We start from the raw sequence: 56,324 nt of genomic DNA on the forward strand, positions 1-56,324 counted from the left end.
TTATAGACTACCCAACGAGGCAGCTTGCAGCGCCCCGTCCGACATACCCATGGCCGCAAATGGCGATGGGGCCAGAGAATGCAGCATCCCACGGGCAGCCTCTGCCGCGTGAACGGCGAAGCTTGGAATAGAGGTCGCCGGGTTTTTTGACAGCACGAACAAGATGACGGATGCCCTTGCGACGGTCGCATCCAGATGCCGGCTCCCGGCGCGAAAACGGAAACGGTGTGGACATGCCAGACAAGTCACGCCTTTTCAGGCGAGGGGTCTGCACCATGCCCGGAGCAAACCCCTGTCAGGCCGGAACTGGCAGCCTTTAGAGACCCAGACCCTCGAAGAGCGCCGTGGACAAATAGCGTTCAGCAAAGGACGGGATGATGACGACAACAGTCTTTCCGGCATTTTCTTCCCGCGCGCCGACCTTGAGTGCGGCCGATAGGGCAGCACCTGAGGATATGCCGACCGGAACGCCTTCCAGCCGGGCAACTTCGCGGGCAGTTTCAAACGCTTCGTCATTGGTAATGGCGACGATTTCGTCATAGATCTGCGTGTCCAGAACGGCGGGTGCAAAGCCTGCCCCGATGCCCTGTATCTTGTGCGGGCCGGGATTTCCGCCGGAGAGAACCGGGCTGTCGGCGGGCTCGACAGCCACCACCTTGAGGTCCGGCTTGCGCGACTTCAGCACCTGGCCGGTACCGGTAATCGTGCCGCCGGTGCCAATCCCTGAGACGAAGATATCGATATTGCCCTGCGTGTCGTTCCAGATTTCCTCCGCCGTTGTCTTGCGGTGAATTTCGGGGTTGGCAGGGTTCTCGAACTGCTGCGGAATGACGGCATTTGGAATGGTTTCCGCCAGCTCATGCGCCTTGGCAATGGCGCCCTTCATGCCCTTCGGGCCCTCGGTCAGCACCAGCTCGGCGCCCAGAAGTGCCAGCATCTTGCGACGCTCGATCGACATGGTCTCAGGCATGGTCAGGATCAGCTTGTAGCCCTTGGCGGCAGCCGCAAAGGCAAGCGCGATGCCGGTGTTGCCGGAGGTCGGTTCAACCAGCGTTGTGGTGCCGGGCGTTATCCTGCCCTGCGCTTCCAGCGCCTCGATCATGGCAACGCCGATACGGTCCTTGACAGACGCAATCGGGTTGAAGAACTCCAGCTTGGCCAGGATTGTCGCCTTGACGTTATGCTCCTTCGCCAGCTTGTCGAGGCGCACCAGCGGCGTGTCGCCGATTGTCTCGGTGATCGAGGAATAAATCCGCCCGCGTCCGGGTTTTCTGGCTTCAGACATCACGTGCTCCCATGGTGCAAATGCAAGGTTTTTTGCAGAATAGGAGGAATGGCGCGCCGATGCCAGAGGATCGACATGCGTAAATTCCCGGCATCGGAGTATGTCGTTCTCATTTCAGGGCCAAACCCCGAAAGAATGACCTCAGCTTGTCCGCGTCGCAATCATTGCTGCGGTGGCTGCCAGAATTCCGGCTGCCGTCCGGTTGAGAATGGTCAGCGCCGACGGGCGCTTCAGAAGCAGCCGGGCCTTGGAGGCGAGCAGAATGTAGGGCAGCAGAACCGCCATCAGCACCGCAAATGTCACCGCCAGCAGCATTACATATTGCGTGGTGCCGATTGTGCGAATGTCAATCAGCGTGGGAACCAGCGCCACATAAAACAGCATCGTCTTGGGGTTTCCGAGCGTGATGAACAGGCCGGAAAGGAAGGACATGGTCATGCTAGTGCTTTTTCTGGCCTGCAGGTCCTGCGGCAGAAGCCCTGCCGTCCACAGCTTCCAGGCGATGTAGAGAAGATAGGCGGCGCCGGCAAATTTCAGCACCATGAAGGCTTCCTGAAACGTCTGTGCCACGAAGGCAAGGCCAAGGATGACAGCCGTGAGGTAGACCATGTCGCCCAGCACGAGGCCGAGCCCCATGAAAAAAGTTTCCCGAAAGCCGGATCCCAGCGCGCGTGCGACGATCGCCGTCATGCCCGGGCCGGGAATGGCGGCTGCGATGAAAAGGGCGGCAGCATAGGCGAGAAGTGTGGCGATGCTCACGGAACGGTCCTGTCGAAATGTGAAGATGCAGTGCGGGGCGTCCGGCTAGGTAACTGGGACCACAAGGGTGTCATTCGCCGCCGGATCGTGCAAATCTAGCACCGTCGCATGGCGCTCGCAAATACTGTTTGCGCACCAAAAAAGCCCGCCATGGCAGGCGGGCTTCAGCTTTGCTCATCGCTCAGATGCGATTACAGGAATGGACGGGCAGGCATGTCGTCAATATTGATGGCGCCATCCTTGTTCGTGTCCATCCGGGCGAACATCTTTTCTCCGGCGGCGGTGAACTCAGCCTTGCTGATCTGGCCGTTGCCGTCGGTGTCGGCCATGGCGAACATGCCGCCAAATCTGCCGCCGTGGCGACCCTTTCCGCCTTCCATTCTGGCTTCGTGCTTGCGGCCTTCATGGCGTTTGCCGTCGCGTTCCGCGTGTTCAGGACCACCCTTGCCCTCAGGGCCCTTGGCATCCGCCCGTTCTGGCCGTGGGTTGGCGGCGCGGAACTCTTCCATTTTCGCCCGGCGATAATCGCGCATTTCCTTGGGCGTGATGGATCCGTCCTTGCTCTGGTCGATGTCCGTAAACAGCGCGTCCTGGCGTGCCGCGAACTCTTCCTTGGTGATCTTGCCATCCTTGTTGGTGTCGGCAACCTTCAGCAGGTAGACGAAAGCCGCTTCGGGACGCATGTGCGGGCCATCCCGGTCTGGACCGCCGCGCGGGGCGGCCATCGTCATCGGGGCTGTGGTTGCCAGCAACAGGGCCGCGCCAAGAGCCGTAAGGGCGATTTTTCGTGTCGTCATTGTCGATACCTTTCAAATATGTCCCTGATTGAAAAGGTAGCGGCCCGCCTGTCTTTCCACCACTTAAAGATCAGTAATGTGGATGACAAATCGGTAACGTCGATCACTTCGCGGTCGTGGTCACACCCTGCAGGAAGGCCGTGAGGTCGTCGGTGATGAAGTCGATATGCTCGTCCGTCTCGGCAGGAATTTCCCACCTTTCCATGACGATGCCTTCGAGATTGCGCGGCACCAGAAGTACGGTCTTCATGCCCAGCGCCTTCGGTGCGGCGAGGTTGCGGGGCAGGTCTTCAAACATGGCCGCCTGCTTCGTATCCAGCTTGGCCAGTGCCGCAAATTTCTCGTAGGTCGCGCTGGCAGGCTTAGGCAGGAAGTCAGCCGCGACGATGTCGAAAATATCCTCGAAATGGTCCAGAATACCCAGAGCACCGGCGGCGGCCTGCGCATGCGGCACGCTTCCATTGGTCAGAATGAACTTGCGGCCGGGCAGGGCCTTGATCGCTTCTCCCAGTTCGGGGTTGGGCGACAGCATCGAGTAGTCGATGGCGTGGGCGCGTTCCAGAAAGGCATTGGGGTCGATGCCGTAGTGGATCATCAGCCCCTGAAGCGTGGTTCCGTGCTCGTGGTAATAGCGCTTCTGCAAGGCGCGCGCCTCGTCCGGCTCCAGTTGCAGGAGTTCCGCGACATAGGCGGTCATGTTCCTGTCGATCTGCGAGAACAGGTTCACCTCATGCGGGTAAAGCGTATTGTCGAGATCGAAGACCCATTCGGTCACATGGGAGAAATCGTCCGGCGTCGGTGCAGTCTGCGGTATCATTTTCATGTTGCTGTTATGCCCTTTTGTCAGCGTAAAGAAAATCGAAAAGGCGACTGTCTTTTCCTTTTCCGGCCTTGGGCGGCAGGGCCGCGGCATGGTACCCCATGGACATGGAACTCTGGATCCCCATCACCATCGCCGCTGCCTTCATGCAGAACCTGCGATCTGCCTTGCAAAAACATCTGCAGGGATCGCTCGGGACGCGTGGCGCAAGCTTCGTACGCTTCGGCTACGGATTTCCGATCGCCATTCTCTACGTGCTGTTTCTGCATCTTGGCGCAGGGCAGGGCTTGCCCGACTTCAGCGGCGCCTTCTTCATCTGGGCGGTGGTAGGCGGTCTGGCGCAGATTTTTGCGACCATGCTGCTCGTCCACCTGTTTTCGCTGCGCAATTTTGCGGTCGGCACCGCCTACTCGAAGACAGAGCCGGTTCAGGCCGCACTCTTCGGCTTCCTCATTCTCGGCGAAAAGCTGACGTCGGGCGCGGTGATCGCCATATTGGTCGGCGTTGCCGGTGTGATGATGATCTCCATGGCGCGGATGCCCTTGTCATGGCGCAACATGGTCGCCGCCATGACCAGCCGCACCGCCCTTATCGGTATCGCATCCGGCGGCATCTTCGGCATATCGGCGGTGGCCTATCGAAGCGCGTCGCTGGCGCTTGATGGCACGGGTCCCATCATGTCGGCGGCGGTCACGCTGGCATGTGTCACCAGTTTTCAAACCGTCTTCATGCTGGTGTGGATGGCGTGGAAGGACAAGCGGGAAATCGTGCAGGTGCTCGTCACCTGGCGCTCGTCGTCGCTGGTGGGCATCGCGGGAATTCTGGGTTCCGCCTGCTGGTTCACGGCCATGACGCTGCAGCAGGTGGCCTATGTGCGTGCGCTTGGGCAGATCGAGTTGATCTTCACCTTCATCGCGTCATGGTTTCTGTTCCGCGAAAAGACCAATCCCATGGAGCTGGCGGGCTGTCTGCTGATTGTCAGCGGCATTCTGGGGCTGCTGTTCTGGTAGGTGCACCCGGACGAGCAAGGCCGGGTGCAAAAAACAGGCTGACCTCAGCGATCAGGGAACGATGAGCGTGCCTGCGCCTTCGGTGAAGATTTCCAGAAGAACCGAATGCGGCGTCTTGCCGTTGAGGATGACAACGCCCTGAACACCCGCCTTGATGGCGTCGATGCAGGTCTCGACCTTGGGGATCATGCCGCCGGAAATCGTGCCGTCCTTGATCAGGGCGCGGGCCTGCGACACCGTCAATTCCTTGATCAGTTCTTTGTTCTTGTCGAGAACGCCCTCAACATCGGTCAGGAACAGCAGGCGGCTGGCATGGAGCGCGCCGGCGATGGCACCGGCAAAGGTGTCGGCATTGATGTTGTAGGTCGCGCCGTCACGACCGGGGGCGACCGGTGCGATGACCGGGATCATTTCGGATTTGGCCAACAGATCGAGCAGGGTCCGGTCGACTTCTACCACTTCGCCGACGAAGCCCAGATCGAGAACGCGCTCGATATTGCTGTCGGGATCGATGACGGTCTTCTTTGCCTTTTCGGCAAAGACCATGTTGCCGTCCTTGCCGCACAGGCCGATGGCCCATTCGCCCGTCTGGTTGATGAGGGCGACGATCTCCTTGTTGATCGAACCGGCCAGAACCATCTCGACAATCTCGACGGTCTTGGCATCGGTGACACGAAGACCGCCTTCGAATTTGGACTCGATGCCCATCTTGCCCAGCATGGCACCGATCTGCGGGCCGCCGCCATGGACGACGATGGGGTTGATACCGGATTGCTTGAGCAGGGCGATGTCTTCTGCGAAAGCCTTGCCGAGGCTACTGTCTCCCATGGCGTGGCCGCCATATTTCACGACGATGGTCTTGTTTTCATATTTCTGCATGAAAGGCAGGGCTTGCGCCAGAAGCCGGGCCTGCATTTCGCTTTCGGAAGTCGCCATGGGAAATAACCTCGTCATTGATTGCCGCGCTTTTAACCCAAGTTTTTGACAGATGAAACAAGCTAGGGATCCATCACGCGCAGAAATTTCAAACGTGATCGCGCAGACCCGCCCTGTCGGATTGACATATGGGCGCAATCGGACCAGCTTTGTCTGCGGGAGTGCGCGCGTCGTCCCGTTGGGCTGGCAGATCGTTTTGGAGGCGATGGCGCACAATGCCAGGAGTTTAGGGACGAATGACCTTGCCGGATCGGGAAAAGCGAAGCGGTTTGAAAGACGAGGTGCTTGCGGGCGAATATGTGCTCGGAGCGTTGAGCCCCGATGCCAGCGCCGAACTTGCCAAGCGGGTAAAGACCGATCGCCAGTTCGCGGCCATGGTTCGCCGCTGGCAGGAAAACCTCGCTGATGGAAACCGAAGCGACCAACGGACATTTTCGTCCTATGTCGATGCATCCATGGACCATGCCCTGCGTCGATCCAATGACCGGCTGCATCGCAGTATCTACGGGCGGTTCGCCATTGTTTCGGCTTTATGGAATTCGGTGCGCTTCTGGCGCCTGACGACTTCGGCGGCGCTGCTATGGGCAGCTGTCCTGCTCTTTTCTGCTTACTGAAAGCGGGATGTGCAAGGCCGGGACAGACTGTTTAGGGCCGGATGCAAAGCGAGGCGGCGTGAGCCACCTCGCAACAATCAGCTGATACCTACCGTCTTGCAGATTTCCGCACGCACCAGATCGAGCCCTGCGGATTTTTCGGATGACGTCGCCAGAACCTCGGGATAGGCAGCTGGACGCTTGCGAATTTTCTCAAGCGTTTCGTTGACGAGGCGCGGGACGCCCGCTTCCTTGATCTTGTCCGTCTTGGTCAAAATGATCTGGTAGGAGACGGCCGCCTTGTCCAATAGCGACAGGACGTCTTCGTCATTCTTCTTGATGCCATGGCGGGAGTCGATCAGCACATAGACGCGCTTGAGCGTGGCGCGACCGCGAAGATAATCGAATACCAGCTTGGTCCAGGCATCGACCTGATCCTTGGGCGCCTGCGCGTAACCATAGCCCGGCATATCGACAAGTGCCATCGGCGGAAGATCGCCCGCCTCGCCGGAGTAGCCCTCGGGAACGAAGTAATTCAACTCCTGGGTACGGCCCGGCGTGTTCGACGTGCGCGCCAGCCCGCGATGGCCGACGAGCGCGTTGATGAGCGAGGATTTGCCGACATTCGAGCGTCCGGCAAAGGCGATCTCGGGCGGACCTTCAGGCGGCAGGAACTTCATGGCGGGAACACCGCGAATGAAGATCCAGGGCCTTCCGAAGAGCGGCTTTTCCGTTGCCGGTTCGCCGCCTTTGATATCGCTGGTCATTTGGTTTCCACCGGCTTTCGCTTGAACAAGCCCTTGAGATTGTCAAACAGCTCGATCTTGGCACCGTGGCGCTTCATGATGAGAGCCTGCTGCGTGATGGACAACGTGTTGTTCCATGCCCAGTAGATGACGAGACCTGCGGGGAAGGACGCCAGCATAAAGGTGAAGACGAGCGGCATCCAGGTGAAGATAAGCGCCTGTGTCGGATCTGGAGGCGTCGGGTTCATACGCATCTGCATGAACATGGTGATGCCCATGATGATTGGCCAGACGCCGATCATCAATGCGTGCGGGACGTCATAGGGCAGAAGCCCGAACAGATTGAACAGAGACGTTGGATCCGGCGCAGACAGGTCGTGAATCCAGCCAAAGAACGGCGCGTGGCGCATTTCGATGGTGACGTAGATGACCTTGTAGAGCGCGAAGAAGACCGGAATCTGCAGCAACATCGGCCAGCAGCCGGCAACCGGATTGATCTTCTCTTCCTTGTAGAGCGCCATCATTGCCTGCTGCATGGCCATGCGGTCATCGCCATGCTTGGCTTTCAGCTCTTCCATCTTCGGCTGAACGCGCTTCATGTTGGCCATGGACGCATATTGCTTGCTGGCCAGCGGGAAGAACAGCAGCTTGACGACGATTGTGGTCAGCAGGATAGCCACGCCGAAGTTGCCAAAGTAACGGAAGAAGAAATCCATCAGTTTGAACATCGGCTTGGTGATGAAGTAGAACCAGCCCCAGTCGATCAGGAGATCGAATTTTGGAATGCTGTACTCAGCCTCGTAACGGTCAACCAGCGGCACTTCCTTTGCACCGGCAAAGACGAGGTTCTTCAGCTCAACCGACTGGCCGGGCGCAACGGTAACAGCGTCGCCGCGATAATCGGCCTGATACCGTGGCTGGCCATCCGTGAAGTGGGAGTAGCGGGCTTCAACAGGAAGGGTCTGCGGCGGCACAATGGCGGCAGCCCAGTACTTGTCGGTAATGCCAAGCCAGCCGCCGGTTGCCTTCGGTGTCGAGAAAGGCTTTTCCTCGATGTTCTTGTAGGACTCTTCCGTCAGGCTTCCATCGGTACCGGCAACGCCCAGAAAGCCTTCATGAATAACGAAGACGGCGGGTGTTGCGGGCTTGTTGTTGCGGGTGATGCGGCCATAGGTCGAAAACGACACCGGCTCCTGGCCAGGGTTCTCGATCTTGTCGGTGACCGAGATCATGTAATGTTCGTCAATCGCAAGCGTACGATTGAAAACAATGCCCTTTTCGTTGGTGAAAGACAGCGTGACCGGGGTTTTCTCGGTCAGCTTTGCGCCTTCAGGAGCGGTCCAGACGGTGGAGGGGCCAGGAACGGTGCCCACAGCATCACCGGCAATGAAGCCAAGCTCGGTAAAATAGCCATCCTTCGTATCGGAAGGAGAGAACAGGGTGATGATCGGGCTCGAGTCATCCACGGTCTCGCGGTAATCCTTGAGACGAATATCGTCGAGGCGTGCACCGTTGAGGTTGATGGAACCTGCAACCGCATTCGTTTCGATCTGGACGCGCTGAGACCTGCCAAGCGCTTCGTCACGCGAAACGGTCGCGGCCTGCTGGCTGGTGGAGCCGGGAAGGCTGCCTGCGGGTGCCGTCGAGCCGGGTGATGTTGCGCCAGGTGCGGGCGTCTGCGCCGTCTGGCTCTGCTGCGTCGCCTGCTGCGCCTGACGTGCCTCTTCGGCGCGGCGCTGCTGTTCGATGCGCGGGTTCATGTAAAGGAACTGCCAGGCTAGTACGATGACAACCGAAAGGCCTATCGCGATAAAGTAGTTGCGGTTTTTTTCCATCATTCTTTCCTGGAGCGGGTCTCCCGGGGGCGTCCGGATTTCGCGCGTCCCTCGATCCGCTCTATGAGCAAGTGTTCCAGTACGGCGAATTCGGTGTTCAATGCGTCCCTTCGGGCGACAATCACATAGTCATGCCCGGGCTTCATTGCAAACCCGGCTGAAAGCCTGACGGCTTCCCTCAAGCGGCGACGCATACGATTGCGTTCGACCGCATTTCCCTGCCGCTTCGTGACAGTAAAACCAACGCGCGGCGCGGTTTCGGGTTGGCGACGGTCCAGCACTTCCAGAAGAAATTTGCTGCCACGTCTCTTTTCCCCTGCCTGAACAGCAAGAAACTCCGGTCGATTTTTCAACCGACCGGGTATTTTCTTCTCATGCGTCATTTGCCACGACTTTCATCGGGCTACGGCCAATCAGGCCGAAAGACGGGCGCGACCGCGTGCGCGGCGAGCAGCCAGAACCTTGCGACCGCCGGCAGTAGCCATGCGCGCGCGGAAACCATGACGACGCTTGCGAACAAGCTTGGATGGCTGGAAAGTACGCTTCGACATTTATTTAATACCGCGGGGTGCGGCCCTTCTTGACTTTGTTCCTTATGGAACAAGAGCGTTTCGATTAACGTCCGGACCTCAGCGCAAGCGGTGAGATGCCCGAACGTGCGGGCTTATAAGGGCTTAGGGCCTGCAAAGTCAATCGCTGAGGGCCAAACCGGTCTCTCTGTATTTTTGATGAAAGTAAAATACAGCATATCTCGACCGGCTTTACGCTGGTTGGCGATGGCGTTTCTTCAAAATGGAAAACAGAAAAGGGTTACACGCAGAAATTCTTTATTAAGGGAGCATCGCTAAAGATAGTTATGGATGAATGCTATTTTCGAATTGTCTCATATTGATGTGGGATAGGGCATTTTTAGGGGGCTAAGCAGTTGAGAATACGGGGAAAGATCAACCTTCTGGTGGGGCTTCTAAGCCTTGTCGCATGTACGATCGGTGGTCTGTCGATCTATGCGATCAAAGAATATCAGAACCAGACGGTCGCGCTTGACATGATTGCCGATCGCGCGCGCCGTGGCGAGGCGCTGAACCGGCTCGTAACCGCTGTCGTTATGGAGGCGCGTGGTATCTACGCTGCCAAGGACAAGGAAGCCGCTGGCAAGTTTGCTGAAGGCCTGTTGAAGAACCTCAAGGATATGGATGCTCTTTTGAAAGAGTGGAAGCCACAGGTTCCTGCAGACCAGGCAGCCCAGTTCGCCAATCTCGAGAAACGTTTCGAGGAATTCCGCACATTCCGGACCGAGACTGCGCGCCTGGGTCGCGAAGTCAGCCCGCAGGATGCAAACGCGCAAGGCAACAACGAAGCCAACCGTGAGAACCGCAAGGCATATCAGGCTGAAATCGATGCCGTCGTGAAGGCTGACCTCAAGCAACTTTCCGAGTTCAAGGTTCATGTCGAAAACTTCGGACATACCATTTTCCTCGTCGTGGTGATTGTTACCGCAGCCGGTGTGATTGCAGGTATGCTGCTTGGTCTCTATATGGCCTCCAAGGAGCTGAGCGGTCCTATTCTCAAGCTGTCCGGCTCCATGAATGCCGTGGCGGAAGGTGATCTTGAGGCAGAGGTACCCTATCTTGGCCGCAAGGATGAAATCGGCGAGATGGCGGATGCCGTTCAGGTGTTCAAGCGCAACGGGCTGGAAGTCCGGCGGATGAATGCGCAGGAAGCCGCCATGCGTGCCAAGAGCGACGATCTGCAGGCTGGCATGGCCGAGGTCGTCAGCGCCGCAGCGGCCGGAGATTTTACCGCCCGCATCACCAAGGATTACGGCGACGACAACCTCAACCGCTTTGCGGCCAACATCAATTCGCTTCTGACCAGCGTCGACAACGGCGTGACGGAAACAGGACGGGTGATTGCAACGCTTGCAAATGGCGATCTGACGCAGACGATGAATGGCAGCTACCACGGCGTCTTCGCACAGCTGCAGTCGAATGTGAACGAGACGCTCTACAAGCTCAAGGGCACCATGTCCGAGGTTCGCGGAAGCACCGAGGGCATCAGCGGCAATGCCAACGAGCTTCGCTCTGCTGCTGATGATCTTTCTCGCCGCACCGAGCAGCAGGCTGCAGCACTGGAGCAAACCTCCGCCGCGCTTGACGAGATCACCGCTGTCGTTCGCAACTCAACCGACCGTGCGCAGGAAGCAAGCGTCATGGTCTCGGATACCAAGGAAAAGACGGCTCATTCCGCCAAGGTCGTGCGCGAAGCCGTTTCCGCCATGGGTCGTATCGAGCAGGCATCGCGCGAAATCAGCCAGATCATCAACGTCATCGATGAGATCGCTTTCCAGACCAACCTGCTGGCGCTGAATGCCGGCGTTGAGGCGGCGCGTGCCGGAGAGGCTGGCAAGGGCTTTGCGGTTGTTGCGCAGGAAGTTCGCGAACTGGCGCAACGTTCGGCCAACGCCGCCAAGGACATCAAGGCCCTGATCACCAAATCCGGCGAGGAAGTCGGCCATGGTGTGACACTGGTGCAGCGCACCGGCGAAGCCCTTGACGAAATCGAAAAGCGTGTGCTCGGCATCAACGACCACATCCACTCGATTGCAACGGCTGCAAAGGAGCAATCGACCGGCCTGCAGGAAGTCAACACGGCCATCAACCAGATGGATCAGGTGACGCAACGCAATGCCGCAATGGTCGAAGAGACGTCTGCTGCTACCCACAAGCTCAGCGCCGAAACGCAGAACCTGGTGGCGCTGGTTGGCCGCTTCCGGCTCGGCAACGATATTGCCGCCGCTCCGTCTTACGCGGCAGCACCTTCCAGACCGGCAGCCGCAACGTCGCGCTCTGCGCCCGTTTCGTCACCGGCCCGCAAGATGATGGGTAGCGTCGCCAAGGCCTTCAACGGCTCGGCAGCGGTTGCCCAGGTCAAGGACGACTGGCAGGAATTCTAAGCCTGCCAGGGCATGATCACCTCCGTTAACGCCGCCGCTTCTGGCGGCGTTTTCGTTCGTTCCGGCGCAAGAGTTTTCGTATCTCCTTGAAAATCTGGCCGAAGACCTCATTATAGCTTGGAATTCTGTCCCAGCGCCGATATGAAACCAGAGGCCCACGTATCAACAGGAACAGGCCTGGTGTTTTCGACAGTCATAAACAGGACCGATCGCGAGGATGCGGATCCGCAGAGCGAAGTGCCTGCCTTGACGAAGGGCTTGTCCGGCCGCCTGCTGCTGTTGACGGTGATCTTCGTGATGATCGCCGAAGTGCTGATCTTCGTCCCGTCCGTTGCGAATATGCGTCTCTCCTGGCTGCGAGACCGGCTGAACACGGCCGCGGCTGCCGGCGTGGTGATCGATGGCTTGCAGACGGAACTGCCCAGAAGCGTCCAGAACGACACGCTGCTGGCCACCGGCGCCAAGCTCATCGCCCTGAAGAAGGATGGGACATCCACGCTTCTTGCCGCCACCGAAGTGCCGCCGAGTGTGGACGATCAATACGACCTTTCCGACGTCTCGCAACTGGCCGCCGTGCGCGATGCTTTTTCCGTGCTCCTGTTTGGCGGCAACCGCGTCATCCGGGTGTTCGACGTCATCGGTGACAGCAACATGATCATCGAAATCGTCATCGGCGAGCATAAGCTCAGGGCCGCGATGATTGCCTATGCCGGAAACGTGCTGATGATTTCGGTCGCGCTGTCGCTGATCACCGCAAGTCTGATCTTCGTCTCCATCAATCGCATTCTGATCAGGCCCATACGAAGGCTGACGCTGGGTATGCAGGGATTTTCCGAGCAGCCGGACGATCCCGCGCGGGTGTTCAGGCCGGAGGATGGAAGCGATGAGCTGGCGGTGGCTGGTAGGCATCTGGCAGACATGCAGACGCAGTTGCAGAAAACGCTTCGGCAGCAAAAGAATCTGGCCGATCTTGGACTCGCCGTATCCAAGATCAATCATGACATGCGCAACATCCTGTCGTCGGCCCAACTCATGTCGGACAGGCTTGTGGATGTCGAAGATCCGATGGTGCGCAGTTTCGCGCCCAAGCTGCTTCGCACCATAGACCGGGCCGTGGGTTACACCAGCGAGGTTCTGGCCTACGGGCAGGCCACGGAGGGCGCGCCTAAAAGACGAATGATCGATCTGGATGAGCTGGTGCAGGATGTGAAGGATATCCTGGCGATCGATCCTGCTGGCGGCATCGATTTCATCGATAACGTGCCTCCCGGCTTGCGGATCGATGCGGACAGCGAGCAGCTGTTCCGCGTGCTCTACAATCTCTGTCGCAACAGCGTTCAGGCGCTGCAGCAGGCAAGTGACGAGGACTTCCCCGACAAGCGGCTGACGATAGCCGCGCAGCGCAACGGCCAGGTTGTGAGCATCGTGATTGACGATAACGGTCCGGGTATGCCGCAAAAGGCCAGAGAAAACCTCTTCTCGGCGTTCCGCGGTTCGGCGCGCTCCGGCGGTACCGGGCTTGGCCTCGTCATCGCACGGGAGCTCGTCCTGTCGCACAAGGGCACGATTGCGCTCGTCGAAAAGGCCGGGCTGGGCACGCAGTTTCGAATCGAGATCGCAGACCGCGCCGATCTCGATTCGTAAGCGCATCTGCAGGCGAAGTTAACCGCCGCCTTATTGCCAGCGCTAAACAGCAGGTCTAACGGCCTTTTCCAATGCGTGCGGTTTCGCAGTCATTCGGAAAATTGGAAAACCCAACATTTTCAATGGTTTGTAAAATTCATTGCAGGAAAATGACAAATTTCTAGCAAAATCGCTTGCATTCAACATGAGGACGTTTTAGAGGATCGCCACGCCAACGGAACATGTTTCTGCGGCACGCACCCGTAGCTCAGCTGGATAGAGCACCAGACTACGAATCTGGGGGTCAGGAGTTCGAATCTCTTCGGGTGCGCCATTCCATCTCTTTGATGGATAACAATAATCTGACTTACTGATAAATTGGCCGCTGCTTTTGAGACATAAAGCTGCGTCGACTGCCGATGACGTCCGTCCCCCACCAAACATCCTTTACAGGCATCCGCCGGCTGGACAGCCTTGCTCTGACGCAATCGACGGATTGCCTCCATGGCAAAAGGGCAGAAAAAAACTGAGGGGCGTGTTTTGGCGTCGATGCTCATGTGACGTCCGCGCGCAGCGCTGCATCTTCCGATTTTCTTCACATGGCGAAAACTGGCTCAGCGGCGGTCAGTGACCCACTTTCGCAGCATAACCTTCTTGGCGCCAACAATGGCCCTGTCCAAGGGGGACGTCATAGCGTTGTCTTTTGAGAAGCCGGCCCCGAGCCGGCAATTGCGCTCTGTAGCGGACGGGTGACCATCCGATACAGGTGATTGATGACTTGGGGCTTTATCCTGCCCAAGTCAGGACAAAGCCGAGCTGCAGCGCGGTCTCAAGAGCATGTCTGATGTTCAGGAGAAAGAGGCGTAATCTCGCCTGCCTGATTTAATCATCGAACCGCATCCTCATTGCCAGGCGGGGTTCGCTTGGGTCCACTTCAAGACTGTTTGCGCTGGTGAAGGGAACGGTGGGATGTGGCGCGCTGATGACGCTGTATCGGCCAATCGGCATGTCGAACAGGATGTCCCCCGATGGCAGTCCAAGTGCCGCCAGCTGCTGTTCGGTTTCCTGACGTGCGCTTTCTGGACGAATCGAAATGAAGACGACACGATGTCCTTCCGCGATCAGCTCCCGCGTTACGGAGACGGCCTCCTCGTTGGCTGCCACATCGGCAAAGCGGGGGGAAAAGTGCGCATTGCCTCTTTCCAGTATGAAGCCGTCCAGCAGGATGAAATAGCTGCCCTTTTGCTGCAGGTTCCGGCGCCACTCCTTCAATGTTCCCCAATCCTGATAATCGGTGACGCGGCAGGAGGAGAAGGGTTCGCCATCAAGGATCATGCCCGCGATGATGTCGGAGGTGTAGAGCTCGCGCTGCCATGTGGCGCGTTCCTCTTTCAGCTTCTCGTAAAGAGCGACATACTGGGCGGGGTTGCGAAAGAAATAACCGCCGACGGAGAAGAGATCGGAAATCACCTCCTTCTCGCGGATGGCCATGATAACCCCGGAATCGTCCGTCTTGATATAGCTCTTGTTGCGCGGATTTATGGCGTCAAAACTATTCAAGGATTCGCAGGCGACATAGTTGTATGGGCGATCAATATCCGACAGGGCAAAGCTGTTGTCGCTGTCCTTGACGAGGAAGGGCTCCGACAGTCCCGTGGCCTGCAGGGTGCGTGTGACCGTCTCCGGCTGGCTTGCCGTTGGTTCGTCCAGGACGACGATTTCCACCGCCTTGCCGAATGTCGCACGCAGACCCGCGCGGGCGTCATACTTCTCGTCGTGTTCCTTCAGGATCGTAATGATAAGATCGTCATGGTTGACGTCGAGCTTGCTGACGGCCTCTGCTATCATGGGGCGTCCATTGTTCGATGGCAGCGACCATTTCGGCGGCATGCCCGGGTAGCGCGAGGACCTTCCGCCGCAGGGAACGATGACTTTCATGCAATGGGAACCTTCTTTAATAGTCGATCTAAATCTGTTTTGCGAGCAACTGCTCTAGACGGTCGAGAACGAAGCTGCGGTCTTCGTGCGTCCTGGTATAGGGCAGTATCCGGGCAAGATGGACACAGAGGACGATCGGGAGTAACGCGGGTGAGTCCTTCAGGCGCCTGCTTGCAAGCGCGGCAAGTGCCTGGCGGAAGTAGGACACGACGCTGAGAGGCAGAGGTTCGGCCTTTCGCATGTACCATCCGGCCCGCAGATCCTGTTCGAGCTTGCCGACATCCGCGATCCAATGGCTGAGAAACGTATCCAGAAAATCGATGAACACGACGTCGCCTGCTTCAGTTACCACGATGTTCTCAAGCGTCAGGTCGCCGTGGCAGGCGGTTACGGCCAACTCTTCCGGTATCTTTGCATATTCGAGGATGCCAATCAGGCCGAGCACAGCGTTTCGCGCCCGAACATCTTCCCGTGGAATGGCCGAGAGGATTTCGTGGCATTTCGTCAGTGAGTTCTGCCGTGGCGAAAAGAGCTGCTGCGGATTCTCCAGATTCGCAAAGCGCTCAATCGCCATCAGGAGCTTGTCGAGGAATCGTGCGATCGCAGGGAAGCTGGCCGTCCGCAGATAGCTGATGCCGTCGAGTCCCTTGATGTATTCCATATCGAAATAGTAGAGCCCGTCGATGTAGCCTTCATCGAGTATTCTTGGAGTTGTCGCGCAACCGATCAACTGACTGGCCGTGAGCCGCTGCTTGATGGCCTGCGCCTGGAGCCTGGAATTTCCGCTGGCCGTGCCGGAAATCTTGCGGATAAAGGCAGGGCTGTCCCCTTCGCGAATGAGCAGAATCCTTGCCCCCGAGAAGCCAGACAGTTCAATTTCTGTCCGCGGTAGCTGGAGGTCGTGCCGCAGCGCGTTGCTGGAATTCATCGAGAGCATCAGGCCACCCGTGTTACGCTGTGATCAAGCTCGGTGCGCCATGCGGGCAGTGTTTTCCGGACGTCGAAAACCTGCATTCCGGCGGCCCTGGCTGCGGCCACGCCATCATCCATGTCCTCGAATACGAGGCATTCTTCTGGAATTGCGCCAAGAGCGCGCGCACCCTTCAGGTACCCTTCCGGATCGGGCTTGCCCTTCTGGACATCGTCACCGGTAATGACCACTTGAAAAACGGAGCTCCAGCCCATTGAGGCGAGGGTGGTCTCGACGCTTTTGCGTGAGCCGGAGGAGACAAGTCCAATCGGAAACGTGGCCGCGAGTGCTGGAAGCAGCATGGCGCAGGGGAGCCTGGATGGCGGGCTTTCCGAAAAAAGCTGCTCTGCCCTTGCTACCTTGCGACGATGGATTTCCTCCACCGGGAGGGCGCAAACGTTCCCCGCCAGAAGACGCGGGATCGTCTCTCTGGCAGCGCCACCCGATGCAGCCATGAAGGTTGTGAATGAGAGAGAGATGCCAAGGTCGGCAAGAACGTCCCTATATGCCTGGAAATGCAGAGGCATGGTGTCGACAAGTGTCCCATCGAGGTCAAAGAGCATTGCCTTCGGCATCGAGCCACCGATCGGCTGAAAATGGTCACTCGACATTTCTAGGTTGCCTCCTGGGTATTCTTCTAGGCTAGGGTTAAATATCGAACCTTGCATGGGGCTTGTTGATGCACCCCTGAGCGGCGGGACAGAGAGAGATTTCGGCGTCACCGTTCAACTGCTTGCGCTGGAACGGCTGTCGCGGAGCTGCTTGTGGGCAAGGGAGAGACCGTGACCCGAACCAGAAGCTGGCGTGGGTCTTTTGTGCGGGGGGGGCTGAGAAGGGACGGGGCGCCGATAGCGGCGCCCTTTGACCCTCAGGCGCGGATCTCCGGAATGAAGACCGTATCGCCGCTGCTGTGCTGGGCAATATGGGGCCGATTGTGAATTTCGTAGAGCGGATTTCTACATTCGGGATTGCCAAACATCGTATTCGAATCCCAATATCCGTCCTCTATGAATCTGAGGTCGTTGTGCATGATCCGCAGGTGATAATACAGAAGATGCAGGTGCTTGCGGCCGGACAGCTGGCTCATGATGAGGCTGTCGTAGAAGGGTGACATCGCATTCTTGCCGACGACGTGGACGGCGTCGCCGACGCGGAAGTGGTCACGCCAGTGGTTGCGATACTCGCGCCAGGGGAAGTAGATCGCATTCTCGTCAAGCTGCACGTCCCAGGCATCGAAGCTTTTCTTGAATTCGAGATCGAAGCGCGAGACGATGAGCACATCGGTTTTGCCATGTTCGAAAACACGGCGCACACCGGCCTTGTAGGTTTCGGCCTGCGTGCTGCCTGCCGCGTCCAGCAGGATGGTTTCGCATTTTCCGATTTTTGCCTGAATTTCCGCAAGTGCCGGGCTGTCATAGGTCGCAAGGTAAATATTGGCCTCGGGATCCTTCCTGCGAACAGGGTCAATCAGCTTTTCAATCAATGAATCAATGTTGTTTCGAGCGTCCATGGATAACCCGAAGCGGTCAGCTTCGAGGAAGTTGTTACCTCTTATAAGTATAGAGAGTCTCATTTCACTTTTCTCCGAAATAATAATGCGACCTCTGCAATCGTTCCTGACGCTCTTTGATGAGGTGCTTGAGATCGCATCACGTCTATTTGACGTAGCAGTCGCCAAGCTTGCCTTTTGTTTGGTGACGCATCGGCGGGAGCGCCAGGTTGAGGCGCCTGCGTCACACATCACCGGAAAGGCACGCCGGACCCGGGCCGGAAGGCTGGCTAACGACAGGCCCTTCTGCGATAAGCATGGCTTGAGTTTGCATGGCGAAGGGACAGGCTGAGTGTTCCGGTGGCTTTTGCGGGGAGTATCTGGAATGGCCGCAAGGCTCGTAGCAATCGTGACCATGTTGGCCGTCTTGGCAGGCTGCGGCGGAAGGCCTATCGGTGTGATGACACCGACCGGTCAGTTGGTGCAGGGGACTTCGCCGGTCAATCTTCTGGTCGCAACCACGCGCGCGCCGTCCGATGACAAGGCCATTCTGTTCGGTGGGGAACGCGGAACGGGGCTGAAAGTCGATGCCATCACCGTGTCCATTCCGCCCGCAGCAAACCGCACCGTCGGCCAGGTGCAGTGGCCGAAGAAACTGCCTGCCGATCCGCTGAAGAATTTCACCACGGTCTCAGTTGAGCCCATTACCAGCGAAGCGGAGAGTCGCAGCTGGATCAAGAGCCATAGCTTCAAGAGTAAGCGTGTGCTGGTCTTCGTGCACGGCTTCAACAACCGCTACGAGGAATCGGTCTATCGCTTTGCGCAGATCGTTCACGATTCCGGCTCCGATGTGATGCCGGTTGTCTTTACCTGGCCATCGCGCGCCAGCGTATTCGATTATAATTACGACAAGGAAAGCACCAATTATTCGCGTGATGCGCTGGAAGAAATGCTGACGCGGCTGGCCAAGGATGGCTCTGTCAACGACGTCACCATCATGGCGCATTCCATGGGCACCTGGCTTGCGGTGGAGGCTCTGCGCCAGATGGCGATCCGCCATGGCCGCGTCTATCCCAAGATCAACAATGTCATTCTGGCCGCACCCGATCTCGATGTGGATGTGTTTGCCCGCCAGTATGCAAGCCTTGGCAAGGAGAGGCCGAAATTCACGCTCTTCGTCTCGCAGGATGACAGGGCGCTCAGCCTTTCGCGCCGCATTTCCGGCAATGTCGACCGCCTCGGCCAGATCGACCCTTCGGCAGAGCCCTATCGCAGCCAGCTGGAAAGCGCCGGTATCACTGTTCTCGATCTGACCAAGCTGAAGTCCGGAGACAATCTCAACCACGGCAAGTTCGCCGAGAGCCCTGAGGTGGTGCGCCTTATCGGCGACCGGCTGATTGCCGGGCAGACGGTGACGGATTCGGACGTGGGCCTTGGCGAAGCCATCGGCGCGGTTGGCATCGGTGCGGCACAGACGGTCGGTACGGCGGCGAGCGTTGTCGTCAGCGCGCCGATTGCCGTGTTCGATCCCCGCACCCGCGAAAACTACGGGCGGCAGGTGGAGCGCCTTGGCCGCTCCGTTGGCAATACCGTCGGCTCGGTTGGAGACACCGCAACCAGCGTGGTTGATCCTCAAGCGCTGAGAACCGGTTCTGGCCGAGGCACGGACTGCACGGTGGCCGGTAACCGCGGAAAATCAGAATGCCGGGATCGCTAGAGCTGAATATACAAACAGTATTTTATCGGATATGACCGGCCTCATGTAATCCCATTCCGGAGTGGCCCCCATGCGGTTCAAACGTACCCTTCAGCTTCTCGATGTCCATTGCGAAGGTGAAATCGGGCGCGTGGCCACCGGCGGCGTTCCGAAAATTCCGGGCAGCACGGTGGCCGAACAGCTGCATTGGCTCAATACCGATCCGAAGGGGGAGGAGCTCCGGCGCTTCCTGACGCTGGAGCCGCGCGGCGCGCCCATCGGCTCCGTCAACCTTCTGCTGCCGCCCAAGCACCCGGATGCGGATGCCGCCTTTGTCATCCTTCAGCCGGATCAGGCCCATGCGAGCTCCGGCTCCAACTCCATCTGTGCCACGACGGCGCTTCTGGAAAGCGGCATGGTGGAGATGAAGGAGCCGGAAACCATCGTCATGCTGGAAACGGCGGCCGGTCTGGTCAAGGCCACCGCCACCTGCCGCGATGGGCGCTGCGAAAAGGTGAAACTCACCATGGTGCCGTCCTTCGTGCATGAGCTGGACGTTGAGATCGACACGCCGGACTGGGGCCGCATCCGCATGGATATCGCCTATGGCGGCATCTTCTATGCCCTCGTTGACGTGGGCCAGATTGGGCTGACCATCGACAAGGCCAATGCGGCAAAGCTGGTGGCGGCAGGCATGGTGCTGAAGGATATCGTCAACCGCGAAATCCCTGTCGTGCATCCCGAAATCCCGGCGATCTCGGGCGTCGCCTATGTCATGTTCCGCGATACCGAGACCGATGGCACCATCCGCACCTGCACCACCATGTGGCCGGGCCGGGCGGATCGCTCGCCCTGCGGCACGGGCAATTCCGCAAATCTCGCCACGCTGCACGCGCGCGGCAAGGTCAAGGTTGGCGATAGCTACACCTCCCGCTCCATCATCGGCACGCAGTTCGAGGTCGGCCTTTCTGCGGTGACTGAGGCGGCGGGCAAGGCGGCGGTCATTCCCACCATTGCCGGGCGCGGCTTTACCTTCGGCATGCATCAGGTCTGGCTTGATCCCAATGATCCGCTGGCCGATGGTTTTGCCATGACGGATGTCTGGGGCCCGCAGGCAGGCGCGATCTAGAGCGCTTCCGTTTAACAAGGAAGCGCTCTAACGCCAGCTTTTGCGCTGAAAAAGTGGTTTTTGGCGCTGTCTTCTCGCGCAGAATGGTGTTAAACGGGCGCAATTCCAGCAAGCTCCGAGGCTAAAACGATGAAGTCGATCACCCTTCGCCGCCCTGATGACTGGCACCTGCATTTGCGCGATGGCGCCATGCTGGAGGGCGTGATCGGTGATACCAGCCGCCATTTCGCCCGCGCCATCATCATGCCGAACCTCGTGCCGCCTGTTGTCACGACAGCAGATGCCATCGCCTATAAGGAGCGCATCACCAAGGCTATTCCGTCAGGTGATCGCTTCCAGCCGCTGATGACGCTGTATCTGACTGAGCATACCAGCGCCGATGATGTGGAACAGGGCAAGACGAGCGGCCTCATCCATGCGGTCAAGCTTTACCCTGCCGGTGCCACCACCAATTCCCACGGTGGCGTCAGGGATATGGACAAGGCTATGCCGGTGCTGGAGCGTATGGCGAAGATCGGCTTGGCCCTTTGCGTTCATGGCGAGGTGACGACGCCCGAAGTCGATATTTTCGACCGCGAGAAGGTGTTCATCGAGACGGTTCTGGAGCCGCTGCGAACGCGCCTGCCTGAGTTGAAGGTGACGATGGAGCATGTGACAACGCGAGATGGCGTGGATTACATCAAGTCATCCAAGGCCAATCTGGCTGGTACCATCACCACCCATCACCTCATTATCAACCGCAACGCCATTCTGGTGGGCGGTATCAAGCCGCATTATTACTGCCTGCCGGTCGCCAAGCGCGAAGAACACCGCCTGGCGCTGCGCGCTGCCGCCACATCCGGCGACAGCAGATTTTTCCTCGGCACGGATTCCGCCCCGCATGTGGACCCGTTGAAGGAATGCGCCTGTGGTTGCGCGGGCATCTACACCTCCATCAACACCATGAGCTGCCTTGCCCATGTGTTCGAGCAGGACAATGCGCTCGATAGACTGGAAGCCTTCACCTCGCTCAGCGGCCCCGCCTGGTATGGCCTTGCGCCGAACGAGGACACCATCACGCTCATCAAGCGCGATGAGCCGGTCAGCTTCCCAGAGAAGATCGAGACGGGTGCAGGCCCGGTTACGGTGTTTGACCCCATGTTCCCGTTGCATTGGGATGTCGCCTGAGTTTTTCAAATCACTGCCGGTTCGTCCGGCAGTTTTTCTATGTAGCATCCGATCAAAGAGGAAACGCCCGATGTCCACATTCACATTCACGGATCGCGCCCTGGTGGCAGAACTTGTCGCGAAGATGCTGTGGGAGATCAAGGCGGTTCATTTCAATTCCGCAAGCCCCTACACCTTCGCATCGGGCATGAAGAGCCCGGTCTATATTGACATGCGCAAGCTAATTTCCTATCCGCGCATTCGCTCCACCGTCATGGATTTTGCAGCTGCGAAAATCGTGGCCGATGCCGGTTTTGAAAAGTACGATTGCGTGGCCGGTGGCGAAACCGCAGGCATTCCCTTCGCAGCCTTTCTGGCTGAACGTCTTGGTCTGCCGATGATCTATTGCCGCAAGAAGCCAAAGGGCCATGGCCGCAATGCGCAGATCGAAGGCCACATGCCTGAAGGTGCACGCGTGCTTGTGATCGAAGATCTGACGACCGCTGGCGGCTCCATGTTCACCTTCATCGAAGCCATCCGCGCAGCCGGTGGTATTGTCGATCACGGCATTGCGCTGTTTTATTACGGTATCTTCCCGGAGGCGGAGGCGCGCTTTGCCAACGGAAATGTGAAGCTGCATTACCTCAGCACATGGCGCAATGTTCTGGCAGTTGCCCGCTCCGAAAAACTGTTCGATGACAAGACCCTGTCGGAAGTCGAAGCCTTCCTCGACAATCCGCTGCCGTGGTCTGCCGCACGCGGCGGGGTCAGCGAATTGCCGCAATCCTGATCTTGGTTAGGCACAGAATTTTCGATTGGTAGACATCTGGCCAATTCAGGCGAAGTTGTTTAAATCGATTTAGTTTTTGATACGGAGGAGAACCGGATGATCCTGTGTTGTGGTGAAGCCCTGATCGACATGCTGCCGCGTGAAACCACGAAAGGCGAAGCCGGTTTTGCGCCCTATGCGGGCGGCGCGGTCTTCAACACGGCGATTGCGCTGGGTCGTCTCGGCGTTCCCTCCGCCTTCTTCTGCGGCATCGCCGATGACATGATGGGCGAGATCCTGAAAGATACGCTGAAGGCCAGCAATGTCGATTACAGCCTTTGCGCCTTCTCGCATCGCCCCTCCACCATCGCCTTCGTGAAACTGGTCGATGGCCACGCAACCTATGCCTTTTACGATGAAGGCACGGCGCTGCGGATGCTGTCGGAAAGCGATCTGCCCAATATCGGAGCCGATTGCGAAGCCATGCACTTCGGCGCGATCAGCCTCATTCCCGAACCCTGCGGCGGCACCTATGAAGCGCTTCTGATGCGCGAACACGACAAACGCGTCATTTCCCTCGACCCCAATATCCGCCCCGGTTTCATCAAGGACAAGCAGAAGCACCTTGAGCGCATCAACCGCATGGCCGCCAAGTCCGACATCGTGAAGTTCTCTGATGAGGATCTGGCGTGGTTCGGTCTGGAAGGCGATGAAGACACGCTTGCCCGCCACTGGCTGCACCACGGCGCCAAGCTCGTGGTCGTCACCCGCGGCGCGGAAGGCGCGGTCGGCTACACGTCGAACCTTCGCGTGGAAGTGCCGAGCGAGCGCGTCGAGGTCGTCGATACCGTCGGCGCAGGCGACACCTTCGACGCCGGCATCCTTGCCTCGCTCAAACTCCAAGGCCTGCTCACCAAGCCACAAGTCGCGGCCCTGACGGAAGAGCAGATTGCCAAGGCGCTTGCGCTCGGCGCAAAGGCTGCGGCTGTAACAGTGTCGCGTGCAGGGGCGAACCCGCCATGTGCGAATGAGATTGGGCTTTGAGGACCGGGTTGGAATTTTTTTGGAGATGGGTTTTACCGCTCTGCCTTTCTTCGGCCAAAACGCTCGCTCTATAAGCTCACATGGAAAACCTTCAGACCTACATCCCAGAGGACATTGGCTCTATTCTCGTGATGGCCGTTTTTGCGGTCATCGCCATCTGGCTGGTGATGTTCGTGGTGCGCAAGCTGATCGGCATTGCGCTGCTGGCCGCTGTCGTCATCGGTGGGCTGATGGTCTGGCAGAACCCATCCATGCTGTTGACCGCGCAGGATACCGCCACGCGTTATTACGAACAGTGGCATGATGGCGGGATATCCAACGGAGACCAGCAGCGCTGGTGAAGCTGCTGGATTACGCTCTTATGCACCTTTTGGTGCCAGAGCAAAAAACCGAGATGCGGAGCTAAAGAGCCAGCCGTATGGTGCACCGTCGGCGTCTTGCCTCGACCGAAGCCCAGATCACCCAGACTGCCACGCTTGGCGGAGACCCCAACTTCGGTAGGAGATCGGATCGGAACTTTGCGGGTTGGACTGCTGACGCTTACGCCCGATCTATTCAAGCATTGCCAGCGAAACCGTCATTGCAGTTGTTCTGAACGCGTGCAGAATGATAAGCTTAGAGAATGAAAGAACTCACAGCCATAACTGCTAAATATCAGCGCGACTACATCGAGAAGCATTTTAGCTCTCTCGAAGGTTTGAATGAGTTTTCACTCCAGTTCTTCACAGACATTGCAGATATCTACGACACAATGACGCGGATGCGCAATGTTGAGCGTAATCCCTCGGGCTACTCAATTGACGATGCTCCGATTCTTGGGCTACTTGTGCGCGTTTCCAAGCTTCTTAAGCAATGCGTAAAGTACCACGAAATGGACAATGCCGAAGTAATTGCAATCTTCGAGCGGCCACTCATTGAGGCAACCACAATCGCAACATATCTCATGTCGAATGATGGAGCCGTAATGGAAGATTATCGGAAATGTTCTTATAAGGATAGACTAAGAATCCTCAGAGAGATGGAGGCAGGTTCGCCTTTCTTTGACACCAAGGCAGGAAAGCGTTTGCTCTCATCTGTTAGGGAAAAGATGGAGTTCGAAGGGTTAACGCCCAATGATTTTGGCGAGCAAAAGAAGAATAAGTGGAGGCTCCAAGGAAAAAGTTTCCGTGACATATTTGCAGAAGTTGAACACGATTCCCTTTATTCTGCGACTTATGGCATGATGTCGGAGTCGCTCCACGGCTCTTGGAACGAGTCGATGGATTGGGGCTTGGTGCGCAACGATGATGGGACGTTTTCTGCCTTTACGGAGCACCATCCCGCCGACATCAGATTTGTCACTCCAATTATAAGATTTACCATCCGTCCGTTTCGGCTTTGGCTTTGGCTCCAGAGGATCGAAGTCTACGATAGCAACTTCAAGGGCACGATGGACTGGATCGAGCGGGTAAATACCCGTTTATTCGGTCGGTTTGACGACCTTTACGAAGGACAGTAACCGTCTAACGCCGCAAGCCAGTTTCGCTTTATCCACCTGCCGGGACGGATCGATCTCATGAATTGTTTTGATCCGTAAACGAGCGGTGATTTGCTCAAGCCATGCCCGGTTACTCTATAAACGAAATTTCTAATGAATCGCCCGGGCGAGCAATTCCGTTCGTTGATGTTGTGGACAAGAAGCAGAGAATAGAACCTTCTCATCATTTCCACGTTAGACGGTAGCCATCGTCTTTTCGTTTTCACGGAATTCAAAATGTCAGCTCAATCCACCACAAGGGCTCTTAAGCCCTTTTACGCTTCTTTCGGTTTTCAAGTCTTTGCGGCGATGGTTGTCGGCCTTGTGCTCGGCTACATCGCCCGGCAGATGGGTGCGACGGAGGCGGGGCCGAACTGGCTGGTTCAGACGCTGGCCACCATCGGCACCATCTTTGTGCAGCTTCTGCGTGCCCTTGTGCCGCTGCTGATTTTTACCGCGATCGTCGCCTCCATCGCCAACCTGCGGGAGTTGAACAATGCAGCGCGGCTGGTCTGGCAGACGCTGCTTTGGTTTGCGATCACTGCTTTGATTGCGGTGCTCATCGGTATCGCGCTTGGTCTGTTGATCCAGCCGGGTATCAATTCCGGGGTTGCCGCCACGGCGGCTGCGGCACCATCCAGCACCGGTTCCTGGCTTGATTTTCTCAAAGGACTGATCCCCGCCAACCTGCTTGGACTTCAGGCATCGACCAAGGTCACTCCGGGTGGTGCGACGACTGCGCTGAACTTCAATGTGCTACAGATACTGGTCATTTCCATTGCCGTCGGTATCGCTGCCTTGCAGGTGGGTGAGAAGGCGGAGCCGTTTCTGGCGTTCAACCGCTCGCTTCTGGCCATCACCCGCAAGATCCTGTGGTGGGTCATTCGTCTGACGCCCATTGGCACGATTGGTCTTCTGGGCAATGCCGTTGCCGTCTATGGTTGGGAAGCGCTGGCTTCGCTCGGCTGGTACTCGGCTGCGATCTATATCGGCCTCGCCATCGTTCTCTTCGTGGTCTATCCCGTTATTCTCACCGCAAACGGCCTGAACCCGATCCGCTTTTTCTCTGGTGCATGGCCTGCCATCCAGCTTGCTTTTGTGTCGCGCTCATCGATCGGCACCCTGCCATTGACGGAACAGGTCACGGAACGCAATCTCGGTGTGCCCCGCGAATATGCGGCCTTTGCCGTGCCGCTGGGTGCAACGACAAAGATGGACGGCTGCGCTGCCATCTATCCGGCGATCTCTGCCATTTTCGTGGCTCAGTTCTACGGCGTGCCGCTCGGCATTCAGGAATATGTGTTGATTGCCTTCGTTTCGGTTTTGGGCTCTGCGGCAACGGCGGGTCTGACGGGCGCGACGGTCATGCTGACATTGACGCTGTCTACGCTCGGCCTGCCGCTGCAAGGCGTCGGCCTGCTGCTGGCGGTCGACCCGATCCTCGATATGGGTCGCACGGCGGTCAATGTGGCCGGTCAGGCGCTGATCCCCACCATCGTCGCCAAGCGTCAGGGCATTCTCGACCAGGCCGCCTATGATCGTCAGGAAGGCATCGATGCGCTCGACCCTACGATGGCGCCAGCGGAATAAGGCTGTTTTCCCGTCACCCTGGACTCGGTCCGGGGTGCCTTGCGATCAAGTGCTTGATGAAGGGACTCTTACGCGCCGCAGACGCGGCGCTGCTGGATTCCGACACAAGGTCGGAATGACGGAGATGAGGTCATCGGCAAAAGCGGATGGTCTGCATAAAAAACCCGCCGGGCGACCGGCGGGTTTTGTCGTTTTATGGGGGGTGATTGCTTACTTCGCCAGACCCGAGAGTGCCTTGACCAGACCCTGCGTCGAGCTGTCATGGCCTTCGGCGCTTTCCTTGCCTTCCACGACAGGCAGAAGGCCGGTTGCCAGTTCCTTGCCAAGCTCCACGCCCCACTGGTCGAAGGAATTGATGCGGAACAGGACGCCTTCCACGAAGACGCGGTGTTCGTAAAGCGCAATCAGGCGGCCAAGCGCAAAGGGCGTGAGCTTGTCATAGACGAAGGTGATGGATGGGCGGTTGCCGGTGAAGACGCGGTGCGGGGCGATGAAGTCGGCCTTTTTGTCGTCCATGCCCTTGGACGTCAACTGCTCCTTGGCTTCGGAGAGCGTGCGGCCCTTCATCAGCGCTTCGGATTGCGCAAGGCAATTGGCGATGAGCAACTGGTGCTGGTGGCGCAGATCAGGCTCGAAGCCATTGGCGGCAATCATGAATTCGGCAGGGATGACGCTCGTGCCCTGATGGATGAGCTGATAGAAAGCGTGCTGACCGTTGGTGCCGGGCTCACCCCAAACGACAGGGCCGGACTGGCCTTCGACCGGCGTGCCGTCAATGGTGACGCCCTTGCCGTTGGATTCCATGTCGAGCTGCTGGAGATAGGCGGGGAAGCGCGACAGGCGCTGGTCATAGGGCAGGATGGCGCGGGTTGGGTAGTCCAGCACATTGCGGTGGTAAAAACCGATGAGGCCGAGCAGCATGGGCAGGTTCTGGCGCACCGGCGCTTCCCGGAAATGCGTGTCCATGGCGTGCGCGCCATCCAGGAACTTGCCGAAATTTTCAGGGCCGATGGCAATCATCAGCGGCAGGCCGATGGCCGACCAGATGGAGTAGCGTCCGCCGACCCAATCCCAGAAACCGAAGACACGGTCGCTATCGATGCCGAATTTGGCCACCTTGTCGAGCGCGGTGGAAACGGCGCAGAAGTGGTGGCCGACGGCGTCTTCGCCCAGCTTGTCGGCAATGAATGCGCGTGCCGTGGCGGCATTGGTCATCGTCTCGATGGTGGTAAAGGTCTTGGAAGCGATGATGAAGAGCGATGTTTCCGGGTCGATCTGCTTGAGCGTATCGGCAATATGGGCGGCATCGATGTTGGAAACGAAATGCGCGCGTGGGCCATCATGGAAAGGTGCAAGCGCCAGCGTTGCCATGACCGGGCCAAGGTCGGAACCGCCAATGCCGATATTGACGACATCGGTGATTTTCTTGCCGGTCGCGCCCTTAAGCGCGCCGGAGCGGATGGCATCGGCAAACTTGCCCATGGCGGCAAGCACGCCGTTCACGTCAGGCATCACATCCTTGCCATCGACCAGCACGGGCGTGTTGGACCGGTTGCGCAGTGCTGTGTGCAGAACGGCGCGGCCTTCGGTGAAGTTGATCTCCTTGCCGGAGAACATCTCGTCGCGCTTCGTCTCGACGCCACCTTCGAGGGCGAGCTTTTCGAGAAGCGCCAGCACCTCGTCATTCACGGCGCATTTGGAGTAATCCATCAACAGATCGTCGAAGCGCACGCTGAATTGCTCGAACCGATTGGCGTTGGCGGCAAAAGCGGCGCGAAGATCGGTGGCTGCGGTCTTGGCAGCGGTGGATTTCAGATTTTCGACGATAGCCTGCATGGAATGCTCCTCATGCTCCGGGAAAGGATGAGGAAACTATTCTTTTTCATCAGGCTAAATCAAGGCGCGATCGACTAAATCGATTGAAATATTATGAAGCGCACCAATCAGTTAGCCAGCTTTCGAAGTTCACGCCGCAGGATCTTGCCGACATTGGTCTTCGGAAGTTCTGTCAGAAACGCAATGTGCTTAGGCCGCTTGTAGTTGGTCAGGCTCTTGGCGCAGAATTCGCGCAGATCTTCGGCGGTCAGGTCAGGGTCTTTCTTGACCACATAGAGCTTTACGGCCTCGCCGGAATGGTCATCCGGCACGCCAACGGCAGCACATTCCTGCACGCCGGGATGGGCCGCCGCCACTTCCTCGATTTCATTGGGATAGACGTTGAAGCCGGAAACCAGGATCATGTCCTTCTTGCGGTCAACGATCTTGGTATAGCCGCGCTCATCCATGAAGCCCATGTCGCCAGAACGGAAGAAACCATCTGGCGTCATCACCTTTGCAGTCTCATCCGGGCGCTGCCAATAGCCCGGCATGACCTGTGGGCCACGAATACAGATTTCGCCGACTTCGCCAAGCGGCAGGCTGTTGCCGTCATCATCGCGGATGTCGACATCCGTGGATGGCACGGGAAGCCCGATCGTGCCGCTGAAATCGGACTGGCCAAGCGGGTTGACGGTGGCAACGGGCGAGGTTTCCGAAAGTCCATAGCCCTCACAGATATGGGTGCCGGTAACGGCGGCCCAGCGTTCGGCAACAGGCCGCTGCACCGACATGCCGCCACCCATGACCAGCACCAGCGAAGACAGATCCAGCTTTGCGAAATCCTTATTGTTCAACAGCGCGTTGAACAGGGTGTTGATGGCTGGAAAGACATGCGGCGTGTAGTTGGAAAGCTCCTTGACGAAGCCGGGAATATCGCGCGGATTCGCGATCAGCAGGTTATGACCGCCAAGCGCGATGCCCATCAGCGAATTCACCGTCAGCGCAAAAATATGGTAGAGCGGCAGGGCGCAGACGAAGTTCATCACCTCCGGCCGCTTCTTGTTAAGGAACACCGCGTCCATCCAGAGCGAAATCTGCGCCTTGTTTGCAAGCAGGTTCGCATGGGTCAGAATGGCGCCCTTGGAGATGCCCGTGGTTCCGCCGGTATATTGCAGGAAGGCGATATCGTCGCGCATGATTGGCGCCGTCTTCAGGTCCATCTGCCGGGATTGCGACAGAACCTGTTTAAAGCCGACAGCCTTGGGCAGATCGTAGGCCGGCACCATTTTCTTGACCTTGCGCACCACGAAATTGACGAGGTGGCCCTTCAGGCCCAAGAGGTCTCCCATCGTCGTGACGATGACATGCTCAACATCGGTCTTGGGCAGGGCCTGTTGGACGACATGCGCGAAATTTTCCAGCACGAAGAGGGCTTTTGCGCCTGAATCCTTGAGCTGATGTTCCAATTCGCGGGGCGTATAAAGCGGGTTGACGTTGACCACCGTCATGCCTGCTCTGAGGATCGCATAGGTCGCCACCGGGTTCTGCAGGATGTTCGGCATCATGACCGCAACCCGGTCGCCCTTCTTCAGGCCCAGACTTTGCAGCCATGCGCCCACGCGGCGTGTCAGTTCTTCCAGCTGCCTGTAGGTCAGCGATTTGCCCATGGAGGAAAATGCCTTGCGCTCGGCATAGCGCTCGCAATTCTTCTCAACAAGTTCAGCCAGGGAATTGTAACCCAGATCGGGAAGCTCGGCGGGAACGCCTGGAGGATAGGAAGCAAGCCATGGCTTTTCACGGCTATGCGTTTGCTGATGGCCCAGATTCGTATTGCTCATGAAATTCCTCCCCATGCTGGCATTCGCAAGCACTGCTGAACCAATTTGCCCGTCTGCTCCTCAGCTGGACAGGCGTGTGCTGGCACGTGCTTGCAAGCGTAGATGAAGCCTCCAAAACCATCCACTCACATCAGCGTATTTAACTCTAACGTAAACGTCAACTGCGCACATCAAATACACGATGGGGCAGTGTGGCTACACGCGTTCGACAACGAGCTTTTGACATTAAAGCTGATTTGCGCGATCAACAAACCGCAGCGAAAACACACGGAATTCGGACATGTCTGGCATTGAGGCACTCAAACTCGGCACAATCGGTAAGCGTTTTGGCGAAACGACTGTGCTTGAGGATGTCAGCCTGACCGTGGACCGCGGCGAAATCATCTGTCTCGTCGGTCGTTCCGGATGTGGCAAATCCACGCTGTTGCGGATCATCGCCGGCGTGGAAACACCCGATACGGGATCGGTGTGGATGCATGGGCGCGAAATTGCCGGGCCAACCACCTTCATGGAGCCGGAAAAACGGCGGATCGGCTTCGTGTTTCAGGACTATGCGCTGTTTCCCCATCTGACGGTGGAGCAGAATGTACTGTTCGGGCTGAAGGGATTGCCGAGGGCCGAGGCGAAGGCGCGCAGTGCCGACATGATAGAGCATGTCCGTTTGGCTGATCTGGCCGGGCGCTATCCCCATACATTATCGGGCGGTGAGCAGCAGCGTGTCGCGCTCGCGCGCGCCTTGGCCCCGAAGCCCGATATTCTGCTAATGGACGAACCCTTCTCCAATCTCGATCGCGGCCTGCGCGACAGCGTTCGCGAAGAAACGCTGGGCCTGCTGCGACGTCTGGACACCACCGTCATCATGGTAACCCACGATCCCGAAGAGGCACTGTCTGCCGGTGATCGTGTGGTGTTGATGCAGAAGGGCAGGGTCGTCCAGACCGGAACCGGCTATGACCTGCACGACAATCCGGGCAGTCGCTACGCGGCGGATTTCTTCTGCGCCTTCAACAAGGTCGAAGGCATCATGCGGGGTGGCCAGCTTGAAACGCCCGTTGGCAAGTTCTCGTCGAGCCTGGCGCTGCGTGAGGGTGACAAGGGTCTCGCTTATATCCGCCCCAGCGCCATCAGCATCACCCCTGCGGGAACCGACACGACCACGCCGGGCCGCATTACCAACCGCGTCTTCATGGGCGAGATCGAGCAGCTGTCCATCCGGGTTGACGGTCTTGTCGGGGATTTGCGCGTTCGTGGCATGAACAGGGTCCCGCCGCATCTGCAGGATGTCGGGCTTTCGATTGCACCAGGCAGCGTCCTGACCTTTACTGCAGATTGAATTCCCGAGTTTTTCCGTCCGAATAAGGCCGCCTTTCAACTCAAAGTGAGAAGAGAGGCGCGCAATTTAGCAAACTTAACTTGATTTCATCGATCATGTATGGTGATGCATTTCCCCACTCAATCATGATCAAGGGGGACAGACGTGACATCATCCAAGGCTTTGAAAACTGCGTTTCTGGCTGCAAGTGTCGCCTTTCCGGCGGGCGCTGTGGGCGCTGCCGAACTCAATATCTACACGACGCGCGAGCCCGCTTTGATCCAGCCTCTGCTTGACGCTTTCACCACGGATAGCGGCATCAAGGTCAACACGGTTTTCCTGAAAGACGGTCTTGCCGAGCGTGTGCTGAGCGAAGGCGCAAGCTCGCCTGCTGACGTGCTGATGACTGTGGATGCCGGAAACCTCGTTGATCTCGTGGAAAAAGGCGTTACCCAGCCGGTTCAGTCGGACGTGCTGACAAAGAACATTCCAGCCGAGCTGCGTGATGCCAAGGGCAACTGGTTTGCCCTGTCCATGCGCGCCCGCGTTCTCTATGCGTCCAAGGACGTCGACCTGTCCGCCTTCAACTACGAGGATCTCGCCGATCCAAAGTGGAAGGGCAAGGTTTGCATCCGTTCTGGTCAGCACCCCTATAACACCGCGCTCTTTGCCGATTACATCGCCCATCACGGCGTAGAGGCTACCGAAAAGTGGCTTGCGGGCGTCAAGGACAATCTGGCCCGCAAGGCTGGCGGCGGCGACCGCGATGTTGCCAAGGACATTCTCGGCGGCATTTGCGATATCGGCATCGCCAACTCCTATTATGTCGGGCTGATGCGCTCCGGCAAGGGCGGCGAAGAGCAGGTCAAGTGGGGCGAAGCCATCAAGGTCATCTTGCCGACGTTCAAGGATGGCGGAACGCAGGTCAACGTATCCGGTGCGGCTGTTGCCAAGAACGCCCCCAACCGGGATGAGGCCGTCAAGCTGCTGGAATATCTGGCATCGGGCGCCGCGCAGAAGATCTATGCCGAAGCCAATTACGAATATCCGGTCAACAAAAGCGCCGAGGTCGACCAGATCATCGCTTCCTTTGGTGAGCTGAAGATCGACAGCAAGCCGCTGACGGAAATCGTTTCTCACCGCAAGCAGGCAAGCGAGCTGGTCGACAAGGTCGGCTTCGACAACTGAGACTGATCCGCTCGTAAAGTGTGCCGAGCCGGGATCCCCGGCTCGGCCGCAATATCAAGCCAGTCTCGGGCCGGGTTCGAATGCCTGCCCCGGGACTGCCATGTCTGCGAACCTTGCCCATCACGCTTCGTCTGGCGGATGACGGGTGATTGGGATATGGAGTGACCGGTCCGGCAGGGACTGTTGCAAGATCCTCATCGGCAGCCCCATACACACAAAGCGCGTTTCCGAATGTTTTCAAGCCGTGACACCGCAGCCGTTGCAAGACCCAGATCGCGGATCACGTCCTCATTCTATTGGCTGGCGGTCTCCTGTCTGATCGCCGCACTCGCCACACTGCCCGTCATCGCACTTCTGTCGGAGGCGGTGCGGGGATCTGAGGGCCTGTGGGAGCATCTGCGCGAAACCGTGCTGGCAACGGCGCTGTCCCAGACGATCATCCTTCTGGCCGGCGTCGGTCTTCTCACAGGCTGTCTGGGGACGTTCAGCGCGTGGCTGGTCAGCGCCTATGATTTTCGCGGTCGGCGGCTGCTGGAATGGGCCTTGCTGCTGCCGCTTGCAATGCCGACCTATATCGTGGCTTACGCCTATCTCGATATCCTGCATCCGCTGGGGCCGGTCCAAGGTTTCCTTCGCTGGCTTCTGGGCTATTCCAGCCCCCGCGATTTCCGCCTGCCCGACATACGTTCGATGACCGGATGCATTCTTCTGCTTGGCTTTGTGCTTTATCCCTATGTCTATATCCCGGTCAGGGCGATGTTTCTGACGCAGGCTGGCAATCTGCTGGATGCTGCGCGGATGCTCGGCACCTCGCGCCATGCCCTGTTTACAAGGGTTGCGGTGCCGCTTGCCCGTCCAGCAATTGCTGTCGGCACCAGCCTTGCCCTCATGGAGGCGCTCAACGATATCGGTGCGTCGGAGTTTCTGGGCGTCCGCACGCTGACCGTTTCCATCTACACGACCTGGGTGACGAAGTCGGATCTGCCGGGTGCGGCGCAGATTGCGCTGTCCATGCTCTTTCTCGTCGTGGCGCTGGTGGCAATAGAGCGATGGGCGCGCCGCAGGCAACGCTACTCGGGTTCTGCGCAGAAGAGCACGCTGCTGACGCCGACCCGGCTTTGCGGCATACGCGGCCTTCTCGCGCTCTCTTTCGGACTGCTGCCGATCATCATCGGCTTTGCCGCCCCGGCGCTCTATCTGATTGTCGAAGCATGGCGGCGTCTGCAATTTCGAGGGATTTCAGCAGACTTTGCGTCGGAGGCGCTGAACACCATCCTGTTCTCCGCAACCGCAACGCTGGTCACTGTCGCTGCCGGGCTGGTGGTGGCCTACGCCATGAGAATAGCACCGGGAAGGACGTCGCTATGGTCTTACCGGCTGGCGACAATCGGCTATGCCGCGCCGGGCACGGTCATTGCCATCGGTGTGTTGATAGCACTTGGCGGCTTCGACAGATTTGTGGACCAGACGATGCAGCAATGGTTTGGCGTATCGACCGGTCTTCTGCTGATCGGTAGCGGTTCGGCCTTGATCTTCGCCTATGCGGCGCGCTTTCTCACTATTGCGGGAGGCGGGATCGATGCGGGGCTGAGCCGCATTCCCTCATCCTTCGATCAGGCCTCACGCAGTCTGGGTCGCACACCTGCGGCCACCTTCACGGCCATTCATCTGCCGCTTTCAAAGGCCGCAATGGCCGCCGCCGCCTTGCTCGTCTTCGTGGATTGCGTCAAGGAGCTTCCGGCAACCCTGTTGCTGCGGCCTTTGAACTTCGAGACCTTCTCGACACATCTTTACGGTGAGGCCGCCCGCGGGACCTATGAGGAAGCATCCATTGCGGCGCTTGCCATCGTGCTCATCGGCATTTTGCCCGTCATCCTGCTTGCACGCATCGGGCGTGTGCGGCGATAGCGCCATGTGCTTGAGGACATCTCTGGCGGAACGATTTTTTGGCCGCAGGGTTTACAAACCATAACGACAATCAATCCTAAGGAGGAAAGACGTTATGGTACATCACGAACCCCGCGCCGGTCAGGACCCTTATGTCAAGGACACGCCGAGCTTCATTGCCAGCGACAAGGTTGAGGGCACCAGCGTTTACGGTGCCGATGGCAAGAAGATCGGATCCATCCAGCGAATCATCCTTGAAAAACGTGGCGGTCGCGTTGCCTATGCCGTCCTTAGCTTTGGTGGCTTCATGGGCATCGGCGACGATTACTATCCGTTGCCATGGGAGAAGCTGCATTACGACGATGAGCTCGACGGATATCGTATTGACCTCACAAAAGAGCAGATCGACAATGCGCCGAAGTTCGCAAACCGGGACGATGAAAGCTTCCTCGGGCGTGATGACCGCAAGGTCTATGATTACTACGGCATACCTCCCTACTGGATGTGACCCCAACGAGAAATGGCCCCGGAAGGGGCCATTTTTTTGGAGCGAACCATGAAGGTCAAGTTATGCAGCCTTTAATGAGACTTGAGTTTCTTCGCCTCATAGACCGCGTCCTCGAAGCACTTCCTCGCCTCCTCGGCGGATTTGCGCCCGTCGAGTGCAGCGCGGCAGGCGCTGCGGGCTCTGACGAAGGTTAGACCACGCGTATGGGGCCAGTTCTCCGTCAATAGCGCAAGTGCATCAAAAGGTCCTGAAATAACATTTATCGAGCTTGTGTCGAAGTTCACTTCGACAGGCTCTGTCCATACAGTCTGCTTCATCGAAAACCTCCCTAACCGCCCATGTCAACGATGGTCTCGCCGACATGGTTCCCATCGGAAAGAATATTTACAAAGCCTGATTTTTACAACTGCAAATTTATGCTCACCGGAAGCCGAAAAACGACAGGATGGCGAGTACGATGACGACCAAGCCGACGATGTAAATGATCTGGTTCATGAATATTCTCCACGTTTAGGATCGAACGCAAGCGGGTAGATAGTGCAAGGCGCGTTCGATGTTTCGACAAAAGACACTCACCGTAACGTGACTATCCGCGTGAAGTTCCATGAATATGAGAATTTCATTGTGCACGACAAAATTGCCCGTGGTCGGGCAGGGGTGGCTGTCGATTGACACGGTAGCCGACGTCTAGGACGCCGGAACCAGCTTGAACTGCACGACGTCGATGCGGCCTGCCCGGAATCCGGCGGAGCAATAGTGGAGGTAATATTGCCACATGCGCCGGAAGCGCTCGTCGAATCCTAGGGGTTCGATGCGGTGCCAGTTGCTGATGAAGGCGCGGTCCCATTGCATCAGCGTGCGATCGTAATCCTTGCCGAAGCGCAGCAGATCGGGAACGGCAAAGCCCTGGGTTGCTGCGGCGTCCTTGAAGGCGGTGATCGAGGGAAGCATACCGCCCGGAAAGATATAGGTCTGGATGAAGTCGGCCGTTCTGCGATATTCGTCGAAACGTTCCTCATCAATCGTGATGACCTGCACCATTGCTTCTCCGCCCTGCGCCAGCAGTGTGCGCAGGCGCTGAAAATAGGTCGGCCAGTTTTCTTCCCCAACGGCTTCGAACATTTCGATGGAAACGATCTTCGAATATTGGCCCTGGCAATCGCGGTAATCTTCAAGACGAATATCCGAGCGGTCTGCAAAACCTGCGGCATCGAGCCGTTTTCTGGCGAAATCGGCCTGTTCACGCGAAAGGGTCAATCCGGTCACGCGGCAGCCCGTCTTGCGGATGGCATATTCGGCAAAGCCGCCCCAGCCGCAGCCCACTTCCAGCACATGATCGTCGGGGCCGATCTGCAGCTGCTCGACAATGCGGTCATATTTGGCGTTCTGGGCATCGGCGAGCGTCTGCCCCGGCTTTTCAAAAAGAGCCGAGGAATAGGTCATGGTCTCGTCCAGCCATGCCGAATAGAAGCGGTTTCCAAGATCGTAATGGAATGCGATGTTGCGGCGGCTTCCTGCCTTGGAATTGCGGCGCAGGCGGTGGCGCAGCAAGGCCAGTGCGGAGATGAAACGGGATGGTTCCGACACGGCTTTCCAGCTGTCTTCATTTGCAATCGCCAGTTCCAGAAGCGTCGCTAGATCGGGGCTGTCCCAATCGCCATCCATATAGGATTGGGCAAAGCCGAGGCTGCCGCCCGTCACCAGTCTGCGCACGACGCGGCCGCGATTGAGGCACAGAACGCCGTGCGGGCCGGGCTGCTGGCCGTTGATCACATATTCCGAGCCACCCGGGAAAACCAATGTCAGCCGACCATGCGTCATGTTGTTGACCCGGCGGCAGATCATCTTCTGCCACAGCGGCGCACGATCCAATATCAGGGAGAGGTTTTCTCGCTCAGCGTGGCTCATTCTTCATTCCTCCCATTGGTGCAACTCGCACTGTCGCGTCTGTCACGCTGACGGAGCTGGCTATTGGATTGCTTGCGGTCTTATGTCGGTAGATCGGATTGCCCTTGGCCCATAGAAGCAGGGCCTCCCAGTGAATGGCCCCCATGATTTTCAGTGTCATCAGCGGATAGGACACAAGCGCCTTTATCAGCGCATTGCCGCCAAGCGCACGGCGCTTGCCCGCAAATGACGCAAACAGCAGCTCCCCCTCGCCATCGCGCTCGTTGATCGCAACGAGAACCTTGTCCGCAGGCGGTTGAATGCGAAACTCGTAGGTGCAGTCCATCGGCACGAAGGGCGATACGTACATTTCCTTGGCGCAGGAGTGCTGAACGCTGCCATTGGCACCCGGTGTCGCCGGAATGATGTAGGTGTGGCGCTCGTGAAACGTGTTGCAGACTTCGTAGAGTATGGCGACCAGCCGGTCATCGTCCTGCCTGTCATGGCAGAAATAGACGGTGAGTGGATTGAAGACGTAGCCGAACATGCGGGGATAACACAGCATCTCCACACGCAGCCGCTCTTGCGAAATGACGATATCCGCTTGCCCAAGATGCCGGGCGACCCATTTCTTCAGACCGCCTCTCTCGCCCACGCCGTGATCGCTGTCGTGAAAGCTCATGGCCGCGCGGCGGTTATAGCCGAACAGGCGCAGGCCCTTGTCGAGCAGCGGAAGTTCGTCCAGATCGAGCAGCAGGGAAAACACGCGGTAGCGCATTTTGTGCGCATGCGGGCGATGGCGCGCATGGAAGACGTGTCCGGCATAGAGGGCGGAGTTCAAGCTCATGATGCCATGGCCTGTCGAGGGGCGAGGAAGATGCGCCCCGACTCGTTCTTGACGCTCCAGGGCCTCTTCATCCCGCCCAGCGCCTCTGCGACGGCAAGACCGGATTGCAGACCATCCTCGTGGAAACCGCTTCCGAAATGCGCGCCGCAGAACCATGTATTCTTGCGGCCCTGCAGGTTCCAGAGCAATTTCTGCGCCTCGAGCGCCTTGGCGTCGAAAAGCGGGTGGGCGTAGTCGAAGGTGGCTATGGATTTTTGCGGGGCGACCGGACGGGACGGGTTGAGCGTCACAAACAGCGGCGTCGCGTCATCGATGTTTTGCAGCCGGTTCATCCAATAGGTCACGCACAGCTGCTCCGTGCCGCTGGAGTTTTCTTCGCTCAGATAATTCCAGCTGGACCACACATTGCGGCGCTTTGGCATAAGCGCCTCGTCCGAATGCAGCACGGCGGTGTTGCGGGTATAGTCGAAGGCCCCCAGAACGGCACGTTCATCCGGGTCGGCATCGGCCAGAAGGGCAAGAGCCTGATCGGCATGGGTGGCAATCACCACGTCATCGAATATCGTCATGTGACCGGAACGGTCCAGCACTTTCACGCCGTCCTCACCGCGCCTGATGCCCGCAATCTTGCTGTTCAGGATGACCTTGCCCTTGAACTGCGCCATGATGCGCGAGACATATTCGCGGCTGCCGCCCTTGACGGTCCGCCACTGAGGCCTGCCCGACAATTGGACGAGGCCGTGATTGACGAAGAACCGGATGAAGGCCTGCAGCGGATAGGCGCGCATGTCTGCTGATGTGGTGGACCAGATTGCAGCACCCATGGGAAGAAGATGGTCATCGACGAAGCAAGGCGAGTAACCCTTTGCATCGAGATAGCTGCCAAGGCTCACTCCTTCGAGGGATCGATCGTCAAGAAGTGCGGGAGCCTCCTTGTAAAAGCGCAGGACGTCGCGCACCATTCCCCAGAATTGCGGACGCAACAGGTTGGACCTTTGGCCAAACAGACCGGAAAGGCCGGAACCGGAATATTCCAGCCTGCCTGCGCGCAGCGAGGCGGCAAAGGACATGTCCGACGCATCGGTTGCAACACCCAAATGGGCAAACAGCGCGATAAGATTTGGATAGTTCAACTCGTTATAGACGATAAAGCCGGTATCGACGGCGATGGGTGCCTTGCCGGGCATCTCCACGTCGAAGGTGTTGGCGTGCCCGCCAAGACGGCTGTCGGCCTCATACAGGGTAACATCGGCCGTCTTGTCCAGCAGCCATGCTGCTGACAAGCCCGACACGCCTGATCCAATGACGGCAATCCTGCGTCTTGCCTGTCGATTATTGTTGGCCGTCGTGAAATCCATGATACCTGTCCGTTTCGATCTTTCACACAATACGCATGGTCGTGCCAAATGGATTGCCCATGGTCCATTTTTTTATGAGCGGTGATCCGGTTGAAAGCGGCTGGCGTAGTCGCATTCATGACAATAAACGTTTCCATAGACGGCCCCGCGTGCCACTATATTCCCAAAAGCCGGGTCGCACCGGCCATGGGAAAACCGTATGGAAGCGGAAAGAAGCCGATCCGCATGAATGAAACCTCCAAGAATGACATTGAAAGCGAATGTCCGGCTCTTTTGAAAGCCGTGGCTGCCGAACGCAGCGTTGAAGCGTTCGAAGTTCTCTTTCGTTATTACGGGCCGCGCGTGCGGATCTACATGTTACGGCAAGTGCGCGATGCGCAGGCCGCTGAGGAACTGATGCAAGAAACCATGATGACGGTGTGGAACAAGGCCACACTTTTCGACCCGGCGAGGGGAAATGCTTCCGCCTGGATTTTCCGGATTGCCCGAAACCTGCGTATCGACGCCCACAGGAAAGACAAGCGCCCGGAATTCGATGTGAACGATCCCGCTTTCGTCAAGGACGATGCCCCTGCTGCCGATGAGCAGATGCAGGAAGTGCAGGACGCACAAAGACTGCACAAGGCGCTGGCGCAACTGCCGAAAGAGCAGCTTGATCTTTTGAAGCGCTCGTTTTTTGACGAGGCCTCGCACAGCACGATTGCCGCGCAACTCGGCCTGCCGATTGGAACCGTCAAATCGCGTATTCGGCTCGCCTTCGCCAAGCTGCGCGCTGCCCTGGAGGACCGCACATGAGCGTACGGCATCGTGTCAGTGATGAATTGCTGCTGGATTATGCGTCGGGAAGCCTTGGTGAAAGCTGGAGCCTTGCGGTTTCAACCCACCTGGCGCTGTGTCCCGAAAGCCGCCAGCGGCTCAAGACCCTTGAGATGGCGGGTGGAGCCCTGTTGCAAGATATCGAGCCTGCCCAAAGCCAGGAGATTTCTGACGACCAATGGGCGCAGATCCGCAAGCTGCTGAAGCCTGATGCGGTTACTCGGCCTTCCGGCCAGACGGCATCACAGTCAAGACCTCAGCCGACCGGCGCGGTCTTGCCGGAGCCTCTCCGCTCCTATGCCGGTGGTGACGTGGATGCGCTGAAATGGAAACAGCTTGGCCCCGGCGCCTACCATTTCCCCATTCGCACACGCGATGGCGAGGCCAATGTCCGCCTGCTGCGCATACCGGCTGGAAAGCCGGTGCCGGAACATACCCATGGCGGGCGGGAACTTACGGTCGTTCTTTCGGGTTACTTCAAGGACGGTGACGATGTGTTCCGACGTGGGGATTTCGAGGAAGCCGATGAAGATCTGACCCACCAGCCGATTGCGGGTGAGGGGGAAGACTGTATCTGCCTCGCCGTCACCGACGCGCCATTGAAGTTCAAAAGTTGGCTGGTTCGGCTGCTTCAGCCCGTTCTCGGCATCTAAAAGGGAGAGTGGACGATGGAATACCTCGTCGCCTATATCGGCACTGCCATCGTCTTCTTCGGTCTGGATTTCATCTGGCTGTCGAAGCTTGCGGTAAACTTCTACAAGCGTGAAATCGGTCCGCTGATGTTGCCGAAACCCAATTTCGCCGCAGCGGGGATTTTCTATCTCTTCTATATCGCCGGTATCGTCTACTTTGCCGTCATTCCTGCCCTGGATGGGGGCACGTGGCAATCGGCGCTGCTCTCGGGCGCGATCCTCGGTTTCATCGCTTACGGCACCTACGACATGACCAATCTTTCGACGCTAAAGGGATGGTCGATAAAGGTCTGCGTGGCCGATATTCTCTGGGGCACCGTGCTGACGGGCGTTGCTGCGGTTGGGGGATTTGCGCTTGTTCAGGCGATAGGCTGAAGCCCCTCACGCCATGATCGATAGTATTCCGTAACCCCATTCAAAGGCGTGACCGGATGGTACGACTGCCGTGGCGCGTTTCGCGTAGCCAGCAGCGTTGCCCCAAGGCCGGTGCCGGAGGGGCTGTTTCCATCCGTGACCAGGACCTGTCCACCGGTGATGGCGGCCAGTGCTTTCATGAAGGACAGATTGCCCGCGAAGGGACCTTCCACGATGATCGTCCCCGCATTGCCAATCAGGTCGAGACAGGTCGCGGTCATCATGGCAGTATAGAACGAGGCCGCGACATGGCGCTCGGCATCATCAGCGGGTTCGTTCATCCAATGTCCGCGCTGGTCCGGGAAAGGCCCCGAGCCTTCTACCGCACTGGGCAGATAGGCGACCTTGCCTGACAGAACGCGCATAGTCGCCCGCTCCAGTGATTCTGGAGAGAGCCGGGTTATGCCGTGCGTTAAAATCTCGAACTCCCGACCACCCATGAAACGCGCTGACGGGACCGGCTTTCCGAAGGCATCGACATTGACCAGCGTATCGCGTGCAGGATCAAGCTTTTCGACGACAGCGCCCACTCCGAAGCAGACGACCCATGTGCCGGTCGATACCACCGCGAAAGGCCCTTTGCGCGCCATGAGATGCGGAAGCAGCGAAGCGTTGGAATCATGTAACCCGCAATAGACGGGCAAGTCGCTGCTGCAGCCAATGACATCCGCAATCTCCGGCAGAACCGGCCCCAGCGCATCGAAAGCAGAGCGGACCGCGGGAAAAAGATGGGCGATATCCAGCGCCTGCGGCAGGCTGGAGAAGCAACCCTTGTCCGGCTGCCAGAGATCCGTATGACAGCCCAGCGATGTGGCTTCGTTGGCCTTTATGCCGGTGAGGCGATAGGCCCAATATTGCGGGTAGGTTACGATATCCGTGACCTGCGCAAAGTCTGAGGGAAACACGGTTTTCTGATAATGCAGCTGCGCGCCGAGATTGAGGCCAATGGGCAACGCCGGTGAGAAGGTTTCCTCAAAGGGCGGACGCAGCGCCGCATAGGCTGTTTGAATATGCTCGGGATAGCCATGTTCATAATCCAGAACCGGCATGGCCAGATCACCCCTGCTGTTCAGGAGTGCCGCACTCGCCCCGTGGGTGGTGATGGAAATCGCTTGATATCCCGGCTCTTTTTGAAATGCCGAGAGCCCCTCCATCATAAATGTCCACAGGGTCTCGATATCATAATGCGGATAGGGCGGCGCACTCAGAACCCGGTTGGCAATCTTGCGGGAGGCGATTTCCTCTCCGCTTTCGCCATCGACCACGATCAGCTTGGCGTGCGTCTTGCCGATATCGATGACGGCGATGTGGCGGATCGGCTCGCTCATGGCAGGTGAAACAGCGTGACGAGGTCGCGGGCCACGGGCGAGTTGTCGGGATTGCTTTCCATGATATCGGCCATATGCGCCCACCAGCGTTTCATGACAGGATGGTCAGGCAGTTCAGCCATGCCGTGGTTTTTGGGTCGCGTGAGCACGCCGAAGAGAACGTTGGTTTCGGGATCGAGGTGGATGGAATAATCGCGCACACCCGCCTCATGCAGAAGCGCAACCAGCTCCGGCCAGATCTCGTCATGGCGTTTGCGGTACTCGGCTTCCATGCCGGGAAAGAGCTTCATCTTGAAGGCGTGTTTTTCAAATTCTGGCATGGTCTACCTCATGACGCGCAGACGGCGCACGACGATGGGAATGGCGATGGTGATGATGAGGAGGAGGCCGACGAAGATGGACATAACGATGCCCGGAACGTTCAGGAGGCCAAGCCCGAAGGTGACGAGGCCCATGACGAAGGCCGCAATGACAACGCCGCCAATGGTACCGGAACCGCCCAGAATGGAAACGCCGCCCAGAACCACCATCGTCACCACTTCCAGTTCCCAGCCTTGCGCGATGGAGGGACGGGTGGAGCCCAGACGCGAGGTGAGGCACACGGCGGCGATGCCGCTCATGAGGCCGGTCAGCAGGAAGAGGATGAACTTCACCCGCTCCACCGGGATGCCGGAAAACCGTGCCGCAAAAGGGTTGGTGCCGATGACGAAGACCTGACGGCCGAAATTGTTGGCATGCAGCAGAATGGCGAAGACGACCGCCATGACCACGAAAAGCACGAATTCGAAGGATATGACCCAGAACACATAGCCCTGTCCGAAATAGGCGAAGCTTTCAGGATATTTGCCGAATGCCTGATCGCCCAGAACCAGATAGGAAATACCGCGAAACAGGCTCATCGTGCCTATGGTGACGACGATGGAGGGTAGCTTCAGCCCGGCCACCAGAAAGCCATTGAACGCACCGCAGGCAAGGCCGGTGCCGATGCCGAGCGCGACAAGGCCAGGTGTGCCGACGCCCATCTGCACCGCATAACCCATGACGGTGGAGGCAAGCGCGATGATGGCGGCAACCGAAAGATCGATCTCACCCGCGATGATCAAAAGCGCCATGGCAAAGGCGATCAGCGCCTTTTCGGTAAAGTTGAAGGTGGCGTCCGAGAGATTATAGGCATCGAGAAAATAGGGCGATGCGAAGGAATTGACGATGAAGATGAGGATCGCAACGCCCAAGAGCAGAACTTCCCAGCTGGCCATGATGCGCTTGAATGGCGTACCGAGCTTGTCTGGAATGATGCGGGGCGTTGAGGTTTCGGGTGCAGCCGTGCTCATGCCGATGCCTCCTTGCTGATTTCGGTTGCCGCCCTGTCACGCAGGATGAGGCGGCCCTTCTTGGCTTCGGCGCGGGCGTTGAAGACCACGGCCAGCACAATGACGACGCCGGAAATCGCCATCTGAGCGAAGGGCGAAATGCCGATGACGGGCAGCGCATTCTTGATGACGCCGAGGAACAACGCCCCCAGCACCGCACCGGCCACCGAGCCGATGCCACCGGCAATCGATATGCCGCCGATGACGTTCGCGGCGACGCTATCCAGCTCAAAGCCGGATGCGATATCGACATAGGCCACGGCATAGCGCGAAACCCAGAGGTAGCTTGCAAGCCCCGCCAGTGCGCCTGAGAGAACAAATGCCAGAAAGCGGGTGCGTCCGACATCAATGCCCGCATAGACCGCAGCTCCCGGATTGCCGCCGGAGGCATAGGCCGAGCGCCCGAAGGAGGTGCGCGTGAGGACCAGCCATGCGCCCGCGACGATCAGGATCGCGACCCATGACAAGACCGGCATTCCCATGACCGGCGTGCGTGGCACGTTGAGAAAGGTTGGCGACATCTGGTGTGCATTTACCCACGCGCCGCCGGAGAGCACAAAGGCCATGCCGCGATAGATCGTCAATGTGCCCAATGTGACGACAATGGAGGGCAGGCCGAGCCACCAGACGAGAATGCCGTTGATCGACCCCAGAAGCGCACCGATGACGACTGCCATGGCGATGAGGAAGGGCAGGGGTATCAAGGGAAAGGCAGCATTGGTCATGGCCACGGCCATGCCGGTAAAGGCAAGGTTGGCGGCCACCGAGAGATCGATGGATTTCGTCAGGATCACCGCCATCTGGCCCAGCGCCAGAATGATGAGGATGGATGTGTCGTTGAAGATATTGACGAGATTTCCGGGGCGCTCAAAGCCGGGGGAACGCATGGAAAAGCCTGCGATCAGGGCGATAATGATGCCTGCCAGCAGCCATTCACGGTTTTTAAGAAGTCTTTTCATGGCGTTGGTCCTCTCACGCGTTTCCTGTGGCGGCACGCACAAGCTTTTCGGCTGAAAAATCCGCTCGTTCGAACATGCCCGCCATCAGGCCCTCGCGCATGACGATGGCGCGGTCCGACATGCCGAGAATTTCCGGCAGTTCCGATGAAATCATGATGATCGACAGGCCCTCAGCGGCCAGTTCGCTGATGAAGCCGTGAACGGCGGCCTTTGAGCCGATATCGATGCCCTTGGTCGGCTCGTCCAGAATGATGACCTTGGGCTGGGTGGCCAGCCATTTGCCGATGACGACCTTCTGCTGGTTGCCGCCGGAGAGTGTGCCAACGGGGACGGAGAGGGCGGCAGCGCGCAGATCGAGACGCGAGGCATATTTGCGCGCCAGCGCAAACTCGTTGGCAGCGGCCAGAAACCCCTTGCGCGATGTGCGCGCCAAAGAGGGCAGAGACATGTTCTGATATATCGGCAAATCAAGCGCCAGCCCATGCCGCCCGCGCTCTTCCGGCACATAGACGATGCCCGCCGCAATCGCATCCTGCGGACTGCGGATCGAGATATGCTGACCATCAAGCGTCAGAGTGCCGGACGCGGGACGGGTGATGCCGAACAGAGACTGGCAAAGCTCCGAGCGCCCCGCACCAATCAGGCCGTACAGCCCGAGGATTTCGCCCTTGCGCAGATCAAAGGAAATGTCGCGAAACTCGGTATCGTGGCAGTAGCGCTGCACCGATAGCGTGGTCGTGCCGATATTGACCGCCTGTTTCGGAAAGGCGTCCTTCACATCACGGCCCACCATCAGCCGCACGATTTCGTCCTGTGGTGTCTGCGCGAGTTCGCCCGAACCGACCATCTTGCCATCGCGGAAAACGGCGTAGCTTTCGGCGATCTCATAGACCTCATCGAATTTGTGGCTGATGAACAGGATCGCCTTGCCTTGTCGTTTCAGGTTCTCGACAATGCGGAAGAGATCGTCGATTTCCTTGCGCGAAAGGGCCGCTGTTGGCTCATCCATGATGACGATGCGGGCCTCGACAGACAGCGCCCGGGCAATCGCCACCAGATGGCGCTGCGCAATGGAAAGGTCTTTCAACCGGATGGTCGGATCGATCTTGCTTTCCAGCCGCTCCAGCAGCGCCCGCGACCGTTCATTGATGGTCTTCCAGTCGATCAGTCCGAAGCGCCCCTTTGGCGCATGGCCGAGAAAGATGTTCTCACCCACGGAAAGCTCGTCAAACAGCACAGTTTCCTGATGAATGGCGGTCACGCCCGCATCAATGGCATCCTGCGCGCTTTGAAACGTAACGGGCTGGCCGTCCAGCAGGATTTCACCCTCATTGGGGCGGTAAATGCCCGTGAGGATTTTGACGAGGGTCGATTTGCCCGCGCCATTTTCACCGATCAGCGCCGTGACCTTGCCAGGATAGAGCCGGATATTGACGCCATCGAGAGCTTTGACGCCAGGGAAAATCTGGCTGATGCCCCGCATTTCGAGAATGGGAGTCTGGTTGGGAACAGGCGTCGTTTCCAACGCATTTGTTTCAACCATTGTTTCGATTGCAGTCGTCATTTTCAAGAATCCGGACGCTCACTTTCGAGCAGGGGCAAGCAGCATATTCAACGTCATCCTCGGGTTTGTCCCGAGGATCTAACCACGTAGCGGAAGTCGATCCGTTGCAGATGTCAGGGACAGGCCCTGATATGACGTCGAGTGTGTGATTTCGGTCTGAAAACCCGACGACGATAGCCGTCGGGCACAACCTTAAGGATCAGAAAATCTTTGAGAACTGATCGATATTGGACGAGTTGTAGACGAAGGGATCAGCCATGGCGGCTTCACTGTTCTCGCCGACCTTGATCTTGCCCATGCGTCCGGCTTCGATTTCGCTGCCGGGTTTGCCATCCGCATCACCCTTGACAAGGTGATAGGCGATCTGGGTGGCGGAATAGCCGAGGTCGATCGGGTTCCAGATGGCGAATTCCTTGGTCGCACCCGACTTGATGGCACCGGCCATTTCCGAGGGAAGGCCAAGGCCTGTCACGAAGACCTGCCCGATCTTGCCCGCATCCTTCACGGCCTGCGATGCAGCCAGCACGCCAACGGTTGTGGGGGCAACGATGACCTTCACGTTCGGCTGCGAGGTGAGGAGGCCCTGCGCTTCGCGGTAGCTCTTGTCGGCGAGATCGTCGCCGTAAACAGTGGTGACGAGGTTGAGGCCGGGGAAGTCCTTAAGCTGCTTCTTCATCTCGTCGATCCAGATATTCTGGTTCGTCGATGTCGTGGTGGCAGACAGGATGGCGAAATCGCCCTTGCCGCCATCCAGATGCGAGGCTGCGAGCTGCAGGCACATCTTGCCGATCAGCGCGTTGGAGGATGGGTTGAGCTGGAGAATGCGGCCAGCCGGTGCAACGCCGCTATCCCAGGAGATAACCTTGATGCCGCGCTGTGCTGCCTTTTTCAGTGCTGGCACAACCGCATCCGGATCATTGGCGGAAATGGCGATGGCATCAACGCCCTGCGCGATCAGCGAATTGATGACCTCGATCTGGCCTTCCGCCGTTGTCGACGTTGGGCCCGTATAGATGATCTCGACGCCGCCCAGTTCCTTGGCGGCTTCCTGTGCGCCCTTGTTGGCGGCTTCGAAAAAGCCGTTGCCCAGCGACTTCACGACAAGCGCAATCTTCATGTCTTTCGCCTGCGCCATGCCGCCAAAACCGGCAACGCCGATGGCAACGCTCAGTGCCAGGGCCTGGCTCATTTTTCTACGTGACAGTTTCATGTTGGTTCTCCTCCCGATTGAACATCATTCTCCGCCGCGGCGCTCCTCAAGCAACCGAGGCGGAATCCTCTTCGTCTGGCGGTGGCGTAGCTTGTGCAGCCGCAACGGCGCCGGTAACCACCAGCGTAACGCCCGCCGCCTCCACCATTTTTGCTGCCTCGTCGGAAATTCCGTCATCGGTAATGATGGTGGACACGTTTTCCAGCGGGCAGAGAATAAGGCTTGAGCGTTTGCGGAATTTGGACGAGTCGATCATCACGATCAGCTCTTCCGCCTGCCGCATCAATTTCTGTTCGCTCTGAATGACAAGCGCGTCTGACTCCATGATGCCGAGAGCGCCGACACCCTGCGCGCCGATGAAGATCCTGCGCGCATAAAAATTGCGGATCGCGTCATTCTCGAACGGCGACAGGATCAGGCTCTGGTCGCGGTAGATCGCGCCGCCGGGAACGCTGACATTGCACTTGGAATGCTTGACCAGATGCTCGGCAATGGCAAAGGAATTGGTCATGACCTGCAAACGGCGCGCTGACATGTAATGCACCATCTGGAAGGTCGTGGTGCCACCATTGATGATGATGGCATCGCCTTCCTCGCAGAGATCCACCGCCTTGCGCGCAATTGATCGTTTCTTGTCGATATTGACCGATTCCGACACGCGAAATGGCCGTGCTGCCAGATTGCCCAGCTGCGGTGGATGCACCGCTTCAGCCCCGCCGCGCACCCGCCGCAGCTTGCCCTGCACATGCAGAGAAGCGATATCGCGCCGGATCGTCGCTTCGGAAGCGTCCGTCAATTCGGCAATATCCTGCACCGTCACCACAGGCTTTTCCTGTATGGCGCTCAAGATGATGCGATGGCGTTCGCTTTCGTGCATGGGGTCCTCCTGCTGGTCAGTTATTCGTAAAGATCCGGCGTTGTCAATCAAGTTCAATCAAAATAAACAATGCTGCGATGCAACATGAAAATATATGATCGTTTATGATTGACATTGTCGTTTTGAATGCGCGATACCTGCCTGCATTGGGAGGCGGACCGGTGTTCATGGTCTGCGATAAACGACATGGGAGGATATTGCGATGGGCCAGACGGGTCTTCTCGAAAACCGCTGGGATGATGCCTATGCGGCAACACTCGATGAGCCGGGCAAGCTGCTCTATCGTTCCAATCTTTTGGGTGCAGACAAGCGCATCACCAATTATGGCGGTGGCAACACGTCGGCCAAGGTTCTGGAAACAGATCCGCTGACGGGCGAAAAGGTCCGCGTCATGTGGGTCAAGGGTTCGGGCGGCGATGTCGGCACCATCAAGCTGGATGGCTTTGCCACGCTTTATCTCGACAAGCTGGAAGCGCTGAAAGGCATTTACAAGGGTGTTGAAGACGAAGACCGCATGGTCGGTTTCCTGCCCCATTGCACCTTCAATCTCAACCCGCGCGCCGCTTCCATCGATACGCCCCTGCATGGTTTCGTACCGTTTGCCCATGTCGATCACATGCACCCGGATGCGATCATCGCCATAGCCGCATCGAAGAATTCGAAAGAGCTGACGCAACAGATTTTCGGGTCCGATATCGGCTGGCTGCCATGGCGCCGCCCCGGCTTCCAGCTCGGTCTCGACCTCGAAGCCTTCGTCAAGGCAAACCCCACCGCAAAAGGTGTGGTGCTGGAAAGCCATGGCCTGTTTACCTGGGATAATGATGCCAAGGCCTGCTACGAACTGACGCTTGAGATCATCAATAAGGCGATCACCTGGTTTGCCAAGGAAACCGAGGGCAAGACCATCTTTGGTGGCGCGGTTGCCAAGAGCCTGTCACCGCAGGAACGACGGGACATAGCTGCCCGCCTGATGCCGGAGATTCGTGGTCGCATCGGTCGTGATGAACGCAAGCTCGGTCATTTCGATGATCAGGACGCCGTGCTCGAATTCGTCAATTCCAAGGACTTGAAGCCGCTTGGCGCGCTCGGCACATCCTGCCCTGACCATTTTCTGCGCACCAAGATCCGCCCGCTGATCCTCGATCTCGACACGGCGAACCCCGATGTGGATGCGCTGCTTGGCGGGCTTGATCAGGCGCTGGCCGATTACCGTGCCGATTACGTCAGATATTACGAGGCCTGCAAGCACGATAATTCGCCTAAGATTCGTGACCCTAACCCGGTGATTTTCCTTATCCCCGGTGTTGGCCTTCTCTCCTTTGCCAAGGACAAGGCGACAGCCCGTATTGCCGGTGAGTTTTACGTCAACGCCATCAACGTCATGCGCGGCGCTTCCACGGTGTCCGAGTATCAGGGCCTGCCGGAGCAGGAAGCCTTCGATATCGAATACTGGCTTCTGGAAGAGGCAAAGCTCCAGCGGATGCCAAAGCCGAAGAGCTTGGCTGGCCGCGTCGCCTTCATCACCGGCGGTGCCGGTGGCATCGGTCGCGCGACGGCGGAGCGTCTCGCAAATGAAGGCGCCTGCGTGGTGTTGGCCGATATTGACGAAGGCGCTCTGGAAGCCACCAAGGGCGATTTCGAAAAGCGGTTTAGCGCGGATGCCGTGCGCACCGTCAAACTCGACGTGACCGAGGAAGACGCGGTGCTGTCAGCCTTTGTTGAAGCCGGCGTTGAATTCGGCGGCGTTGATATTCTCGTCTCCAATGCCGGCATTGCCTCGTCTGCGCCTGTGGAAGACACCACGCTGGCCATGTGGAACAAGAATATCGATATTCTCGCAACCGGCTATTTCCTCGTTTCGCGCGAAGCTTTCCGGCTGTTCCGTCGTCAGAAGCTCGGAGGTAACGTGGTCTTCGTCGCGTCCAAGAACGGTCTTGCTTCATCGCCCAACGCCTCTGCGTATTGCACGGCAAAGGCTGCCGAAATTCATCTGGCGCGTTGCCTGGCGCTTGAGGGCGCTGATGCGGGAATCCGCGTCAACACGGTCAATCCGGATGCCGTTCTGCGCGGCTCGAAAATCTGGAATGGCGAGTGGAGGGAGCAGAGGGCTGCATCCTCAAAGATCGAAGTGACCGATCTTGAGGAGCATTATCGCAACCGCTCCATGCTGAAGCTGAACGTTTTCCCGGAGGATATTGCGGAAGCAATCTACTTCCTCACATCCGATGCTTCGGCCAAATCAACTGGCAACATCATCAATGTGGATGCCGGTAATGCGCAAAGTTTCACCCGCTAAGTGCGGGTGAGACGAGGGCTTACTTGCGCAGGATAACCCAGATGGCATGGATGATGCCGGGGATGTAGCCGCACAGCGTCAAGAGAAGATTGAGCCAGAAATGCAGGCCAAGGCCAACCTGAAGAAACACGCCGACAGGCGGCAGGAAAATGGCAAGAAGAATGCGAATAACGTCCACGATTGAATATCCCGTCTGTTTGTTTTCAGCCACATAACGTGGGGAGCGCGGAATTGGTTTCACTTTTGGGCAAGCAAAGGGAGGAGCGGGCATGACCGAACTGAAAATAGCGGCCGATATCGTTGATCGCGAGAATGAGAAACGCCAGAGTGCTCACGTGGCAGATTACGAGGCGCTGGGTGCCAATCTTTCCCGTCGCAACATCGATATCGACGTCATCACGCAGAAGGTATCGGAATTCTACGTGGCCGTTCCCTCCTGGGGCGTGGGCACCGGCGGCACGCGCTTTGCCCGCTTTCCAGGAAATGGTGAGCCGCGCGGTATTTTCGACAAACTGGATGATTGCGCCGTCATCAACCAGCTGACGACAGCAACACCCAATGTCTCCCTGCACATTCCCTGGGACAAACAGGACCCGAAGGTGCTCAAAGCACATGCCGATGCTCTGGGTCTCGGCTTCGATGCGATGAACTCCAACACGTTCTCGGATGCGCCGGACCAGCCGCATTCCTACAAATACGGCTCCCTCAGCCACGCCGATGCTGCAACCCGTGCGCAGGCTGTGGAGCACAACATCGAATGTATCGAAATCGGCAACGCCATTGGCTCCAAGGCGCTGACGGTGTGGGTGGGCGATGGCTCCAACTTCCCCGGCCAGAGCAATTTCACCAAAAGCTTCGAGCGGTATCTCTCGGCCATGGCCGATATCTACAAGGCACTGCCGGATGATTGGCGCATCTTTTCCGAACACAAGATGTACGAGCCCGCCTTCTATTCAACCGTGGTGCAGGACTGGGGCACGAATTACCTCATCGCCAACACGCTGGGCGACAAGGCCTTCTGCCTCGTGGATCTCGGCCACCACGCGCCCAACACCAATATCGAAATGATCGTTGCCCGCCTCATCCAGTTCGGCAAGCTCGGCGGCTTCCATTTCAATGACAGCAAATACGGCGATGATGATCTGGATGCGGGCTCGATCGATCCCTATCGCCTGTTCCTCGTCTTCAACGAGCTTGTCGATGCAGACCATCGCGGCGTCAAAGGCTTCCACCCGGCGCACATGATCGACCAGTCGCACAATGTGACGGACCCGATCGAAAGCCTCATCTCCAGCGCCAACGAAATCCGCCGCGCCTATGCGCAGGCGCTGCTGGTGGACCGAGTGGCTCTGGATGGTTTCCAGCAGGACAATGACGCGCTGATGGCATCCGACACGCTGAAGCGCGCCTATCGTACCGATGTCGAGGCCATTCTCGCTGAAGCCCGCAGACTTTCCGGTGGCGCAATCGACCCCATCGCCACCTACCGCGCCAGCGGCTACCGCGCCAAGGTTGCGACTGAGCGCCCAGAGACCAAAGGCGGCAGCGGCGGCATTATCTGACGCGCCTTTCACAAAGCAAAAGGTTAATATGCGAAGGCGGGCTGGGTCCCGCCTTCATGCATTTGTAACCAAATATATCCAACTTTAAAGAAATGTGTCCCGCGCCCAACCATCTCCACAATCACGCTTATGTTAGCGAACCATGAAGAAGCCAATAGACAGATCCGGCCTGATATTCGTAGCCCTGCTGTGCGCCCTCGTAGGCATCGTGCTCAGCATCGCCTTCCTCAACGGCGACAGGCAGCTTTCACCCCAAAGCCAGGACGGGACGTTGATCCCGAGAACGACGGTGCAGCCGCAGCAATGACCAACGCATAACAGCTTTGCCGCGTCGCGCAGGTACAATCATAATCTTTTAAAGGAAATGGTGCCGCTTACGTGACTCGAACACGTGACCCCGTCATTACGAATGACGTGCTCTACCAACTGAGCTAAAGCGGCCTGCGAAGCGCCGAATATGTCTCGGCGCGGCGTATGGCGGGCTGATACAGGCAATGGGCAAGGATTTCAAGTCTTGAAATAGGCTTCAATAAAAAATCCGTGGTCGATACTGCCTGTCAGATGAGGTCAAGCACAAATCCGCGCCTTGGCTGCGGCGTATTCCGATGCCAGACGATCGACCAGGGCCGAGACGGGTTCGATGGCTTTGACCGCACCCACGCCCTGGCCTGCGCCCCATATATCTTTCCATGCCTTTGCGCCGCTGGTTGCGGCTCCAAAATCCATCTTCGATGGGTCGGCCACGGGCAGATTGTCGGGGTCCATTCCGGCGGCGATGATGGAGGATTTCATGTAGTTGCCGTGGATGCCGGTGAAATAGTTGGAATAGACGATGTCAGTGGCATTGGCCTCGACGATGGCCTGCTTATAGGCCTCGCTGGCCCGCGCTTCCGTCGTGGCGATGAAGGGAGAGCCGATATAGGCCATGTCTGCGCCCATGGCCTGTGCCGCGAGGATCGCGCCACCATTGGCGATGGCGCCTGCGAGAAGCAGTGGGCCGTCAAACCATTCGCGGATTTCCTGAACCAGCGCGAAAGGCGAAAGCGTGCCCGCATGGCCACCTGCGCCGGTTGCGACTGCAATCAGTCCGTCGGCGCCCTTGCGGATGGCTGAATTGGCGTGGCGGTTGTTGATGACATCATGCAGCACGATACCGCCATAGGAGTGTATCGCGGCATTGACCTCCGGCACGGCACCCAGCGACGAGATGACAACAGGCACCTTGTACTTCACGCATAGGCCCAGATCGTGCTCCAGCCGCTTGTTGGATGTGTGGACGATCTGGTTGACGGCAAAGGGAGCTGCCGGTTTTTCCGGGTTGGCTGCATTATAGGCGGCAAGGTCTTCCGTCATCATCGAAAGCCATTCGTCCAGCTGGCTTTCAGGGCGTGCATTGAGCGCCGGAAACGCGCCGACAACGCCTGCCTTGCACTGTGCCAGCGTCAATTCCGGGTGGGAAATGATGAAAAGCGGCGAGGCAATCACCGGCAGTCGAAGATTATCCTTGAGGACGGACGGCAGCATGTTTCCTCCCGTGAGTGACGTTTACGCGCACGTAAGATGTAGCGAAGCCAAGCGTCCTTGAAAAGCGAAAAAAGCGGCTGGTTTTGTGTTGGTCCTAAGTACGCTGTGGTCGCTGCATCTCCCATGAATGGGTAGGCCCAAAACAAGCCTGATCTTGCAAACACGCATATGGCCGTGCGTTTCGGGCATGTTTTCCCACGACATTCTGACGTTTGCCAAATACTTCTCTTGCGGTTGGGCAAGCGAGACGTTACCGAATCGTAAACATATGGCGCAATGCCGCAAAAGCCTTTCGGATGGCAAGAAAAGGACCGATAGTGAGCGGACTGGAAACGGCAATCAGAAATGCCCTCGAAAAATCGGACAGATCGAGTGCCGAGGTGAGGGCGAGGATCTATCAGTCTTCCCGTCAGGCGCTGGAAGCGGGCCTACGCAAGCAGGGCATAGAAGATCCAGAGGTTGTTGCGCAGCAGCGTCAGCGTCTTGAAACGCTTATTCATGCCATCGAGGGCGAAGAGCGAAACCGGTTGTTGAGCGTGGTGGAGGATCATGTCCGGCGCGAAGCAGCCAGAGCAGCCGCTCCGCCACCGCCGCCTGTCCGGCCATCGGTCTCAGCGCCGACGCGGCAGGTGGAAAATGACGAGGATGTTCTGCCGGTAGAGGCTGAGGTGCGCGGAGAACCGCGCGAACCGGATACGTCAATCGACGACATGGGCGACTTTCGCGCCGAGCGCGGCGTGATGGCGCCCGATGCGCGCTCCGCCCCGGTCGCGGCAGATGCGGCATCGCTTGCCTTCAAGCCGGAACGTGCAGCCAAGGCGCGCCGCAAGAAGGGACTTGTGGCCCGCCTCTTCATCTATTTCACGCTCTTTGCCTTCCTGGGGTTTTGCGCATGGTGGGTCTATAGCTCCGGCCTGTTGCTCAGCTCTGCAGAAAGGGACACCAGCGTGCCAAACCCGCCGCCGCAGGTTCAATCGGAAGATTTTACCGGCGCGGAAACGGCACCCCAGCCAAGCCTGGAAGCGGGAAGAGGCTTTTCCGAAGCCTGGGAAGAGGTCTTCAATGCCGAGCAGGGCAATGCAGGCCTTCAAACCGGCTCACTTTCGGCTGTCGAGCCAATCTTCACACCGGCAGGAAAAGCCGTCCGCCTGACATCCCGCGTCGCGGAAAGCGATGGCAATGTGAGCATCACCGTTCCCACAGAAGTCCTGCGGGAAATGGCCGGAAAGTCGTCGACGATCTCAGTGACCCTGCAATCGTCCAGCGACCGGCAGACGCAGCTTTCGATAAGCTGCGATTTCGGCAGCCTGGGAAATTGCGCCCGCCATCGCTTCACGGCAACGCCGGAGCGGGCGGATATGCTCATCAATGTCACATTTGACCGGACGATAGCGCCGAATGCGCCCGGACGCATCATCATCAACAGCGATATCGATGGCAATGGACGACCCGTCAATCTCTATTCGGCGCGCATCCTGCCGGGAGAATAATGGACGATCGGGGCGGTGAGGGCCACAGGGAGCGAGTTCCTGTGACCTTCATTTAAGAGGAAACGTCTATTTCAGGAAATCGGGGCCGGAGCCGATGATCTTGTCATCGATGTCGCCAATCGCCTTCTTGTCCTTGCCTTCGTAATCCAGCGATTTCAGGATGTGCTTGATGAGATTGATCCGTGCGCGGCGCTTGTCGTTGGCGCGGATCACGGTCCAGGGCGCATCTTCTATGTGGGTTTTCTCCAGCATGAGATCGCGCATCGCCGTGTAATCGTCCCACTTGGTCAACGCGGCAATGTCCATGTCGGAAAGCTTCCACGCCTTGAGAGGGCTGTGGCGGCGGTCATGAAAACGGTCTATCTGGGTTTCGCGGCCCGTATCCAGCCAAAACTTGAACAGATGCGTGCCTTCATGCACCACCATCTTTTCCAGCCGGGGCGTTTCTTTCAGAAACCGCTTGTGTTCTTCCGGCGTGCAGAACCCCATGACCGGCTCAACTCCAGCGCGGTTGTACCAGGAACGGTCAAACATCACGAATTCGCCTGCGGTCGGGAAATGCGAGATGTAACGCTGGAAATACCACTGGCCGCGCTCGGTTTCCGTTGGCTTGGTCAGCGCCACGATGCGTGCATAACGCGGATTGAGATACTCTTTCACGACGGAAATCGCGCCGCCCTTTCCTGCGGCGTCGCGACCCTCGAAAACCGCCATGATGCGCTTGCCCGTGGCCTGCAGCCAGTACTGGACCTTCACCAGCTCGATCTGCAACGCTTCCAGCGTCTTTTCGTATTCCTCGCGTTTCATCTTCTTGTCGTAGGGAAAACCACCGGCCGAAAGTTTCTTCGCCTCGACCCAGTCGGGCAGAACGGGGTCATCGATGTTGAATATGTGCGTCTTTCCGTCGATCTGCAGTTCGACTGAACGGTCTTTGC

Annotated in this window: 52 protein-coding genes and 2 tRNA genes (1 of these 54 running past the window's edge); 24 read left to right on the forward strand and 30 right to left on the reverse strand. The window is 58.0% G+C overall.

What is annotated here, in order from left to right; genetic code table 11:
* Positions 1-316: 316 nt before the first annotated feature.
* From cysK to ASF69_RS05815, 4 genes are all read right to left on the reverse strand, one after another.
* Positions 317-1,285, reverse strand: coding sequence for a cysteine synthase A (cysK, locus tag ASF69_RS05800; RefSeq protein WP_062586286.1), 969 nt, complete (start codon positions 1,283-1,285; stop codon positions 317-319).
* A gap of 141 nt (positions 1,286-1,426) precedes the next feature.
* Complete coding sequence (locus ASF69_RS05805) at positions 1,427-2,044, reverse strand: LysE family translocator (protein ID WP_062586288.1); 618 nt, start codon at positions 2,042-2,044, stop codon at positions 1,427-1,429.
* 191 nt (positions 2,045-2,235) lie between these two features.
* The gene (locus ASF69_RS05810) at positions 2,236-2,841 is read right to left on the reverse strand and encodes an EF-hand domain-containing protein (protein WP_062586290.1); all 606 of its coding nucleotides are present in this window, start codon (positions 2,839-2,841) and stop codon (positions 2,236-2,238) included.
* Between the two features lie 103 nt (positions 2,842-2,944).
* Entirely contained in the window at positions 2,945-3,664 is a 720-nt protein-coding gene (locus ASF69_RS05815; protein WP_062587169.1) for a pyrimidine 5'-nucleotidase, read from the reverse strand.
* 104 nt (positions 3,665-3,768) lie between these two features.
* Between ASF69_RS05815 and ASF69_RS05820 the strand changes: the two genes are divergently transcribed.
* The gene (locus tag ASF69_RS05820; protein ID WP_062587170.1) at positions 3,769-4,671 is read left to right on the forward strand and encodes a DMT family transporter; all 903 of its coding nucleotides are present in this window, start codon (positions 3,769-3,771) and stop codon (positions 4,669-4,671) included.
* A gap of 51 nt (positions 4,672-4,722) precedes the next feature.
* Here the strand turns inward: ASF69_RS05820 and argB are convergent, their stop codons facing one another.
* Positions 4,723-5,607, reverse strand: coding sequence for an acetylglutamate kinase (argB, locus tag ASF69_RS05825; protein WP_062586293.1), 885 nt, complete (start codon positions 5,605-5,607; stop codon positions 4,723-4,725).
* 236 nt (positions 5,608-5,843) lie between these two features.
* Here argB and ASF69_RS05830 point away from each other — a divergent pair, with 236 nt between their 5' ends.
* Positions 5,844-6,221 (forward strand): hypothetical protein, encoded by a 378-nt coding sequence (locus ASF69_RS05830; RefSeq protein ID WP_062586295.1) that lies wholly within the window; start codon positions 5,844-5,846, stop codon positions 6,219-6,221.
* A gap of 77 nt (positions 6,222-6,298) precedes the next feature.
* On the opposite strand, the gene yihA is transcribed toward ASF69_RS05830, so the two are convergent.
* The 4 genes from yihA to rpmH are packed head-to-tail and all read right to left on the reverse strand — an operon-like array spanning position 6,299 to position 9,332.
* Positions 6,299-6,967 carry a ribosome biogenesis GTP-binding protein YihA/YsxC gene (gene yihA, locus ASF69_RS05835; protein WP_062586296.1) on the reverse strand — a complete coding sequence of 223 codons (669 nt, stop codon included), beginning with the start codon at positions 6,965-6,967 and terminating at the stop codon, positions 6,299-6,301.
* The gene (gene yidC, locus ASF69_RS05840) at positions 6,964-8,781 is read right to left on the reverse strand and encodes a membrane protein insertase YidC (RefSeq protein WP_062586299.1); all 1,818 of its coding nucleotides are present in this window, start codon (positions 8,779-8,781) and stop codon (positions 6,964-6,966) included. Before yidC ends, yihA begins: the two co-directional genes overlap by 4 nt.
* Positions 8,781-9,164, reverse strand: coding sequence for a ribonuclease P protein component (rnpA, locus tag ASF69_RS05845; RefSeq protein ID WP_062586301.1), 384 nt, complete (start codon positions 9,162-9,164; stop codon positions 8,781-8,783). The genes yidC and rnpA overlap by 1 nt, the downstream gene beginning before the upstream one ends.
* Positions 9,165-9,194: 30 nt before the next feature.
* Positions 9,195-9,332: a 50S ribosomal protein L34 gene (gene rpmH / locus ASF69_RS05850; protein ID WP_010972613.1), complete on the reverse strand. Its 138-nt coding sequence runs from the start codon at positions 9,330-9,332 to the stop codon at positions 9,195-9,197.
* Between the two features lie 374 nt (positions 9,333-9,706).
* Between rpmH and ASF69_RS05855 the strand changes: the two genes are divergently transcribed.
* The 3 genes from ASF69_RS05855 (at position 9,707) to ASF69_RS05865 (ending at position 13,691) form a co-directional block, all read left to right on the forward strand.
* Positions 9,707-11,734: a methyl-accepting chemotaxis protein gene (locus ASF69_RS05855; protein ID WP_062586303.1), complete on the forward strand. Its 2,028-nt coding sequence runs from the start codon at positions 9,707-9,709 to the stop codon at positions 11,732-11,734.
* Positions 11,735-12,031: 297 nt separating this feature from the next.
* A complete protein-coding gene (locus tag ASF69_RS05860) occupies positions 12,032-13,378 on the forward strand; it encodes a HAMP domain-containing sensor histidine kinase (protein ID WP_244475436.1) in 1,347 nt (448 codons plus the stop codon).
* 236 nt (positions 13,379-13,614) lie between these two features.
* Positions 13,615-13,691, forward strand: a tRNA-Arg gene (locus ASF69_RS05865).
* Positions 13,692-14,239: 548 nt separating this feature from the next.
* Here the strand turns inward: ASF69_RS05865 and ASF69_RS05870 are convergent.
* From ASF69_RS05870 to ASF69_RS05885, 4 genes are all read right to left on the reverse strand, one after another.
* The gene (locus ASF69_RS05870) at positions 14,240-15,295 is read right to left on the reverse strand and encodes a hypothetical protein (RefSeq protein ID WP_062586305.1); all 1,056 of its coding nucleotides are present in this window, start codon (positions 15,293-15,295) and stop codon (positions 14,240-14,242) included.
* 28 nt (positions 15,296-15,323) lie between these two features.
* Positions 15,324-16,232, reverse strand: coding sequence for a phosphotransferase (locus tag ASF69_RS05875; RefSeq protein ID WP_062586306.1), 909 nt, complete (start codon positions 16,230-16,232; stop codon positions 15,324-15,326).
* Positions 16,232-16,876, reverse strand: a complete 645-nt coding sequence (locus tag ASF69_RS05880) for an HAD family phosphatase (protein WP_062586308.1) — start codon at positions 16,874-16,876, stop codon at positions 16,232-16,234. Before ASF69_RS05880 ends, ASF69_RS05875 begins: the two co-directional genes overlap by 1 nt.
* A gap of 257 nt (positions 16,877-17,133) precedes the next feature.
* Positions 17,134-17,838, reverse strand: coding sequence for a hypothetical protein (locus ASF69_RS05885; protein WP_156462004.1), 705 nt, complete (start codon positions 17,836-17,838; stop codon positions 17,134-17,136).
* Positions 17,839-18,139: 301 nt separating this feature from the next.
* Between ASF69_RS05885 and ASF69_RS05895 the strand changes: the two genes are divergently transcribed.
* The 8 genes from ASF69_RS05895 (at position 18,140) to ASF69_RS05930 (ending at position 26,644) form a co-directional block, all read left to right on the forward strand.
* Complete coding sequence (locus ASF69_RS05895) at positions 18,140-19,471, forward strand: alpha/beta hydrolase (protein WP_062586311.1); 1,332 nt, start codon at positions 18,140-18,142, stop codon at positions 19,469-19,471.
* Between the two features lie 70 nt (positions 19,472-19,541).
* Positions 19,542-20,579: a 4-hydroxyproline epimerase gene (locus ASF69_RS05900; protein WP_062586312.1), complete on the forward strand. Its 1,038-nt coding sequence runs from the start codon at positions 19,542-19,544 to the stop codon at positions 20,577-20,579.
* A gap of 129 nt (positions 20,580-20,708) precedes the next feature.
* Positions 20,709-21,746 carry a dihydroorotase gene (gene pyrC / locus ASF69_RS05905; RefSeq protein WP_062586313.1) on the forward strand — a complete coding sequence of 346 codons (1,038 nt, stop codon included), beginning with the start codon at positions 20,709-20,711 and terminating at the stop codon, positions 21,744-21,746.
* A 70-nt stretch (positions 21,747-21,816) separates the two neighbouring features.
* The gene (locus tag ASF69_RS05910) at positions 21,817-22,515 is read left to right on the forward strand and encodes an orotate phosphoribosyltransferase (RefSeq protein WP_062586314.1); all 699 of its coding nucleotides are present in this window, start codon (positions 21,817-21,819) and stop codon (positions 22,513-22,515) included.
* A gap of 96 nt (positions 22,516-22,611) precedes the next feature.
* On the forward strand, positions 22,612-23,538 hold the full coding sequence (locus ASF69_RS05915; protein WP_062586315.1) for a carbohydrate kinase: 927 nt from the start codon (positions 22,612-22,614) through the stop codon (positions 23,536-23,538).
* 80 nt (positions 23,539-23,618) lie between these two features.
* Positions 23,619-23,879, forward strand: a complete 261-nt coding sequence (locus ASF69_RS05920; RefSeq protein WP_062586316.1) for a hypothetical protein — start codon at positions 23,619-23,621, stop codon at positions 23,877-23,879.
* 281 nt (positions 23,880-24,160) lie between these two features.
* Positions 24,161-25,036 carry a DUF5677 domain-containing protein gene (locus ASF69_RS05925; RefSeq protein ID WP_062586318.1) on the forward strand — a complete coding sequence of 292 codons (876 nt, stop codon included), beginning with the start codon at positions 24,161-24,163 and terminating at the stop codon, positions 25,034-25,036.
* 255 nt (positions 25,037-25,291) lie between these two features.
* A complete protein-coding gene (locus ASF69_RS05930) occupies positions 25,292-26,644 on the forward strand; it encodes a dicarboxylate/amino acid:cation symporter (protein ID WP_062586319.1) in 1,353 nt (450 codons plus the stop codon).
* 210 nt (positions 26,645-26,854) lie between these two features.
* Here the strand turns inward: ASF69_RS05930 and pgi are convergent, their stop codons facing one another.
* Together pgi and ASF69_RS05940 are read right to left on the reverse strand one after the other, a co-directional pair.
* Complete coding sequence (gene pgi / locus ASF69_RS05935) at positions 26,855-28,480, reverse strand: glucose-6-phosphate isomerase (protein WP_062586321.1); 1,626 nt, start codon at positions 28,478-28,480, stop codon at positions 26,855-26,857.
* 107 nt (positions 28,481-28,587) lie between these two features.
* Positions 28,588-30,300: a long-chain-fatty-acid--CoA ligase gene (locus tag ASF69_RS05940; protein ID WP_062586323.1), complete on the reverse strand. Its 1,713-nt coding sequence runs from the start codon at positions 30,298-30,300 to the stop codon at positions 28,588-28,590.
* 280 nt (positions 30,301-30,580) lie between these two features.
* On the opposite strand from ASF69_RS05940, the gene ASF69_RS05945 reads away from it, so the two are divergent.
* From ASF69_RS05945 to ASF69_RS05960, 4 genes are all read left to right on the forward strand, one after another.
* Positions 30,581-31,633: an ABC transporter ATP-binding protein gene (locus tag ASF69_RS05945; protein ID WP_062586325.1), complete on the forward strand. Its 1,053-nt coding sequence runs from the start codon at positions 30,581-30,583 to the stop codon at positions 31,631-31,633.
* 162 nt (positions 31,634-31,795) lie between these two features.
* Positions 31,796-32,800 carry a Fe(3+) ABC transporter substrate-binding protein gene (locus tag ASF69_RS05950; protein WP_162238071.1) on the forward strand — a complete coding sequence of 335 codons (1,005 nt, stop codon included), beginning with the start codon at positions 31,796-31,798 and terminating at the stop codon, positions 32,798-32,800.
* Positions 32,801-33,031: 231 nt separating this feature from the next.
* Positions 33,032-34,708: an iron ABC transporter permease gene (locus ASF69_RS05955; protein WP_062586327.1), complete on the forward strand. Its 1,677-nt coding sequence runs from the start codon at positions 33,032-33,034 to the stop codon at positions 34,706-34,708.
* 94 nt (positions 34,709-34,802) lie between these two features.
* Positions 34,803-35,195, forward strand: coding sequence for a PRC-barrel domain-containing protein (locus ASF69_RS05960; RefSeq protein ID WP_062586328.1), 393 nt, complete (start codon positions 34,803-34,805; stop codon positions 35,193-35,195).
* A 71-nt stretch (positions 35,196-35,266) separates the two neighbouring features.
* Here ASF69_RS05960 and ASF69_RS05965 read toward each other — a convergent pair whose 3' ends face one another.
* The 4 genes from ASF69_RS05965 to ASF69_RS05980 all read right to left on the reverse strand — a co-directional run bounded on the left by ASF69_RS05965 (position 35,267) and on the right by ASF69_RS05980 (position 39,287).
* A complete protein-coding gene (locus tag ASF69_RS05965) occupies positions 35,267-35,512 on the reverse strand; it encodes a DUF982 domain-containing protein (protein ID WP_062586329.1) in 246 nt (81 codons plus the stop codon).
* Positions 35,513-35,882: 370 nt separating this feature from the next.
* Positions 35,883-37,103, reverse strand: coding sequence for a cyclopropane-fatty-acyl-phospholipid synthase family protein (locus ASF69_RS05970; protein WP_062586330.1), 1,221 nt, complete (start codon positions 37,101-37,103; stop codon positions 35,883-35,885).
* Positions 37,090-37,929 carry a DUF1365 domain-containing protein gene (locus tag ASF69_RS05975; protein WP_062586332.1) on the reverse strand — a complete coding sequence of 280 codons (840 nt, stop codon included), beginning with the start codon at positions 37,927-37,929 and terminating at the stop codon, positions 37,090-37,092. The genes ASF69_RS05970 and ASF69_RS05975 overlap by 14 nt, the downstream gene beginning before the upstream one ends.
* Entirely contained in the window at positions 37,926-39,287 is a 1,362-nt protein-coding gene (locus ASF69_RS05980; protein WP_062586333.1) for an FAD-dependent oxidoreductase, read from the reverse strand. Before ASF69_RS05980 ends, ASF69_RS05975 begins: the two co-directional genes overlap by 4 nt.
* A 117-nt stretch (positions 39,288-39,404) precedes the next feature.
* Here ASF69_RS05980 and ASF69_RS05985 point away from each other — a divergent pair, with 117 nt between their 5' ends.
* Genes ASF69_RS05985 through ASF69_RS05995 form a run of 3 tightly spaced genes read left to right on the forward strand, consistent with a single transcriptional unit; the run spans position 39,405 to position 41,170 of the window.
* Positions 39,405-40,082, forward strand: a complete 678-nt coding sequence (locus ASF69_RS05985) for a sigma-70 family RNA polymerase sigma factor (RefSeq protein ID WP_348271372.1) — start codon at positions 39,405-39,407, stop codon at positions 40,080-40,082.
* The gene (locus tag ASF69_RS05990; protein ID WP_062586337.1) at positions 40,079-40,756 is read left to right on the forward strand and encodes a ChrR family anti-sigma-E factor; all 678 of its coding nucleotides are present in this window, start codon (positions 40,079-40,081) and stop codon (positions 40,754-40,756) included. Before ASF69_RS05985 ends, ASF69_RS05990 begins: the two co-directional genes overlap by 4 nt.
* Positions 40,757-40,771: 15 nt before the next feature.
* The gene (locus tag ASF69_RS05995; RefSeq protein ID WP_062586339.1) at positions 40,772-41,170 is read left to right on the forward strand and encodes a DUF2177 family protein; all 399 of its coding nucleotides are present in this window, start codon (positions 40,772-40,774) and stop codon (positions 41,168-41,170) included.
* Here the strand turns inward: ASF69_RS05995 and ASF69_RS06000 are convergent.
* The 7 genes from ASF69_RS06000 to ASF69_RS06030 form a co-directional block, all read right to left on the reverse strand.
* Entirely contained in the window at positions 41,155-42,537 is a 1,383-nt protein-coding gene (locus ASF69_RS06000; protein ID WP_062586341.1) for an FGGY-family carbohydrate kinase, read from the reverse strand. The two genes, ASF69_RS05995 and ASF69_RS06000, sit on opposite strands and share 16 nt — an antisense overlap.
* On the reverse strand, positions 42,534-42,857 hold the full coding sequence (rhaM, locus tag ASF69_RS06005; protein ID WP_062586343.1) for an L-rhamnose mutarotase: 324 nt from the start codon (positions 42,855-42,857) through the stop codon (positions 42,534-42,536). The genes ASF69_RS06000 and rhaM overlap by 4 nt, the downstream gene beginning before the upstream one ends.
* A 3-nt stretch (positions 42,858-42,860) precedes the next feature.
* Positions 42,861-43,868, reverse strand: a complete 1,008-nt coding sequence (locus ASF69_RS06010; protein WP_062586345.1) for an ABC transporter permease — start codon at positions 43,866-43,868, stop codon at positions 42,861-42,863.
* On the reverse strand, positions 43,865-44,866 hold the full coding sequence (locus tag ASF69_RS06015; protein ID WP_062586347.1) for an ABC transporter permease: 1,002 nt from the start codon (positions 44,864-44,866) through the stop codon (positions 43,865-43,867). Before ASF69_RS06015 ends, ASF69_RS06010 begins: the two co-directional genes overlap by 4 nt.
* Before the next feature lie 13 nt (positions 44,867-44,879).
* The gene (locus tag ASF69_RS06020) at positions 44,880-46,409 is read right to left on the reverse strand and encodes a sugar ABC transporter ATP-binding protein (protein ID WP_156462021.1); all 1,530 of its coding nucleotides are present in this window, start codon (positions 46,407-46,409) and stop codon (positions 44,880-44,882) included.
* Positions 46,410-46,629: 220 nt separating this feature from the next.
* Entirely contained in the window at positions 46,630-47,640 is a 1,011-nt protein-coding gene (gene rhaS / locus ASF69_RS06025; RefSeq protein WP_062586350.1) for a rhamnose ABC transporter substrate-binding protein, read from the reverse strand.
* 46 nt (positions 47,641-47,686) lie between these two features.
* The gene (locus ASF69_RS06030) at positions 47,687-48,517 is read right to left on the reverse strand and encodes a DeoR/GlpR family DNA-binding transcription regulator (RefSeq protein WP_062586352.1); all 831 of its coding nucleotides are present in this window, start codon (positions 48,515-48,517) and stop codon (positions 47,687-47,689) included.
* Positions 48,518-48,719: 202 nt separating this feature from the next.
* Here ASF69_RS06030 and ASF69_RS06035 point away from each other — a divergent pair, with 202 nt between their 5' ends.
* Positions 48,720-50,813, forward strand: a complete 2,094-nt coding sequence (locus tag ASF69_RS06035; protein ID WP_062586353.1) for a bifunctional rhamnulose-1-phosphate aldolase/short-chain dehydrogenase — start codon at positions 48,720-48,722, stop codon at positions 50,811-50,813.
* A gap of 19 nt (positions 50,814-50,832) precedes the next feature.
* Here the strand turns inward: ASF69_RS06035 and ASF69_RS06040 are convergent, their stop codons facing one another.
* Entirely contained in the window at positions 50,833-50,991 is a 159-nt protein-coding gene (locus ASF69_RS06040) for a YqaE/Pmp3 family membrane protein (RefSeq protein WP_082469676.1), read from the reverse strand.
* Between the two features lie 91 nt (positions 50,992-51,082).
* On the opposite strand from ASF69_RS06040, the gene rhaI reads away from it, so the two are divergent.
* A complete protein-coding gene (gene rhaI / locus ASF69_RS06045) occupies positions 51,083-52,375 on the forward strand; it encodes an L-rhamnose catabolism isomerase (protein ID WP_062586356.1) in 1,293 nt (430 codons plus the stop codon).
* 142 nt (positions 52,376-52,517) lie between these two features.
* On the forward strand, positions 52,518-52,682 hold the full coding sequence (locus tag ASF69_RS23335) for a hypothetical protein (RefSeq protein ID WP_200939045.1): 165 nt from the start codon (positions 52,518-52,520) through the stop codon (positions 52,680-52,682).
* Positions 52,683-52,740: 58 nt separating this feature from the next.
* Here the strand turns inward: ASF69_RS23335 and ASF69_RS06050 are convergent.
* Positions 52,741-52,816, reverse strand: a tRNA-Thr gene (locus tag ASF69_RS06050).
* A gap of 126 nt (positions 52,817-52,942) precedes the next feature.
* Positions 52,943-53,899: a nitronate monooxygenase family protein gene (locus ASF69_RS06055; protein WP_062586358.1), complete on the reverse strand. Its 957-nt coding sequence runs from the start codon at positions 53,897-53,899 to the stop codon at positions 52,943-52,945.
* 317 nt (positions 53,900-54,216) lie between these two features.
* On the opposite strand from ASF69_RS06055, the gene ASF69_RS06060 reads away from it, so the two are divergent.
* Positions 54,217-55,389 (forward strand): hypothetical protein, encoded by a 1,173-nt coding sequence (locus tag ASF69_RS06060; protein WP_062587172.1) that lies wholly within the window; start codon positions 54,217-54,219, stop codon positions 55,387-55,389.
* Positions 55,390-55,455: 66 nt separating this feature from the next.
* Here the strand turns inward: ASF69_RS06060 and ppk2 are convergent, their stop codons facing one another.
* A protein-coding gene (ppk2, locus tag ASF69_RS06065; protein ID WP_062587173.1) for a polyphosphate kinase 2 crosses the window boundary here: on the reverse strand, positions 55,456-56,324 show its 3' portion. It continues 13 nt past the right edge of the window; only the last 869 of its 882 coding nucleotides appear in the window; its start codon lies beyond the right edge, outside the window — the gene reads right to left on this strand; its stop codon occupies positions 55,456-55,458.

The organism is Rhizobium sp. Leaf311 (assembly GCF_001423445.1).
Classification (GTDB): domain Bacteria; phylum Pseudomonadota; class Alphaproteobacteria; order Rhizobiales; family Rhizobiaceae; genus Agrobacterium.

What these genes read in the sequence shown, in the direction of transcription:
- cysK (WP_062586286.1), bottom strand. Translation starts at nt 1,285, where the DNA reads ATGTCTGAAGCCAGAAAACCCGGACGCGGGCGGATTTATTCCTCGATC.
- ASF69_RS05810 (WP_062586290.1), bottom strand. Translation starts at nt 2,841, where the DNA reads ATGACGACACGAAAAATCGCCCTTACGGCTCTTGGCGCGGCCCTGTTG.
- ASF69_RS05815 (WP_062587169.1), bottom strand. Translation starts at nt 3,664, where the DNA reads ATGAAAATGATACCGCAGACTGCACCGACGCCGGACGATTTCTCCCAT.
- ASF69_RS05820 (WP_062587170.1), top strand. Translation starts at nt 3,769, where the DNA reads ATGGAACTCTGGATCCCCATCACCATCGCCGCTGCCTTCATGCAGAAC.
- argB (WP_062586293.1), bottom strand. Translation starts at nt 5,607, where the DNA reads ATGGCGACTTCCGAAAGCGAAATGCAGGCCCGGCTTCTGGCGCAAGCC.
- ASF69_RS05830 (WP_062586295.1), top strand. Translation starts at nt 5,844, where the DNA reads ATGACCTTGCCGGATCGGGAAAAGCGAAGCGGTTTGAAAGACGAGGTG.
- yihA (WP_062586296.1), bottom strand. Translation starts at nt 6,967, where the DNA reads ATGACCAGCGATATCAAAGGCGGCGAACCGGCAACGGAAAAGCCGCTC.
- yidC (WP_062586299.1), bottom strand. Translation starts at nt 8,781, where the DNA reads ATGGAAAAAAACCGCAACTACTTTATCGCGATAGGCCTTTCGGTTGTC.
- rnpA (WP_062586301.1), bottom strand. Translation starts at nt 9,164, where the DNA reads ATGACGCATGAGAAGAAAATACCCGGTCGGTTGAAAAATCGACCGGAG.
- rpmH (WP_010972613.1), bottom strand. Translation starts at nt 9,332, where the DNA reads ATGTCGAAGCGTACTTTCCAGCCATCCAAGCTTGTTCGCAAGCGTCGT.
- ASF69_RS05860 (WP_244475436.1), top strand. Translation starts at nt 12,032, where the DNA reads ATGATCGCCGAAGTGCTGATCTTCGTCCCGTCCGTTGCGAATATGCGT.
- ASF69_RS05870 (WP_062586305.1), bottom strand. Translation starts at nt 15,295, where the DNA reads ATGAAAGTCATCGTTCCCTGCGGCGGAAGGTCCTCGCGCTACCCGGGC.
- ASF69_RS05875 (WP_062586306.1), bottom strand. Translation starts at nt 16,232, where the DNA reads ATGCTCTCGATGAATTCCAGCAACGCGCTGCGGCACGACCTCCAGCTA.
- ASF69_RS05880 (WP_062586308.1), bottom strand. Translation starts at nt 16,876, where the DNA reads ATGTCGAGTGACCATTTTCAGCCGATCGGTGGCTCGATGCCGAAGGCA.
- ASF69_RS05885 (WP_156462004.1), bottom strand. Translation starts at nt 17,838, where the DNA reads ATGAGACTCTCTATACTTATAAGAGGTAACAACTTCCTCGAAGCTGAC.
- ASF69_RS05895 (WP_062586311.1), top strand. Translation starts at nt 18,140, where the DNA reads ATGGCCGCAAGGCTCGTAGCAATCGTGACCATGTTGGCCGTCTTGGCA.
- ASF69_RS05900 (WP_062586312.1), top strand. Translation starts at nt 19,542, where the DNA reads ATGCGGTTCAAACGTACCCTTCAGCTTCTCGATGTCCATTGCGAAGGT.
- pyrC (WP_062586313.1), top strand. Translation starts at nt 20,709, where the DNA reads ATGAAGTCGATCACCCTTCGCCGCCCTGATGACTGGCACCTGCATTTG.
- ASF69_RS05910 (WP_062586314.1), top strand. Translation starts at nt 21,817, where the DNA reads ATGTCCACATTCACATTCACGGATCGCGCCCTGGTGGCAGAACTTGTC.
- ASF69_RS05915 (WP_062586315.1), top strand. Translation starts at nt 22,612, where the DNA reads ATGATCCTGTGTTGTGGTGAAGCCCTGATCGACATGCTGCCGCGTGAA.
- ASF69_RS05920 (WP_062586316.1), top strand. Translation starts at nt 23,619, where the DNA reads ATGGAAAACCTTCAGACCTACATCCCAGAGGACATTGGCTCTATTCTC.
- ASF69_RS05925 (WP_062586318.1), top strand. Translation starts at nt 24,161, where the DNA reads ATGAAAGAACTCACAGCCATAACTGCTAAATATCAGCGCGACTACATC.
- ASF69_RS05930 (WP_062586319.1), top strand. Translation starts at nt 25,292, where the DNA reads ATGTCAGCTCAATCCACCACAAGGGCTCTTAAGCCCTTTTACGCTTCT.
- pgi (WP_062586321.1), bottom strand. Translation starts at nt 28,480, where the DNA reads ATGCAGGCTATCGTCGAAAATCTGAAATCCACCGCTGCCAAGACCGCA.
- ASF69_RS05940 (WP_062586323.1), bottom strand. Translation starts at nt 30,300, where the DNA reads ATGAGCAATACGAATCTGGGCCATCAGCAAACGCATAGCCGTGAAAAG.
- ASF69_RS05945 (WP_062586325.1), top strand. Translation starts at nt 30,581, where the DNA reads ATGTCTGGCATTGAGGCACTCAAACTCGGCACAATCGGTAAGCGTTTT.
- ASF69_RS05955 (WP_062586327.1), top strand. Translation starts at nt 33,032, where the DNA reads ATGTTTTCAAGCCGTGACACCGCAGCCGTTGCAAGACCCAGATCGCGG.
- ASF69_RS05960 (WP_062586328.1), top strand. Translation starts at nt 34,803, where the DNA reads ATGGTACATCACGAACCCCGCGCCGGTCAGGACCCTTATGTCAAGGAC.
- ASF69_RS05965 (WP_062586329.1), bottom strand. Translation starts at nt 35,512, where the DNA reads ATGAAGCAGACTGTATGGACAGAGCCTGTCGAAGTGAACTTCGACACA.
- ASF69_RS05970 (WP_062586330.1), bottom strand. Translation starts at nt 37,103, where the DNA reads ATGAGCCACGCTGAGCGAGAAAACCTCTCCCTGATATTGGATCGTGCG.
- ASF69_RS05975 (WP_062586332.1), bottom strand. Translation starts at nt 37,929, where the DNA reads ATGAGCTTGAACTCCGCCCTCTATGCCGGACACGTCTTCCATGCGCGC.
- ASF69_RS05980 (WP_062586333.1), bottom strand. Translation starts at nt 39,287, where the DNA reads ATGGATTTCACGACGGCCAACAATAATCGACAGGCAAGACGCAGGATT.
- ASF69_RS05985 (WP_348271372.1), top strand. Translation starts at nt 39,405, where the DNA reads ATGACAATAAACGTTTCCATAGACGGCCCCGCGTGCCACTATATTCCC.
- ASF69_RS05990 (WP_062586337.1), top strand. Translation starts at nt 40,079, where the DNA reads ATGAGCGTACGGCATCGTGTCAGTGATGAATTGCTGCTGGATTATGCG.
- ASF69_RS05995 (WP_062586339.1), top strand. Translation starts at nt 40,772, where the DNA reads ATGGAATACCTCGTCGCCTATATCGGCACTGCCATCGTCTTCTTCGGT.
- ASF69_RS06000 (WP_062586341.1), bottom strand. Translation starts at nt 42,537, where the DNA reads ATGAGCGAGCCGATCCGCCACATCGCCGTCATCGATATCGGCAAGACG.
- rhaM (WP_062586343.1), bottom strand. Translation starts at nt 42,857, where the DNA reads ATGCCAGAATTTGAAAAACACGCCTTCAAGATGAAGCTCTTTCCCGGC.
- ASF69_RS06010 (WP_062586345.1), bottom strand. Translation starts at nt 43,868, where the DNA reads ATGAGCACGGCTGCACCCGAAACCTCAACGCCCCGCATCATTCCAGAC.
- ASF69_RS06015 (WP_062586347.1), bottom strand. Translation starts at nt 44,866, where the DNA reads ATGAAAAGACTTCTTAAAAACCGTGAATGGCTGCTGGCAGGCATCATT.
- ASF69_RS06020 (WP_156462021.1), bottom strand. Translation starts at nt 46,409, where the DNA reads ATGGTTGAAACAAATGCGTTGGAAACGACGCCTGTTCCCAACCAGACT.
- rhaS (WP_062586350.1), bottom strand. Translation starts at nt 47,640, where the DNA reads ATGAAACTGTCACGTAGAAAAATGAGCCAGGCCCTGGCACTGAGCGTT.
- ASF69_RS06030 (WP_062586352.1), bottom strand. Translation starts at nt 48,517, where the DNA reads ATGCACGAAAGCGAACGCCATCGCATCATCTTGAGCGCCATACAGGAA.
- ASF69_RS06035 (WP_062586353.1), top strand. Translation starts at nt 48,720, where the DNA reads ATGGGCCAGACGGGTCTTCTCGAAAACCGCTGGGATGATGCCTATGCG.
- rhaI (WP_062586356.1), top strand. Translation starts at nt 51,083, where the DNA reads ATGACCGAACTGAAAATAGCGGCCGATATCGTTGATCGCGAGAATGAG.
- ASF69_RS23335 (WP_200939045.1), top strand. Translation starts at nt 52,518, where the DNA reads ATGAAGAAGCCAATAGACAGATCCGGCCTGATATTCGTAGCCCTGCTG.
- ASF69_RS06055 (WP_062586358.1), bottom strand. Translation starts at nt 53,899, where the DNA reads ATGCTGCCGTCCGTCCTCAAGGATAATCTTCGACTGCCGGTGATTGCC.